This window comes from Cellulomonas sp. URHD0024 (assembly GCF_000426185.1).
Taxonomy (GTDB): domain Bacteria; phylum Actinomycetota; class Actinomycetes; order Actinomycetales; family Cellulomonadaceae; genus Cellulomonas.
Genome location: NZ_AUEW01000007.1, coordinates 1 through 55,441, shown reverse-complemented (window position 1 = coordinate 55,441; position 55,441 = coordinate 1). Strand labels below are relative to the sequence as shown.

At 71.6% G+C, this 55,441-nt stretch carries 56 protein-coding genes and 1 riboswitch (1 of these 57 cut by a window edge); of the genes, 27 read left to right on the top strand and 29 right to left on the bottom strand.

Features of this window, described 5'->3' with window-relative positions; all coding sequences use genetic code 11:
• Positions 1-857, top strand: the 3' portion of a protein-coding gene (locus I847_RS22550) for an RNA polymerase sigma factor (protein ID WP_231384137.1). The gene continues 661 nt to the left of window position 1, outside the view; only the last 857 of its 1,518 coding nucleotides appear in the window; its start codon lies beyond the left edge, outside the window; its stop codon occupies positions 855-857.
• A gap of 302 nt (positions 858-1,159) precedes the next feature.
• The gene (locus I847_RS22545; RefSeq protein WP_155856059.1) at positions 1,160-1,984 is read left to right on the top strand and encodes a hypothetical protein; all 825 of its coding nucleotides are present in this window, start codon (positions 1,160-1,162) and stop codon (positions 1,982-1,984) included.
• A gap of 121 nt (positions 1,985-2,105) precedes the next feature.
• On the opposite strand, the gene I847_RS0107900 is transcribed toward I847_RS22545, so the two are convergent.
• On the bottom strand, positions 2,106-3,575 hold the full coding sequence (locus I847_RS0107900) for an Nramp family divalent metal transporter (RefSeq protein WP_051274583.1): 1,470 nt from the start codon (positions 3,573-3,575) through the stop codon (positions 2,106-2,108).
• A 232-nt stretch (positions 3,576-3,807) separates the two neighbouring features.
• Here I847_RS0107900 and I847_RS0107895 point away from each other — a divergent pair, with 232 nt between their 5' ends.
• On the top strand, positions 3,808-5,016 hold the full coding sequence (locus I847_RS0107895; RefSeq protein ID WP_028049271.1) for a GNAT family N-acetyltransferase: 1,209 nt from the start codon (positions 3,808-3,810) through the stop codon (positions 5,014-5,016).
• Positions 5,017-5,158: 142 nt separating this feature from the next.
• On the opposite strand, the gene I847_RS0107890 is transcribed toward I847_RS0107895, so the two are convergent.
• Positions 5,159-6,115 carry an AraC family transcriptional regulator gene (locus I847_RS0107890; RefSeq protein ID WP_028049270.1) on the bottom strand — a complete coding sequence of 319 codons (957 nt, stop codon included), beginning with the start codon at positions 6,113-6,115 and terminating at the stop codon, positions 5,159-5,161.
• 80 nt (positions 6,116-6,195) lie between these two features.
• Here I847_RS0107890 and I847_RS0107885 point away from each other — a divergent pair, with 80 nt between their 5' ends.
• Complete coding sequence (locus I847_RS0107885; protein WP_034609553.1) at positions 6,196-6,981, top strand: hypothetical protein; 786 nt, start codon at positions 6,196-6,198, stop codon at positions 6,979-6,981.
• A complete protein-coding gene (locus I847_RS22540) occupies positions 6,978-7,406 on the top strand; it encodes a DUF1772 domain-containing protein (protein ID WP_034609597.1) in 429 nt (142 codons plus the stop codon). The genes I847_RS0107885 and I847_RS22540 overlap by 4 nt, the downstream gene beginning before the upstream one ends.
• On the opposite strand, the gene I847_RS0107875 is transcribed toward I847_RS22540, so the two are convergent.
• Positions 7,396-8,157, bottom strand: coding sequence for a hypothetical protein (locus I847_RS0107875; RefSeq protein ID WP_028049268.1), 762 nt, complete (start codon positions 8,155-8,157; stop codon positions 7,396-7,398). The two genes, I847_RS22540 and I847_RS0107875, sit on opposite strands and share 11 nt — an antisense overlap.
• 124 nt (positions 8,158-8,281) lie before the next feature.
• On the opposite strand from I847_RS0107875, the gene I847_RS0107870 reads away from it, so the two are divergent.
• Entirely contained in the window at positions 8,282-9,604 is a 1,323-nt protein-coding gene (locus tag I847_RS0107870; protein WP_028049267.1) for an APC family permease, read from the top strand.
• A gap of 46 nt (positions 9,605-9,650) precedes the next feature.
• The gene (locus I847_RS0107865) at positions 9,651-10,199 is read left to right on the top strand and encodes a hypothetical protein (RefSeq protein ID WP_155856058.1); all 549 of its coding nucleotides are present in this window, start codon (positions 9,651-9,653) and stop codon (positions 10,197-10,199) included.
• 1 nt (position 10,200) lies between these two features.
• Here the strand turns inward: I847_RS0107865 and I847_RS0107860 are convergent, their stop codons facing one another.
• The 3 genes from I847_RS0107860 to I847_RS0107850 are packed head-to-tail and all read right to left on the bottom strand — an operon-like array spanning position 10,201 to position 13,978.
• Positions 10,201-11,181 carry an ABC transporter ATP-binding protein gene (locus I847_RS0107860; RefSeq protein ID WP_034609551.1) on the bottom strand — a complete coding sequence of 327 codons (981 nt, stop codon included), beginning with the start codon at positions 11,179-11,181 and terminating at the stop codon, positions 10,201-10,203.
• Positions 11,178-12,917 (bottom strand): iron ABC transporter permease, encoded by a 1,740-nt coding sequence (locus tag I847_RS0107855; protein ID WP_028049264.1) that lies wholly within the window; start codon positions 12,915-12,917, stop codon positions 11,178-11,180. The genes I847_RS0107860 and I847_RS0107855 overlap by 4 nt, the downstream gene beginning before the upstream one ends.
• On the bottom strand, positions 12,917-13,978 hold the full coding sequence (locus I847_RS0107850) for a thiamine ABC transporter substrate binding subunit (RefSeq protein ID WP_028049263.1): 1,062 nt from the start codon (positions 13,976-13,978) through the stop codon (positions 12,917-12,919). The genes I847_RS0107855 and I847_RS0107850 overlap by 1 nt, the downstream gene beginning before the upstream one ends.
• A 69-nt stretch (positions 13,979-14,047) precedes the next feature.
• Positions 14,048-14,164: riboswitch (TPP riboswitch) on the bottom strand.
• A 58-nt stretch (positions 14,165-14,222) separates the two neighbouring features.
• On the opposite strand from I847_RS0107850, the gene I847_RS22535 reads away from it, so the two are divergent.
• The 4 genes from I847_RS22535 to I847_RS0107830 all read left to right on the top strand — a co-directional run bounded on the left by I847_RS22535 (position 14,223) and on the right by I847_RS0107830 (position 16,120).
• Positions 14,223-14,507: a DUF4235 domain-containing protein gene (locus I847_RS22535; RefSeq protein WP_051274582.1), complete on the top strand. Its 285-nt coding sequence runs from the start codon at positions 14,223-14,225 to the stop codon at positions 14,505-14,507.
• 90 nt (positions 14,508-14,597) lie between these two features.
• Positions 14,598-15,020, top strand: coding sequence for a polyketide cyclase (locus tag I847_RS0107840; RefSeq protein ID WP_028049262.1), 423 nt, complete (start codon positions 14,598-14,600; stop codon positions 15,018-15,020).
• Entirely contained in the window at positions 15,017-15,442 is a 426-nt protein-coding gene (locus I847_RS0107835; protein WP_028049261.1) for a MarR family winged helix-turn-helix transcriptional regulator, read from the top strand. Before I847_RS0107840 ends, I847_RS0107835 begins: the two co-directional genes overlap by 4 nt.
• 111 nt (positions 15,443-15,553) lie before the next feature.
• Entirely contained in the window at positions 15,554-16,120 is a 567-nt protein-coding gene (locus I847_RS0107830) for a hypothetical protein (protein ID WP_028049260.1), read from the top strand.
• On the opposite strand, the gene mnhG is transcribed toward I847_RS0107830, so the two are convergent.
• The 6 genes from mnhG to I847_RS0107800 are packed head-to-tail and all read right to left on the bottom strand — an operon-like array spanning position 16,117 to position 22,423.
• A complete protein-coding gene (mnhG, locus tag I847_RS22530; RefSeq protein WP_034609548.1) occupies positions 16,117-16,491 on the bottom strand; it encodes a monovalent cation/H(+) antiporter subunit G in 375 nt (124 codons plus the stop codon). The two genes, I847_RS0107830 and mnhG, sit on opposite strands and share 4 nt — an antisense overlap.
• On the bottom strand, positions 16,488-16,886 hold the full coding sequence (locus tag I847_RS22525; RefSeq protein WP_034609546.1) for a monovalent cation/H+ antiporter complex subunit F: 399 nt from the start codon (positions 16,884-16,886) through the stop codon (positions 16,488-16,490). The genes mnhG and I847_RS22525 overlap by 4 nt, the downstream gene beginning before the upstream one ends.
• Positions 16,883-17,422 carry a Na+/H+ antiporter subunit E gene (locus I847_RS0107815; protein ID WP_028049259.1) on the bottom strand — a complete coding sequence of 180 codons (540 nt, stop codon included), beginning with the start codon at positions 17,420-17,422 and terminating at the stop codon, positions 16,883-16,885. The genes I847_RS22525 and I847_RS0107815 overlap by 4 nt, the downstream gene beginning before the upstream one ends.
• Complete coding sequence (locus I847_RS22520) at positions 17,419-18,963, bottom strand: Na+/H+ antiporter subunit D (RefSeq protein WP_034609544.1); 1,545 nt, start codon at positions 18,961-18,963, stop codon at positions 17,419-17,421. The genes I847_RS0107815 and I847_RS22520 overlap by 4 nt, the downstream gene beginning before the upstream one ends.
• Positions 18,960-19,427, bottom strand: a complete 468-nt coding sequence (locus I847_RS0107805; protein WP_028049258.1) for a Na(+)/H(+) antiporter subunit C — start codon at positions 19,425-19,427, stop codon at positions 18,960-18,962. The genes I847_RS22520 and I847_RS0107805 overlap by 4 nt, the downstream gene beginning before the upstream one ends.
• The gene (locus I847_RS0107800) at positions 19,424-22,423 is read right to left on the bottom strand and encodes a Na+/H+ antiporter subunit A (protein WP_028049257.1); all 3,000 of its coding nucleotides are present in this window, start codon (positions 22,421-22,423) and stop codon (positions 19,424-19,426) included. The genes I847_RS0107805 and I847_RS0107800 overlap by 4 nt, the downstream gene beginning before the upstream one ends.
• Before the next feature lie 326 nt (positions 22,424-22,749).
• On the opposite strand from I847_RS0107800, the gene I847_RS0107795 reads away from it, so the two are divergent.
• A complete protein-coding gene (locus I847_RS0107795; RefSeq protein ID WP_028049256.1) occupies positions 22,750-24,864 on the top strand; it encodes a (Fe-S)-binding protein in 2,115 nt (704 codons plus the stop codon).
• On the opposite strand, the gene I847_RS0107790 is transcribed toward I847_RS0107795, so the two are convergent.
• Together I847_RS0107790 and I847_RS22515 are read right to left on the bottom strand one after the other, a co-directional pair.
• Complete coding sequence (locus I847_RS0107790; RefSeq protein ID WP_028049255.1) at positions 24,849-26,243, bottom strand: hypothetical protein; 1,395 nt, start codon at positions 26,241-26,243, stop codon at positions 24,849-24,851. The two genes, I847_RS0107795 and I847_RS0107790, sit on opposite strands and share 16 nt — an antisense overlap.
• Positions 26,240-26,782, bottom strand: coding sequence for a sigma-70 family RNA polymerase sigma factor (locus I847_RS22515; RefSeq protein ID WP_231384135.1), 543 nt, complete (start codon positions 26,780-26,782; stop codon positions 26,240-26,242). The genes I847_RS0107790 and I847_RS22515 overlap by 4 nt, the downstream gene beginning before the upstream one ends.
• Positions 26,783-26,898: 116 nt before the next feature.
• Between I847_RS22515 and I847_RS0107780 the strand changes: the two genes are divergently transcribed.
• The gene (locus I847_RS0107780) at positions 26,899-27,357 is read left to right on the top strand and encodes a pyridoxamine 5'-phosphate oxidase family protein (RefSeq protein ID WP_028049254.1); all 459 of its coding nucleotides are present in this window, start codon (positions 26,899-26,901) and stop codon (positions 27,355-27,357) included.
• Between the two features lie 302 nt (positions 27,358-27,659).
• On the opposite strand, the gene I847_RS0107775 is transcribed toward I847_RS0107780, so the two are convergent.
• The 3 genes from I847_RS0107775 to I847_RS22510 all read right to left on the bottom strand — a co-directional run bounded on the left by I847_RS0107775 (position 27,660) and on the right by I847_RS22510 (position 30,153).
• Entirely contained in the window at positions 27,660-28,925 is a 1,266-nt protein-coding gene (locus I847_RS0107775; protein ID WP_028049253.1) for a threonine/serine exporter ThrE family protein, read from the bottom strand.
• 84 nt (positions 28,926-29,009) lie between these two features.
• The gene (locus I847_RS0107770) at positions 29,010-29,546 is read right to left on the bottom strand and encodes a DUF2510 domain-containing protein (RefSeq protein ID WP_034609540.1); all 537 of its coding nucleotides are present in this window, start codon (positions 29,544-29,546) and stop codon (positions 29,010-29,012) included.
• A 175-nt stretch (positions 29,547-29,721) separates the two neighbouring features.
• A complete protein-coding gene (locus tag I847_RS22510; protein ID WP_051274581.1) occupies positions 29,722-30,153 on the bottom strand; it encodes a MarR family winged helix-turn-helix transcriptional regulator in 432 nt (143 codons plus the stop codon).
• Positions 30,154-30,238: 85 nt separating this feature from the next.
• Between I847_RS22510 and I847_RS0107760 the strand changes: the two genes are divergently transcribed.
• Genes I847_RS0107760 through I847_RS0107745 form a run of 4 tightly spaced genes read left to right on the top strand, consistent with a single transcriptional unit; the run spans position 30,239 to position 34,243 of the window.
• On the top strand, positions 30,239-32,131 hold the full coding sequence (locus I847_RS0107760; protein WP_028049251.1) for an ABC transporter ATP-binding protein: 1,893 nt from the start codon (positions 30,239-30,241) through the stop codon (positions 32,129-32,131).
• Entirely contained in the window at positions 32,128-32,475 is a 348-nt protein-coding gene (locus I847_RS0107755) for a VOC family protein (RefSeq protein WP_028049250.1), read from the top strand. The genes I847_RS0107760 and I847_RS0107755 overlap by 4 nt, the downstream gene beginning before the upstream one ends.
• Positions 32,472-33,380 carry an RNA polymerase sigma factor gene (locus tag I847_RS25480; RefSeq protein WP_051274580.1) on the top strand — a complete coding sequence of 303 codons (909 nt, stop codon included), beginning with the start codon at positions 32,472-32,474 and terminating at the stop codon, positions 33,378-33,380. The genes I847_RS0107755 and I847_RS25480 overlap by 4 nt, the downstream gene beginning before the upstream one ends.
• Positions 33,381-33,427: 47 nt before the next feature.
• A complete protein-coding gene (locus I847_RS0107745) occupies positions 33,428-34,243 on the top strand; it encodes an MBL fold metallo-hydrolase (protein ID WP_028049249.1) in 816 nt (271 codons plus the stop codon).
• Positions 34,244-34,406: 163 nt separating this feature from the next.
• On the opposite strand, the gene I847_RS0107740 is transcribed toward I847_RS0107745, so the two are convergent.
• Positions 34,407-35,849 carry a chitinase gene (locus tag I847_RS0107740; protein WP_028049248.1) on the bottom strand — a complete coding sequence of 481 codons (1,443 nt, stop codon included), beginning with the start codon at positions 35,847-35,849 and terminating at the stop codon, positions 34,407-34,409.
• 283 nt (positions 35,850-36,132) lie between these two features.
• Here I847_RS0107740 and I847_RS22500 point away from each other — a divergent pair, with 283 nt between their 5' ends.
• A complete protein-coding gene (locus tag I847_RS22500; RefSeq protein ID WP_034609538.1) occupies positions 36,133-37,182 on the top strand; it encodes a LacI family DNA-binding transcriptional regulator in 1,050 nt (349 codons plus the stop codon).
• Between the two features lie 3 nt (positions 37,183-37,185).
• Positions 37,186-37,362, top strand: a complete 177-nt coding sequence (locus tag I847_RS26645; protein WP_155856056.1) for a hypothetical protein — start codon at positions 37,186-37,188, stop codon at positions 37,360-37,362.
• A 3-nt stretch (positions 37,363-37,365) separates the two neighbouring features.
• Here the strand turns inward: I847_RS26645 and I847_RS0107725 are convergent, their stop codons facing one another.
• The 6 genes from I847_RS0107725 to I847_RS22495 all read right to left on the bottom strand — a co-directional run bounded on the left by I847_RS0107725 (position 37,366) and on the right by I847_RS22495 (position 41,899).
• Positions 37,366-37,710, bottom strand: coding sequence for a hypothetical protein (locus tag I847_RS0107725; RefSeq protein ID WP_028049247.1), 345 nt, complete (start codon positions 37,708-37,710; stop codon positions 37,366-37,368).
• A gap of 98 nt (positions 37,711-37,808) precedes the next feature.
• A complete protein-coding gene (locus I847_RS0107720) occupies positions 37,809-38,399 on the bottom strand; it encodes a hypothetical protein (RefSeq protein ID WP_028049246.1) in 591 nt (196 codons plus the stop codon).
• 9 nt (positions 38,400-38,408) lie between these two features.
• A complete protein-coding gene (locus tag I847_RS0107715) occupies positions 38,409-39,533 on the bottom strand; it encodes a hypothetical protein (RefSeq protein WP_028049245.1) in 1,125 nt (374 codons plus the stop codon).
• Positions 39,533-40,108, bottom strand: a complete 576-nt coding sequence (dcd, locus tag I847_RS0107710) for a dCTP deaminase (protein WP_028049244.1) — start codon at positions 40,106-40,108, stop codon at positions 39,533-39,535. The genes I847_RS0107715 and dcd overlap by 1 nt, the downstream gene beginning before the upstream one ends.
• A 22-nt stretch (positions 40,109-40,130) precedes the next feature.
• Positions 40,131-40,778: a response regulator gene (locus I847_RS0107705; protein WP_369751716.1), complete on the bottom strand. Its 648-nt coding sequence runs from the start codon at positions 40,776-40,778 to the stop codon at positions 40,131-40,133.
• Positions 40,775-41,899, bottom strand: a complete 1,125-nt coding sequence (locus I847_RS22495) for a sensor histidine kinase (RefSeq protein WP_081680623.1) — start codon at positions 41,897-41,899, stop codon at positions 40,775-40,777. The genes I847_RS0107705 and I847_RS22495 overlap by 4 nt, the downstream gene beginning before the upstream one ends.
• Before the next feature lie 160 nt (positions 41,900-42,059).
• On the opposite strand from I847_RS22495, the gene I847_RS0107695 reads away from it, so the two are divergent.
• The 4 genes from I847_RS0107695 (at position 42,060) to I847_RS0107680 (ending at position 46,545) form a co-directional block, all read left to right on the top strand.
• Positions 42,060-42,452 (top strand): DUF6069 family protein, encoded by a 393-nt coding sequence (locus I847_RS0107695; RefSeq protein ID WP_028049242.1) that lies wholly within the window; start codon positions 42,060-42,062, stop codon positions 42,450-42,452.
• 158 nt (positions 42,453-42,610) lie between these two features.
• Entirely contained in the window at positions 42,611-43,645 is a 1,035-nt protein-coding gene (locus I847_RS22490; RefSeq protein WP_051274579.1) for a hypothetical protein, read from the top strand.
• 62 nt (positions 43,646-43,707) lie between these two features.
• Positions 43,708-43,956 (top strand): hypothetical protein, encoded by a 249-nt coding sequence (locus tag I847_RS0107685; RefSeq protein WP_028049241.1) that lies wholly within the window; start codon positions 43,708-43,710, stop codon positions 43,954-43,956.
• A gap of 153 nt (positions 43,957-44,109) precedes the next feature.
• Positions 44,110-46,545 (top strand): GH36-type glycosyl hydrolase domain-containing protein, encoded by a 2,436-nt coding sequence (locus I847_RS0107680; RefSeq protein WP_028049240.1) that lies wholly within the window; start codon positions 44,110-44,112, stop codon positions 46,543-46,545.
• On the opposite strand, the gene I847_RS0107675 is transcribed toward I847_RS0107680, so the two are convergent.
• Positions 46,532-47,332, bottom strand: coding sequence for an inositol monophosphatase family protein (locus I847_RS0107675; protein WP_028049239.1), 801 nt, complete (start codon positions 47,330-47,332; stop codon positions 46,532-46,534). The genes I847_RS0107680 and I847_RS0107675 overlap by 14 nt on opposite strands.
• A 125-nt stretch (positions 47,333-47,457) precedes the next feature.
• Here I847_RS0107675 and I847_RS0107670 point away from each other — a divergent pair, with 125 nt between their 5' ends.
• The 3 genes from I847_RS0107670 (at position 47,458) to I847_RS22485 (ending at position 50,444) form a co-directional block, all read left to right on the top strand.
• Positions 47,458-48,039, top strand: coding sequence for an RNA polymerase sigma factor (locus I847_RS0107670; protein WP_028049238.1), 582 nt, complete (start codon positions 47,458-47,460; stop codon positions 48,037-48,039).
• On the top strand, positions 48,036-49,094 hold the full coding sequence (locus I847_RS0107665; protein ID WP_028049237.1) for a hypothetical protein: 1,059 nt from the start codon (positions 48,036-48,038) through the stop codon (positions 49,092-49,094). Before I847_RS0107670 ends, I847_RS0107665 begins: the two co-directional genes overlap by 4 nt.
• Before the next feature lie 210 nt (positions 49,095-49,304).
• Complete coding sequence (locus I847_RS22485) at positions 49,305-50,444, top strand: glycosyltransferase family 2 protein (protein ID WP_051274578.1); 1,140 nt, start codon at positions 49,305-49,307, stop codon at positions 50,442-50,444.
• A 22-nt stretch (positions 50,445-50,466) separates the two neighbouring features.
• On the opposite strand, the gene I847_RS22480 is transcribed toward I847_RS22485, so the two are convergent.
• Genes I847_RS22480 through I847_RS0107640 form a run of 4 tightly spaced genes read right to left on the bottom strand, consistent with a single transcriptional unit; the run spans position 50,467 to position 54,666 of the window.
• Entirely contained in the window at positions 50,467-51,579 is a 1,113-nt protein-coding gene (locus I847_RS22480) for a glycosyltransferase (protein ID WP_034609536.1), read from the bottom strand.
• Between the two features lie 3 nt (positions 51,580-51,582).
• Positions 51,583-52,398 (bottom strand): ABC transporter ATP-binding protein, encoded by an 816-nt coding sequence (locus tag I847_RS0107650; protein WP_034609534.1) that lies wholly within the window; start codon positions 52,396-52,398, stop codon positions 51,583-51,585.
• On the bottom strand, positions 52,385-53,410 hold the full coding sequence (locus I847_RS0107645) for an ABC transporter permease (RefSeq protein ID WP_231384134.1): 1,026 nt from the start codon (positions 53,408-53,410) through the stop codon (positions 52,385-52,387). The genes I847_RS0107650 and I847_RS0107645 overlap by 14 nt, the downstream gene beginning before the upstream one ends.
• On the bottom strand, positions 53,407-54,666 hold the full coding sequence (locus I847_RS0107640; RefSeq protein WP_028049234.1) for a nucleotide sugar dehydrogenase: 1,260 nt from the start codon (positions 54,664-54,666) through the stop codon (positions 53,407-53,409). Before I847_RS0107640 ends, I847_RS0107645 begins: the two co-directional genes overlap by 4 nt.
• Positions 54,667-54,856: 190 nt before the next feature.
• Between I847_RS0107640 and I847_RS22475 the strand changes: the two genes are divergently transcribed.
• Positions 54,857-55,441: acyltransferase (locus tag I847_RS22475; protein ID WP_155856054.1), on the top strand; the 585-nt coding region annotated here is incomplete at its 3' end.

The window sequence follows — 55,441 nt, the reverse complement described above, 5'->3', positions numbered from 1 at the left end:
TCCCCTTCGCGACCCCACCCGCGGCGCACCTCGCCGAGCGCCTCGACGTCGTCGCAACGGTCGTCTACCTGGCCTTCACCTCGGGCTACCACCCGGGCGAGGGCTCCGTCGTGCTGCGCGTCGACCTCGGCGACGAGGCGATCCGGCTCCTGCGCGTCCTCGACTCGCTCCTCCCCGCCCGGCCCGTGATCCGCGCGCTGCTGGCCCTCCTTCTGCTCCAGCACTCCCGCAGGGACACCCGCCTGGCCCCCGACGGCACGCTGGTCCTCCTCCCCGACCAGGACCGCTCCCGCTGGCACCGCACCGAGATCGCCGAGGGCGTCGCCCTGCTCGGGTCCCTCGCGCCTGCTCGCCCCCTTACGGCGCCCGTCACCGGCCACGGACGAGCCATCCCCCAAGCGCCCCACGGATCCCTGCCGGCCGGCCGCCCAGGACCCGCCGACCCGTCGACCGCCTCCGTCGTCACCCGCCTCGCGGAGGAGTACCGCCTCCAGGCCCTCATCGCCGCCGAGCACGCCACCGCCCCGACCGCCGCCGACACCCGCTGGGACGTCATCGCCACCCGCTACCTCGAGCTCGAGCGCCTGACGGGCTCGCCGGTGGTCCGGCTGGCGCGAGCGGTCGCGGTGGCCGAGGTCGCGGGCCCGTCGGCGGGCTTGCTGCTGCTCGACGGCCTGGAGGACCAGCTCCCTCGACACCACCGGGTCCCCGCGGTCCGCGCCGAGCTCCTGTCCCGCGCCGGCGACCGGACCGCCGCGGCGACCGCCTACAAGGAAGCCCTGACCTTGGTCACCAACCCCACAGAACGCGCCCACCTTGAGTCGCGCCTGTCAGCACTGACCCAGGACGCCGTCTGACGGCGACGCCCGTTCCCGCCGAGTTCGTGCGCATGAGCCGAGTTCGACTGTTCCAACGCACGAAGTCACGTCGAACGCACGAACTCGGCGAGCCGACCAGGGCCCCGGCCTGGCCGGCCGTCTCCGACTCCTCGTTGCAGCGCGCCCTTTTGGTGGCGGCTGGGCTGCATCGTGCGTTCATGGGGAGACGATCGACCGACGGCGCACGACCAGAACCGCCGACCCTTCCGCCTGTCTGGCTCGCGCGTGACCATCGGTCTGCGACGGTCAGGTCCCGCCAGGCTTCAGGTCTGTGGGAACGCGTGGGCCGTGGGGTGTACGTGCCTGCGGCGCCGGCGAGCTCGCCAGACCGTCGTCGGGAGCTGGCGCTCGCGCGGATCAAGGGTCTGGACGAACGGCTCACGGCACCGCACTGGTTCAGCCATCAGTCGGCGGCGCTCGTCTGGGGACTGCCACTGTGGTCCCTGCCGACGACGACGCACGTGCTTCGCGAGCACCGAAGGAGTGGACGCAGGAACGCACAGGTGACGCCCCACTTCGGGGTACCGGCAGACGACGAGCGGACCGTCGTCAACGGCGTCCCGGTCACGACGCTCGAGCGAACCGTCGTCGACTGCGCCTGCCTGCTCGGTCCCTTGCCGGGGCTGGTGGTCGCCGATGGCGCGGTTCGGCGCGGCGCCGATCCGGCCGTCCTGCGACGCCTTCTGTCCGAGCGCGCGGGACGACGCGGGATCGCGAGCGCCAGAGCGGTCGTCGAGCTGGCCGACGAGGGGGCCGAGTCCCCCGGCGAAACTGCCACGCGGTTCGTCGTGACGCGGGATGGTCTACCCCCGCCGCAGACGCAGGTGCCGATCTCCACGCACCTGGGCATGTTCTGGGCGGACATGGGCTGGGCCGAGTGGCGGCTGCTCCTGGAGTACGACGGCCGGGGGAAGTATGCCGAGCGAGCGACCGACGAGTTCATCAAGGAGAAGCGCCGGCACGACGCCATACAGGAGGCCGGCTGGCGGTCCGTGCGCGTGACGAAGGAAGACCTCCGCGGAACTGCATTGACGTCCCGGCTGCGCCCGTTCCTCCCTCCGACCGTCGCCGCCTCGCTCCGACCACGCGCTGACCTGCTCGGCTGACCACCGAGTTCGTGCGTTCGAGTCGAGTGCGACCGCTGGACCGCACGAAGTCGGCTCGAACGCACGAACTCGGCGCCGGCCGACCCGGCCGACCGGCCGACCCGGTCGACGCCGTCGCAGCTCAGCCCAGGGCCAGCAGGACGATCAGGGTCAGGTTCAGGGTGACGACCAGAGCGACCACCAGGAGGAGGGTCGCGTGCAGGCGCAGGCCGTTGCGGTACACGCCCATGACCGCACGGGAACGGGTCAGTCGGACCAGGGGGATGACCGCGAACGGGATGCCGAACGAGAGGATGACCTGCGAGATCACCAGCGTCCAGGTCGGGTCGGCGCCGAAGGCCAGCAAGGCCAACGCAGGGATGAGGGTGACCGAGCGGCGCAGGACCAGGGGCACGCGCCGGCGCAGGAGGCCCTCCATGATCGTCGCACCCGCGTAGGCACCCACCGAGGTCGAGGCGAGGCCCGACGCGAGAAGACCGATCGCGAACGCGATGCCGATGCCGACGCCGAGGGCCGCGACGATGGCGTCGTAGGCGCCGGGGATCGAGTCCGTGCCGGCTGCACCGCGGAGGCCCGACGCGGCCAGGAGCAGGAGCCCGATGTTGACGACGCCCGCGATCGCCAGCGCGAAGCCGACGTCCCAGCGGGTGGCCCGCAGCAGTCGCGGAATGTCGTACCGGACCTCGGCGCCGACCGACGGCGCACCACGAGCCGGCAGCTCGACCTCCGGCGAGCCCGAGGGCACGGACGAGCGCGAGAGCAAGGGCAGCAGCGCCCCCAAGGGCGAGCGCGTCGACGAGGGCGACGGAGAGAGCGCGGTTGCGACCGACGACGACGACCCGGTTGAAAGCGATGAGGACGACCCAGCTGAGACCGACGACGAGAGTGCGGAGTCGGTGGGCGCGGAGCCGTGGCGGTCGCGGGCGAGGGCGGAGTGCACGTAGATCGCGTGCGGCATGACGGTCGCGCCGAGCATCGACGCGGCGAGCAGCACGGACCCGGGACCGTCGAAACGGGGGACCAGACCCGACAGGACACCGCGCGCGTCCGGCGGTACGACGAACAGGCCAGCCAGGAACCCGACGGAGATGATCGCCAGCAGCCCGACGATCACCAGCTCGAACCGTGACTGCCCGTACCGGTTCTGCACCAGCAGCAGCGCCAGCGAGACGATGCCGACGATCAACCCCCCGAGCGGTAGCGGGAGCCCGAACAGCAGGTTCAGGGCGATGGCGCCGCCGACGACCTCGGCGATGTCGGTGGCCGCGGCGACGAGCTCGGCCTGCGCCCAGAAGGCGAGCCGCGGGCCTCGTCGTAGACGCTGCCCCAGGAGCCCGGGGAGTGACTGCCCCGTGACCAGGCCGAGCTTGGCGGACTGGTACTGGACCAGCACAGCCATGGCGTTGGCGACGACGAGCACCCACAGCAGCAGGTAGCCGTAGCGCGCGCCCGCGGTCAGGTTGGCGGCGACGTTACCTGGGTCGACGTAGGCGATCGCGGCGACGAACGCGGGTCCGAGCAGGAAGGCGAGCCGTCGGCGCGGCGCCCGGGCGGGTGCCACGTCGACGTCGACCGCGGTACTGCTTCGCATCTGGACTCCCGCAAGTTCGGCTCTCCGAACTTATTCTACCGGAGACGCGGATTCCATTCCCGTCGCCGCCGACCAACTCACGGTTCCGCAGGTGCACGCGGTGCGGCAGGACAGCTGACCGCCGGGGGCGTCGGGACGTCCGCGGTCGTCGGGGTCATAGGACACACGAGCGCGGACGTTGCGCAGGTGAAATGGGTCGACCGCGGGCGTCGGCGGCGGGAGGGTGGACGGCATGACGACGTGGTCGATCCGCGAGCTCCCGCTCTTCGCCAGCATCGACGACCCGGGGGCGTGGCTCCTGCAGGGGTTCGTCCACGTGTCCAACGCGACGCTCCTGGACAGCTGGGGCAACCACGACCTCGACCGCACGGCGCAAGAGATCCTCGGCTCGCTGCACGATCAGCGCTACGTCCGCAAGGTGAGGCTGGTCGCGGTGCAGGACGGCGGGCACGGTGCTGGCAGTGCGCACGGTGTGCACGGTGCCCAGGGCGGCGACAGAGCCGACGGCGGCGCCAGCGCCGACAGCGGCCACAGGGGCGCCAGCGGCGGCAGCGCCGACGGCGATCCGGCGCAGGTCGTCGGGTACGCGGCCGTGAACCTGCCGCTCGAGGACAACACGCACACGGCGCGCGTCGAGATCGGCGTCCACCCCGACAGTCGACGCCAGGGCATCGGGTCGGCGCTGCACGAGGCCGCGATCAGGATCGCGGCCGGCGCTGGTCGCACCACGATCCAGGCGTCGACCGACCAGCGGGCAGAACCTCCGGCGGGCCCGGACACGCTCGCGCCGTCGACGGGCGAGGGGCGCGTCCTCGCCACGGACGACGCCACCCGCTTCGCGACGAAGCATGGGTACGAGCTCGGCCAGGTGGCCCGGTACTCGGTCGTCGACCTCCCCGTCGACCGGGACCGCGTGGAGGACCTCCGACGAGACGCTGCGGAGCACGCGGGGCCGGACTACCGCCTGGTCTCCTGGGCGGACCACTGCCCCGACGAGTGGCTCGACGGCTACGCCTACCTGGCCTCACGCATGAGCACGGACAGTCCACTGGGTGACCTCGAGCTCGACGAGGAGGTGTGGGACGGCGACCGGATCCGCTCCACCGAGAGGCAGCTCCAGGAGCGAGGGCTGGGCATCCTGGTGATGGCTGCCGAGCAGGTCTCGACGCACACGCTCGTCGCGTTCACCGAGCTCATCACGGTGCCGCACGTGCGGGAGTACGTGCACCAGAACGACACGCTCGTCGTCAAGGAGCACCGCGGGCACCGGCTCGGGATGCTCGTGAAGGCCGCCAACCTCCAACGGCTCGCGGCCGAGCGGCCGGCCGTCCGGCGCGTCGGCACGTGGAACGCCGAGGAGAACGCCTACATGCTCGCCATCAACGTCACCCTGGGCTTCCGCCCGGCGGGCGGGTCGGGCGAGTGGCAGCTCAAGCTGTAGCCACGCCGAACCGCGCGGCACCTCGCAGGCTCCACGACGAGCGCACCGGCGGCCCACCCAGCCCAGACAGCACGCGGCAGGTCACGCAGGCTCCACGACGAGCACGCAGCTGCCGCAGGATTCAGAACGAGGCCGCGGCAGCTCATGCCGTCGTCGCGACGAGGCTCGCGCGGTACTGCTGCGGGCTGACCTGGTGCTCGCGCTTGAACGCGGTGCTGAACGCGAACGGTGTGCCGTACCCCACCCGCCGGGCGACGGACGCGACGGTGGCTCCGGGCTCCGCAAGAAGGTCGGCGGCCAGCGACATCCGCCAGCCCGTCAGGTAGGACATGGGCGGTTCGCCGACCAGGGCCGTGAACCGCCGCGCGAACGCGGCCCTGGACAGGCCGGTCGTCGCACCAAGGCCCTCGACCGTCCACGCGGCGGCGGGCTGCTCCTGCATGAGCACGAGGGCCTGACCGACGACGGGGTCGGCTGAGGCTCGGTACCAGCCGGCGCCGTCGGAGGAGGCGGACCCCGAGGAGGCGAACCACCACCGCAGCACCGCGATCAGGACGAGGTCCAGGATGCGGTCGAGCACGGCGGCCTGCCCGGGTTCGTCGCGCGAGATCTGGGCGGACAGGTAGTCGATCAGGGCGCTCGGCACGTGCTCCCGAGGGGCGACCACGATCTGCGGCAACCCGGCGAGCACGCGCCGACCGACCATGCTCTGCGACTCGTAGGTCCCGTCGAGCAGCAGAGTGCTTCCGTCGCGCGCGTTGCCCCAGGTGCGCACGCCCACGTCGGTCATCGCCGGGGTGTCCGGGCCGGCCAGCGGGATGCAGACCTGACCCGGCTCGATGCGGACCTGGGGGGTCGTGCCGATCTCGTCGGCAACGGTGTAGTGCTCAGGACCGCGCACGACCGCCACGTCACCGGCGCGCAGCAGCACCGGCGCACCGCCGGACGGGACGATGTACGCCTGCCCCCGGACCAGGGCGACGACCGACAGCGGCGCTTCGTCCGCTATCCGCATGGCCCAGGGCGGTTCGAGCGAGCAGCGCAGGACGAACGCACCGCGTGCGCTGGGCCCGGCGAGCACGGAGGCGAGGGGATCCATCCCACCACCGTAGACGCTGACGTATGCGAGAGAGCGCATCAACTATTGAAGCGCTCGGCAAGGAACGTTCAGATGGACCCATGACAACCTTCATCGCCGGTGGCACCGGCAAGACCGGTCGCCGCGTCGCAGTCCGTCTCCACGCCCGTGGGATCACCACGAGAATCGGTTCCAGAACCGGCACACCGCCGTTCGACTGGGACCGACCCGAGACGTGGGAGGCCGCCCTGGGCGAGGCCGACCGCGCCTACGTCGCCTACGCCCCTGACGTCGCCGTACCGAACGCCCCGGACCAGCTGTCCGGCTTCGGCAAGGCGGCCCGGCACCTCCACGCCATCACCCTGCTCTCCGGCCGTGGCGAGCCGCAGGCCAAGCAAGCCGAGGACGCCCTCCGGGACACCGCCCCCCACGCCACGGTCCTGCGCGCGAGCTGGTTCGCGCAGAACTTCTCCGAAGGGCTGTTCCTCGACGCGGTCCGGCAGGGACGCCTCGCGCTGCCCGTGGGCGACACCCCCGAGCCGTTCCTGGACGCCGACGACCTGGCCGACGCGGCCGTGGCGACCCTCACCGAGCCGAACCACGAAGGCGCGTCCTACCAGCTGACCGGCCCCCGTCTGCTGAGCTTCGCCGACGCCGTGCAGGAGATCGCCGAAGCGGTCGGACGCGAGGTCCGCTTCGAGAGCGTGTCCGAGGCCGCGATGCTCGACGGCGGCCCGCCGGACGAGATCGACCTGGTCCTCATGCTCTTCCGCGAGCTGTTCGACGGTCGCAACGCGCATCTCGACACGGGCGTCCAGCAGCTGCTCGGCCGCGAGCCACGCGACTTCCGGACGTTCGCACAGGCCAACGAGGAGGCGTGGCGATGAGGCTCGCCACCGCCCTGGGGTGCGCGGTCAACGGCGGCATCTTCTTCGCGTTCTCGTCGTTCGTCATGCCCGCGATCAACACGCTCGGCCCGGAGAAGGCCACCGCCGCCATGAACGCGATGAACGTCGCTGCCGTCCGGCCCGCGTTCATGACGGTCCTCTTCGGGACCGCGGCACTCACGGTCGCGACGGGCGTCATCGGTGTCCGCCAGCGGGACCCGCTGCTGATCGCCGGCTCGGCCGCGTTCCTGGTGGGCGCGATCGGCACGACGATCGGCGTCAACGTGCCGCTCAACGACGCACTTGCCGCGGGCACCACGACCTGGGCGGACTTCTACCAGCGCTGGATGGTCGCCAACCACGTCCGGGCGCTGTCCGGGATCGCGGCCGCCGCACTCGTCGGAGCAGCGGCGGTCAGGTCCTGACGGACCGGGGCATGGCGGCGGTCCACCACTTGCCCCACCGGTCCTCGACCTCGGCGAACGTGCCCTCGTCGAGACCGTAGGTGGACAGGATCGCGTTCACCCTGCCGTTCGGCGGGGCGGCGGCGGCCGGGATCTCCATGATGACGAAGTAGATCGCGCTGATCCCGTGCAGCCGCAGGCCGAACTGCAGGGGGGTCATGTAGTCGATCGTGCCGCCGAGCAGCGTCCCGTCAGGGCGACGAGCCTGCACGTGGCCGCCGACCGGGATGCTGCGGATGCCCGCGATCCCCGCGTTGTCGAGGAGCCGGTCGCCGGGGGTGCCCGCGTCCAGGCCGAACGTCGAGAGCGTCCGCCGCTCCTCGCCGGGGTGCACCGTGACCGCGAACGCCAGCTGGTGCACGAACGCGATCCAGCCCTCGTCGACCTCGTCGCGGATGCCGTCGAACGTCGAGACGCCCTGGTGGCTGCGGCGCGTCACCGTCAGGCGCGTGTGACCGGGCAGCGACACGCGGGATCGCGCGGTCAGGACGTCGAGGTGCGGCCAGGTCAGCGTGTGGATCGTCGAGTCGCCGACGACGTCATGCGACTCGACCGGCTCGACGTCGAACACCGAGCGGATCTGGTCGTCCAGACCGTCGTAGTCCCAGCCGAACCAGCGGTGCACCAGCCGCGGCTCGCGCACGTACGGCCACAGGGTCGCGAGCGGAACGGGGATATCGACCGACACGACCTCACGCAGCTCCAGCGTCATCGCTGCTCACCTCGCCCTCTCCTACCGACGTTAGTCACGCACCACCGGGCACGCTCGTCGACGACGCCGCTAGGGTCGAGCATGCCGATTGCGGCACACCTTTGGCCGACCGAGGGAGCACTACATGTCCGAACCGGCCACGGCCGCGACGGCTCACCTGACGGTGCGCGGCGCCATCGTGCTCGGCGTGGGGGCGATGGTCGGCGCGGGGATCTTCGCGCTGCTCGGCCAGGCGGGCGCGGTGGCCGGTTCAGCGGTGTGGATCTCGTTCCTGCTCGCCGGGGTGATGTCGACGGCGCTCGGCTACACGCTGGTGAAGTTCGCGATCCGCTGGCCGTCGTCCGGCGGCATCATCGTGTACCTGTCGCACGGCTTCCGCAGCCGTCGGCTCGTCGCGGTCGCCGCGTGGCTGGGATACCTCACCGCGATCGTCGTCGTGGGCGCCATGGTCGCCGCGTCCTTCGGCGACTACGCCGCGGAGCTCATCGCAGACGGACCCGCCGGCGGCTGGCTCTCGAAGCTGTGCGCGGTGGTGCTCGTCGCGTTCGGGACGTGGTTGACCATCGCCGGGCCGCGTCTCGTCGACCGCGTGCAGTCGGTGATCGTCGGCCTGCTGCTCGTCGTGTTCGCCGTCTTCATCATCGGCACGTTCACCCAGGTCGACCTCTCGCTGCTCGCGCCGAGCACGTACCCGGGCGTCGACGACATCATCGCCAGCATCGCCTTGACGTTCTTCGCGTTCCTCGGCTTCGCGGTCATCTCCTTCGTGGGCGACGACCTCCCACACCCGCGACGTCAGATGCCCGTCGCCCTGTACGCCGCCCTGGCGATCACGACCGTGCTGTACGTGCTGGTGGCGGTCTGCGTGTTCGGCACGCTCCCGGTCGACGAGGTCGTGGCGGCCGGACCGCGGGCGCTCGCCGTGGCCGCCGAACCGACGCTGGGACAGGCGGGCTACGCGATGATGACGGTCGCCGCACTGCTGGCGACCTCGTCCAGCGTGACCGCGGTCCTCTACAGCTCCCGCGCACTGACCGCGACGCTGGCGGACTCGGGGACGTTCCCGCCGGCGTTCGGGTCCCGGACGCGGCTGGGCAGCCACGGAGGGCTGCTCATCACCGCGCTCCTGATGATCCTCTTCGTCACCGTCCTCAGCCTCGGCGCGCTCGCGTCGGTCGGCAGCGCGGTGTCCCTCGCCGTGTTCCTGCTCGTCGCCATCGCCGCCTTCCGGCTGCGCTCCGAGCTGCGCGCCTCGACGCTCTTGACGGCGGCGGCAGTCACGATCGCCGGTGTCGTGCTGGCGTGGTTCGTCGTCGACCTGTTCCACCACCAGCGGCGTTCGTTCTGGTTCATGGTCGCGTTGGTCGCGCTGGCCTTCGTCGTCGACGAGGTGTGGACGAGGCGACGGAAGTCGGCCGCAGCAGCCCAGGAGGCCGGCACCACCTAGGCTCCGGTCCGACGCGCGCGCGCCGAAGCGTGGGATGCTCCGTGCCGTGGCTGATCACTACCGAGAGGTCGAGCTGAACGGTCCGGACCTCGCAGAGTTTCTCCGCCTGCTGGCGACGACGCGCCCGCGCGCGAACACCCATGTCCGCCGCTTCCGTTGGACAGGCGACCGCCAGGACTGGTTCCGCACCGGGACGAGCCTCGAGACGTTCGAGGCCTTCCGGGAGCTCTTCGGCTCGGCGGCGGCCCGCACGGCCATGCCGGACGTGCTCGACCCGTTCCCGTTCCCCATCGGAACGCCCCCGAAGTTCGCGGCGGTCCCCGGTGGAGCGTTGCGTCTGGACGGCGACCTCGCGGCCCTGCTCGTGCTGGGCGGCGCCTACAGACGATTCCCGGGCCCGCAGCGCACGGCGAAGGCGAAGGCGGTCGCGGCCGTGCACGACCTCGTCCACGACCACTTCGAGGACTTCTCCGTCTACTCCAGCGACGAGGCGTGGTCGCCGTGGTTCGCCGACGCCGGGTTGGACCAGACGTGGCTGCTGGTGGACCAGCGCCACGCCGCAGTGACGGTCATCTGCACGACCGACTCGGACTGACCTACAGCGGCAGGACCGCCAGGGCATCGGGCTCGACGCCCAGCTCGACGACGTCGCCGGTGGCCCAGCGACCGCCGACCGGGCCGAGAGCCGTCACCGCGCCGATGCCGTCGACCTCGACGCGGACCTCGGAGCGGCCGCGGCGGGACGCGACACCCGTGACGGTGCCTTTGGCCACCCCGGCACGCCCGACGACGAACGCACCCTCGGCCAACGCGATCGTCGCGTCGTCCTCGAGACGGGACCCGAGTGCCTCGCGCAGCGGTGCGGCCGCCTGTGCGGAGGCGTGCACGAAGGCCTCGTAGCCGAGGAACGACGCGACCTCCCGGGACGCGGGGGAGCGCCACAAGTCCGTCGGGGTGGCGACCTGCAGCAGGCGTCCGCCCGACATCACCCCGACGCGGTCCGCGACCGCGAAGGCCTCGTCGTGGTCGTGCGTGACGAACAGCGCGGTGGTTCCGGTCGCGACGAGGGCCGCGCGCAGGTCGACCGCGAGCCGCTCGCGCAGGGTCCGGTCGAGGGCGGACAGGGGCTCGTCCAGGAGCAGGAGCCGCGGCTGCGGGGCCAGCGCACGGGCGAGCGCGACGCGCTGACGTTCCCCTCCGGAGAGGGTCTCGACGGACCTGCCCCCGAAGCCGGCCAGGCCGACCAGGTCGAGCAGCGCGTCGACCGACGCGCCCCGGGGCAGCCCGTAGCCGACGTTGCCGCTCACCGAGCGGTGCGCGAAGAGCTGGCCGTCCTGGAACATCAGCCCGAACCCGCGCCGGTGCACCGGCACGCCGGCGAGGGAGGAACCGTCCCACCGCACCGACCCGGCGGCCAGCGGCTCCAGTCCCGCGACCGCGCGCAGCAAGGACGACTTCCCGCACCCCGACGGCCCGAGGAGCGCGACCACCTCACCGCTGTGCACGGACAGCGACACCCGGTCGACGGCGGTCGCGGAGCCGTACCGCACCACCACGTCGTCGATGGTGAGAGTCACCAGTCACCGCCGGGTCCGGCGGTCCGCAGCTTCTCGCAGGTCGCGACGACGATCGTGGTCAGGACGGCCAGGACCACCGACGCCGCGAGCGCCATGCCGTAGTTCTGGGGACCGGGCCGCCCGATCAGCCGGAAGATCACCACGGGCAGGGTCGGTCGGTCGGGCCGCGCCAGGAACGAGGTGGCACCGAACTCTCCCAGCGACGCTGCGAACGCGAACCCGACGGCGAGGCCGAACGCCCGCAGACCCAGCGAGAGGTCGACCGTGCGCAGGACGCGGAACGGGGACGCGCCGAGCGTCGCCGCTGCCTCGCGCAGCCGCGGGTCGATCGCGCGCAGCACGGGCAGCACCGTGCGGACCACGAGCGGCACGGCGACAACGGCCTGCGCGATCGGCACGAGCAGCGGGCTCGTCCGCAGGTCCACGGGCAGGCCGAACGGGTGGTGCATGGAGAGCAGGAAGCCGAACCCGACGGTCACCGCGGACACGCCGAGCGGCAGCATGAACAACGCGTCCAACCCTCCGACCGCCCTTCGCGCGGCCGGCCGCCGAGGTCGTCGCGACACGACGAGGGCCACGAGCCCACCGACCAGCAGCGCGATCGTCGTGGCGTCGACCGCGATCCGCAGCGAGTTCAGCGCTGCCTGCCAGACAGTCACGGTCAGCGACCCGCCGGTGGTGCCGAGCGCGGTGTAGTTGTCGAACGACCAGCCCCGCGGCGTGTGCAGGGAGCGGACGACGAGGTTGACCAGAGGCGTCGCGATGAGCACGACCACGACCGCCGTGACAGCGGCCGCGGCCAGCGACATCGCGTGCCCGTCGCCGGGCGGCAGGCCCGGCGGGCGCCTCAGGCTGAGCGGGCGCGAGGTCTGCGACGACAGAGCCAGCGCGCGCTCTCGTCGCGACCTCGCCCGTCCCGCCACCACGAGCACCGCCGCGACGACGACGAGCTGCACGACCGACAGAACGGCCGCGGCCCGCAGGTCGAGGAACTGCGTGGTCTGGATCCAGATCTCCGTCTCGATCGTGCCGAACTGCAGGCCGCCGAGGACGAGGACGGTGCCGAACGCGGTGGCGCAGAACAGGAAGGTGAGCGAGGCGGCGGACGCGATCGCGGGCGCCAGCGACGGGAGCGTGACCGTGCGGAACGCCTTCCACGGGGAGGCGCCGAGCGCTCGTGCGGCCTGTTCGGCGCGGGGGTCGAGGCGCTCCCACAGGCCCCCGACCGCGCGGACCACGACCGCGTAGTTGAAGAACACGAGCGCAGCGACGATCGCCGCGAACGTGCCGTCGAGGTGCAGGAAGCCGAGCGGTCCGCCGTCGACGAGCAGGGACCGGAACGCGACGCCGACCACGACCGTCGGCAGGACGAACGGCACGGTGACCAGTGCGCGGAGCACGGACCGCCCGCGGAACGAGTGCCGGTAGAGCAGGTAGGCGCCGGGCACGCCGAGCAGTACCGAGATGGTCGTGCCCAACGACGCCTGCGCCACAGTCAGCCCGATGATCCGCCACGTGCGCGGGTCTGAGAACACCTCCGCGAAGCCCGACAGGTCCACACGACCGTCGACGACGAACCCCTTGCCGATCATCACGGCGACCGGCCACGCGAAGAAGAGGCCGAGGAAGAGGAGCGGCACGAGGACCGCGAGGCTCCAGAACGCGACGACGCGCGCCCGTCCCGACGACCGCGGCGGCGAGGCCGGGGCGTCGAGGCGGACGAGCGTCTGCGTCATCAGCCGATCACCGTCTCCGACCACTGCTTCAGCCACTCGGCGCGGTTCTTCGCGATGTCCGCCGGCGGTACCTCGAACGGCTTCGTCGCCAGCGGCGCCCACGACGCCCACTCGGCGGGCAGGTCGACGGCCGTGCTCACCGGGTACATGTACATGGACCCGGGGATGTCGGCCTGGACCTTGGTGGACAGCAGGTAGTCGAGCAGCTCCTCGGCACCCTTGGGGTTGGACGCACCCTTCAGGACACCCGCGTACTCCACCTGCCGGAAGCACGTGTCGAGCAGGGCACCGGTGGTCGGCTCAGTGCCACCCTCGGGGACGGAGTCCGGCGGCGACGACGAGTACGACAGGACGATCGGGCGTGGCCCGTGGCCCTGACCGCCGGAGAAGTCGGTCTCGTAGGCGTCCGTCCAGCCGTCGGCGACCTTGAGCCCGTTGGCCTTGAGGTCGCTCCAGTACTGCACGTAGCCGTCCTCGCCGAACGCGCCGATCGTCGCGAGCAGGAACGCGAGTCCCGGCGACGAGGTGACCGCGTTGGGCACCACGGTCAGGTCCTTGTACGCCGGCTTGGTCAGGTCCTCGAGGGTGACCGGCTCGGCCTGGCCGTGGGCCGTGAACCAGGCGTGGTCCACGTTGATGCAGACGTCGCCCTTGTCGATCGCGGTCAGCGTGTCGGACCCGTCGACCTTGTACTGCTCCGCGTCCTGGGCGGCCGGCACCTGCGACACGTACGACTGCACGACGCCCTCGTCGATCGCGCGGGACGCGAACGAGTTGTCGATCCCGTACGCGAGGTCGCCGAGCGGAGCACCCTTGGTGAGCACGAGCTGGTTGACCAGCGTGCCGGCGTCACCGGGCTGGACCACCTTGACCGTCAGGCCGGTCTTCTTGGTGAACGCGTCGAGCAGCCCGTCGGAGAGCTGGAACGAGTCGTGCGTGACGAGCGTGACGGCGTCGTGGGTCGAGACTGTCGTCGGTCCAGTGCCACCGACGGCCGAGCAGGCGGCGAGCGAGGCGGCCGCGACGACGGCGAGTGCGGTGAGCGAGACGGTTCTCGCCATGGGTGGTGCTCCTCCTTGGTCGAAAAGGAGGGGGTCACCGCAGCGCGCCCACGAGTGGCGCGACCACGGAGACTGAGAAGCCCGACTCCCTACGCCGGTATCAACCGGATCAGGTTCGAGGGTCTGCGGAGGCCCGCACTCTCAGCGTCCTGACCTGTTCGGCCCGACGCTCCCCTGTCGTTCGTCCGCGATCCTACGCCCGTAGGGGCAGCGCCCGGGGCCGTGCCCCAGTAGCGTGGCCTGCATGTCCGACAAGCCGCAGTCGTCCTTTCTCGCGAAGATCATCGGCGCTGCCGCCACGCTCATCGCGGCATGGCTCGCGCAGAAGCTGATCTCGAGCGTGTGGAAGGCCAGGACGGGCCACAAGCCGCCGACGCCCGACGACAAGGGCAACGCCAACCTGACCGAGATGGTCACGGCTGCTGCAGTCACCGGCGCACTCGTCGCGATCTCTCGCGTGCTCGCCACCCACGGCGCGGCCCACGTCGTCGCGGCGATGGAGGACGACGACGACGAGTACTTCGACTGACCAGGTCGTCCTGGAGCGGTCTCTCTCTTGCGGGCATTTAGTCTGTGCGCCTATAGTCGTAGCACGGACTAAATACCCAGGAGGCACATCATGTGGATCGCCGAGCACACCGCCGAGACCGACCTCTCCCCCGAGACCGTGTGGACCGCGCTCGCGGACCTCCACCGCGGCGCGCTGACGTACGACGGCGCCGACCACTTCGAGCTGCACGGACCGTTCGCCGTCGGCAGCACGGTCGCCGTCACACCCGTCGGCCAGGGGACGTTCGACTCGACGATCGTCGACCTGGTCGAGCCGGAGACCTACGCCGACCTGACCTCGTTCGGTGACATCACGCTCCTGTTCCGCCACACGCTGGTCGCGCTCGACGGCGGGGGCACGCGCGTGACGCACCGGCTCGAGATCGACGGGCCGTCGGCCGACCAGGTCGGCCCCGAGCTCGGCCCGCAGATCAGCGACGACTTCGGCCCCTCGATGCGTTCGCTGTTCGACGCCGCCCGGGTCCACGCATGACACGGTTCGCCGGCGGTCCGTCGGAAAGCCCGGGGTTCCTGCTCTGGCACGCGACGATGCGCTGGCAGCGGGCGATGACCGCCGCGCTCGCCCCGCTCGACCTGACGCACGTGCAGTTCGTCCTGCTGGCCTGCGCGTGGTGGCTGGGCGGGCACGGCGAACCGCCCCGACAGTCGCAGGTGGCGGCGCAGGCGGGCACCGATCCGAAGATGACCTCGGACGTCGTCGCCCGCCTCGAGGCCAAGGGTCTGCTGCGCCGTACGCAGGACCCGACCGACGCACGCGCCAAGTTCGTGCTCGTGACGCCCGCCGGTGCGGAGCTCGCGGCTCGAGCGATCACCGTCGTCGAGGACGCCGACGCCGCGTTCTTCGCCGGCGTGGACGCGAGGGACCTGCTCAGCCGGCTCGCGGGGCTCGCCTGAGGCGTCGGGACCGTCTCGGACCGGCCACGGGACGACAACGATGCCGCCGGTGCAGATCACGATCTGCACCGGCGGCCCCGCGCCACGGACGGTCACTGCCACAATCGCCGCATGCAGCCCCTGATCTGCGCCGCGATCGCGGCGACAGCGCTGCTGACCTCCTGCTCGTCGTCGCCGGGTCAGCCGGAGCCGGTGCAGTACGGCGGTGGGGACTACCCGGCCTACCCGTCGCTGGCCGACCTGTGCAGCTCCGCGTCGGTCGTCGTCACGGCCACACCGGTCTCCAGCACCGTCCGCGCCGTGAACCTGCTGACCAACGAGCAGGTGGAACCGGACGGAGACCGTCTGGGGCCAGACGACATGGTCCAGACCGTCACGACGGTCAAGGCCGACCGAGCCGTCTCGGGCCGGTCGGTCGATCCGGGCGAGCTCGTGGAGGTCGGGCAGCCGGGCGGCGTCCTCGACGGGGTGGAGTACCAGGCGAACCAGCTCGGGCTGACGGAAGGTCAGTCCTTCGTGCTGTTCCTGGTGGAGTTCGACGGAGCCCCCGCCGGCCTCCTGAACCCCACGCAGTCGGGCTATCGGATCGACGACCAGGGCGCCATCGAGGCCCCGGGCGACGACGCGCTCGCCTCGGAGCTCGACGGTCGCACCGCCGACGCGACCCTCTGCTCCTAGCCCTCGCCCTCGGCGGACCGCGCGGTCGCCTGCTCCATGTCCGACGTCAGCTCGTCGACCTCCAGCAGGTCGTCGCGGATCTTGCCCGTGCGGTAGCCGGCCCGGCCGACCATCTGCGCGGCGACCGGTGCGGTGAGCATCTGGAAGACCGCGACCAGCACGAGCGCCCACACCGCACCGCCGGACCGCAGGCGGAGCGCCAGCCCGAGGAGCACGAGCACCAGTCCGAGCACCTGCGGCTTGGTGCCCGCGTGCATGCGCGAGAGCAGGTCGCCGAAGCGCAGCACGCCCACGCCCGCCGCGAACGCGAGGAACGCGCCGCCAAGCATGCAGATGCCCGACGCCACGTCGGCAACCGTGGTCCAGGTCATCGGACCTCCCCGTCGTGCCGCTCGTCGGCGTCGGCGCGACGGTCGGTCCGTCGAGCCTCCTCGGCCTCGTCCTCGGCGGCGATCCGCTCGGCCTCCTGCGCCGCGATCTCCTCGCGGGTACGGACCCGGCCCTCACCCTCGGGCTCCACGGACGCGAACCGGGCGATCGTCACCGACCCCACGAAACCGACCATCGACAGGACGACGAGGATCGGTACCACGTCGGTGCGGCGCTGCATGGCGGCGTACAGGGCGATCGCCGCGATCATCGTCGTGACCACGATGTCGAGGCCGACCGTCCGGTCGAGCATCGAGGGGCCCTTCTCCACGCGGATGATCGCGAGGCTCGCGCCCACCGTGAGCAGGACGCCGCAGAGGACGACGACGACGGTCATGGGCGCAACCCCGCCGCCACCAGCTCGTCGTCCGACGCGAACGCCCGCAGCACCCGCTCCTCCTGGTCCAGCACCGACTGCCGCGCCGCCTCGATGCCGCCGGACTGCCGCACGTCGAGCACGTGCAGGTACAGCTTGCCGGTGAGCCGGTGCGCCTCGACCACGAGCGACCCGGGCACCAGCGACGCCAGCTCGGCGGTCATCGTCAGGTAGAGGTCGGAGTGGCTGCGCAGCTGGACGCCGATCACGGCACCACGCGTCTGGTAGCCCGGTCTCAGGGCGATCAGGCTGACCTCGAACGACGCGCGCACGAGGTCCGTCGCGAACCGCGCGAACAGCCGGACGATGCCGAGCGGGCGCAGGCGGCCGTGGAAGTCGATGGTCGCCATCCGCAGACCGGTCGTGACCAGGAAGCCGACGATCAGGCCGGCCAGCACGTTGCCGACGGACACGTCGCCCCACAGGAAGACCCAGACGACGGTCAGCCAGAGGATCGTCGGCCACTGGGTGTGCCAGCGCGCCCGGTGCGGACTCATCCGTGGCTCCCCTCGTCGGGCGACGCGTCGGCGGACTTTCCCTCACCACGGTGCCCGTCCGGCAGCACCGCGTCGACGTACGGCGTGCGTGCCTGCAACGACGCTGCCGCCCGGTCGGTGTACCCGTACAGCGGCCCGGCGGCGAAGGTGAGCAGCAGCCCCACTCCGACGAGGGCCGCGGTCGGGGCAACCATGCCGAAGGGCAGGCGCACCGGCGGCCGCACCTCTGACGGGGTCTGCCAGAACGCCTTGTTCCAGGCCTTCACCAGGGCGTAGAGCGTGAGCAGCGACGTGACCACGCCCCCAGCGACCAAGATGTACGTCAGAGGCGTCCCTTGTTGTACGCCGGCCTCGAGGAGCCCGACCTTGCCCAGGAATCCCGACAGCGGCGGGATGCCGGCGAGGTTCATCGCGGGCACGAAGAAGAGGATCGCCAGCACGGGCGCGGCCTTGGCCAGCCCGCCCAGCCGGGTCAGGGATGTGGAGCCGCCCGCGCGCTCCACCAGACCCACCACGAGGAACAGCGCCGTCTGCACGGTGATGTGGTGGACCACGTAGTAGATCGACGCCGAGTAGCCGGCCTGTGTGGACAGCGCGATGCCGAACACCATGTAGCCGATGTGGCTGACCAGCGTGAACGAGAGCAGTCGCTTGATGTCGTCCTGCGCGACCGCACCCAGGATGCCGATCACCATCGTCGCCAGCGCGGCCCACATGAGGACGTCGTCGAGCTGTCCGCCGGGGAAGAGCAGCGTCTGCGTGCGGATGATCGCGTAGACGCCGACCTTGGTCAGCAGGCCCGCGAACACGGCAGTGACCGGTGCGGGCGCGGTCGGGTAGGAGTCCGGCAGCCAGGCGGACAGCGGGAAGACGGCCGCCTTGATCGCGAACGCGAGCAGCAGCATGACCTGCAGGACGAGCCGCACACCCGGGTCGATCTCAGGCAGCCGCAGGGCCAGCTGCGCCAGGTTCACCGTGCCGCAGGCGGCGTAGATCATCGCGATCGCCACCAGGAACAGCACCGAGCTCAGCAGCGCGACGACGATGTAGACGGTCCCCGCGCGGATGCGGTCGCCGCTGCCGCCCAGCGTGATGAGCACGTAGGACGCCGCGAGCAGGATCTCGAAGCCGACGTAGATGTTGAACAGGTCCCCCGACAGGAAGGCGTTGGCCACCCCCGCGGTCAGCACGAGATAGGTCGGGTGGTAGATCGAGACGGGGGCCGACTCCTCGTCGTCCTGCTGACCCTGGGCCAGCGAGTAGAGCAGGACGCAGAGCGTCACGGCCGCGGAGATGGTGAGCATGAGCGAGGACAGCCGGTCGGCGACCAGGTTGATCCCCACGGGCGCCGCCCAGTCGCCGACCTCGACCACCAACGGGCCCTCGTCGGCAAGCACGAGCAGGGTGATCGACGCGGCCAGCACCAGGCTGAGCGCGGAGACGCTGACCAGCCGCTGGACGTTCGGGCGGCGGTAGAGCGCGAGCGCGAGGCCCGCGGCGAACAGCGGGATCACCACCGGGAGCGGGACGACCCAGTTCACGCGGAACCCCGGTCGGCCTCGTCGCGAGCCTCGGCGGCCTCGTCGTCGAGAGACTCGCCGAACCCCTCGGTGTCGGAGTCGGTCGTCGCCCTCTCGTCACGGCCTGCCAGCCGCGCGATGCGGCGGTCCTCGACGTCGTCCTGGACCTCGTCGTGCCGGTTGAGCTGCCACGAGCGATAGGCCAGGGCAAGCAGGAACGCGGTCATGCCGAGCGTGATGACGATGGCCGTCAGGACCATCGCCTGCGGGAGCGGGTCGGACATCGGGCCCTGCCCGGAACCGACGATCGGCGGCCGTCCCGCGGCGCCTCCGGCGACGAGGAACAGCAGGTTGGCGCCGTTGCCGACGAGGATCACACCGATCAGGACGCGGCTCAGCGACCGTTCCAGCAGCAGGTAGACGCCGGCCGCGAACAGCACGCCGATGGTCACGACCAGGACGAGGTTGGGGCTCATGTCGATCATGCGTCGGCCTTGGACGCCGCGATCCGCTCGGACGCGCCCGCGCCGACCGGGTCCTCGCCCGTCTCCGCGCGACGGTCGATCTCCGCCCCGAGGCTGCGCAGGATGTCGAGGACCAGTCCGACGACGACGAGGTAGACGCCGAGGTCGAAGAACAGGCTCGTGACCAGGTGCAGGTCGCCGACGACCGGCAGGTGAAGGTCCCAGATCCACGACTCGAGCACGGAGCCACCGGCCACGAGCGCGACGACGCCGACCCCGGCCGACAGGAAGAGGCCGACCCCCAGCAGCAGACCCGCCTGGACCGGAGCCGCCTCGCCCAGCTCGTACCGTCCGCCCGCGAGGTAGCGGACGATGAGCGCGATGCCCGTGACGAGGCCCGCCGCGAAGCCACCGCCCGGTGCGTTGTGCCCGCTGAACAGCAGGAAGACCGAGTACACGATCATCGTGTGGAACAGCAGGCGCACGACGACCTCGAAGATCACCGAGCGTCGCTGCGGTGCCAGCGTGCGACCCGCCTGCAGCCACTCGCGTCCGCGGGCCTGGCTCGAGGGGACGCTGCCCGAGATGCCGCTGGCATCACCTTGGGTGGACCCTGCGGCCGGTAGGCGCAGCGCCGCCATGGGGTCGCTCGACCCACCCCACACCGCCCGGTCACGCTGCGCGTCCTGCGCGCGGAAGATCGCGCCGGTTCGTCGGGACAGGAAGACGAGCGACGCGACACCCGTGGCGGCCACCAGCAGCACCGAGATCTCGCCCATCGTGTCCCACGCGCGGATGTCGACGAGGGTCACGTTGACGATGTTCTTGCCGCCGCCCCACGTCACCGCCTCGTCCGCGAAGTCCGCGGACACCGGCAGGTGCGTCCGGGCCCCCGGCGCGACCAGCGCGACCCCGGCCACCACCAGACCGACAGCGAGCCCGAGCGCGAGCCGCAGCCAGCGGCTGGCCACCAGGGGACGGTCAGAGAAGTACGGGGGAAGCCGGCGCAGGACCAGCACGAACACGACGAGCGTCACCGTCTCGACGAGCACCTGCGTGAGCGCCAGGTCAGGCGCGCCGTGCAGCAGGTACAGCCCGGCCATCGCATAGCCGCCGACCCCCAGCAGGATCACGGCCTTGAGCCGCCGCCTCGCGCGGGTGACCAGCAGTGCCGACGCGATGGCGGCCGCCGCGAAGACCACCTGCGCAGGGTCGTCCCAGGGGATGTAGTGACGGGCCAGGGTCGTCTGGGTGAGCAGCGGCCCACCGACCGCGAGGACGAAGACCACGAGGATCAGACCGAGGTAGATCGGGAGCGAACCTCGTTGGGTCACCGCGGTGACGTCGGCGGCGACGTCGTCGAGGCGGCGCATGAACCGGCGGTACAGACGGTCGGCGTCGGGCCCGTGGTAGAGGTCCGACTGCCACCGCTCGACCCGGTCGCGTACGACGAACAGGAGCGCACCGCTGAACAGGATCGCGAGCGTGAGCAGGAACGTCGGGGTGATGCCGGCCCACAGGACCAGGTGCCCGGCCTCCCCCGACGGGTAGGTGTCCGCGTAGGGCAGCAGCAGGTGCTCGCCGAGCTGGGGCAGCAGCGCGACGGCGAGCCCGAGCACCCCGAGGATCATCGCCGGCCAGACCAGCAGGAGCGACGGGTGCGTGATCGGCGCGGGGTCGGCGTCCGCGTGGGCGGCGTCGCCCAGGGAGGTGTCGGTGTCGACCCCCGCGGGCGCCACCGCTCGTTTCGTCGCGAAGGCCCCCCACCACAGCCGCAGCCCGTACGCCACGGTCAGCACCGACCCGACCGCCACCGCGGTCAGGGTCACCGGGTCGTCGTGCAGCGACTCGAGCGCAGACTCCTTGGCGACGTACCCCGCGAACGGGATCAGGCCGATCATGCTCGCGGTGGCGAGCGCACCCGCCAGCGCGGTCAGCGGGAGGGTCCTGCCCACCCCGGACAGCCGCCGCAGATCACGCGTCCCGGTCGCGGCGTCCACGACCCCGACGACGAGGAACAGGGCGGCCTTGAACATCGCGTGCGCGCCCAGCAGGGCCAGGCCCGCGAGCGCCGCTGCCCGCGTCCCGAGGCCCACCAGCAGGATGATCAGCCCGAGCTGGCTGACCGTGCCGAACGCGAGGACCAGCTTCAGGTCGTGCTGGCGCAGCGCCCGGTAGCCGCCGAGCAGCATCGTGCCGCAGCCCAGGACGACGACGATCCCGTGCCACGTCGGGTCCGACGAGTAGGCCGGGGCGAACCGGGCGACGAGGTAGACGCCGGCCTTCACCATCGCGGCCGCGTGCAGGTACGCGCTCACGGGCGTCGGGGCGGCCATCGCCGCGGGCAGCCAGAAGTGGAACGGGATCAGCGCGGACTTCGTGATCGCCCCGGCGAGCAGACACACGATCGCGACGGTCATCCCGGGCGGCGGGCGCGCGATCACCTCGGACAGGCGGTAGGTGCCCGCCGCCTCGCCCAGCAGCAGGATCCCGACGAGCATCGCCAGGCCGCCCGCGGTCGTGATGACGATCGCCTGCATGGCCGCCCGGCGGCTCGCCTTGCGTTCCGCGTAGTGCCCGATCAGCAGGTAGGACGTGACGGTCGTGAGCTCCCAGAACACGAAGAGCATCAGCATGTCGTCGGCCGTGACCAGGCCGAGCATCGCCCCCTCGAACGCGACGAACACGGCCGCGAACCGCGCGAGCCCGCTCGCCGTCGTCGTGAAGTACGCGGAGCAGTAGACGAGGACCAGCGCGCCGACGCCGCCCACGATCAGCGTCATGAACCACGACAACGTGTCCAGCCGGAACGTCAGCTCGATGCCCAGAGACGGGATCCACTCGACCGACTCGGTGGGGCCGTCGCCGCGCTGGACCGCCGACGTCCAGCTCAGCGCCCACACCGCCGCGCTCGCCGGGGCCAGCGCGAGGACCCAGAACGCCTTGCGACCCATGAGCCGCACGAGAACGGGCGCGACGAGGGCTGCGATCACCTGGACGGTGAGGAGCAGCAGCAACGTCCGGCTCCGTCCTGTGGGGGGCGGGGTCTGGGGTCGGTCTGTTGGGTCGATCGGAGGTACAGGCACGCACGGCGAACGCGATCAGCGCCCCCCGTGATGCACAGCGGATTGCTGCCAACCCTACCAACGCATCCCGGCCGGTCCCGGCCGACCGTCCCCGTCCGCCCGCGCCGGCCGAGGTCGTGCGTTTGAGCTCAGTTCGTGTGTTTGAACGCTCGAACTCGGCTCAGACGCACGAACTCGGCGGCCAGGGCGGCGGGAGGGGCGGCGGTCGGCAGGTCCGGGTCAGCGCTCCGGGCGTCCGCGGCAAGTACCGTGGCGCCGTGGATGCGCTGCAGGTGACCTGTCTGGGGATCGTCGTCGTCGCGACGGTGGTCGGTGTCGGGCTGTTCGCCCGCGGGGTGGCCGCGATCGTGCGGACCGTGCGGGTCGGGCGGGCGCTGCCCGGGCGGTGGACGCCGGTCGGGCCGCGGACGCGGACCCTGCTGGCGGAGATCTTCGGGCACGGCCGGTTCCAGCAGCGGCCCGTGGTCAAGGCGGCGCACTGGGTCGTGATGATCTCGTTCCCGCTGCTGTTCATCGCTCTGGTGAGCGGGTACGGGCAGGTGGTCGACCCGTCGTTCACCCTGCCGCTCATCGGAGCGTTCGCCCCGCTGGAGTGGGCGATCGAGGCGTTCGCGTGGGCGGCGCTGTTCGGCATCACCGCGCTGATCGTGCTGCGGCTCCGCCTTCTGCCGCGTGGGGAGAACCCGCGGCGGTCCCGGTTCTTCGGGTCGCACCAGGTGCGCGCGTTCTACGTCGAGGGGACCGTGCTCGTCGTGGTCCTGGCGGTGATCGTGATCCGGGCGCTGGAGTACGCGCTGGGGTCGGGCAGCGCCTGGCACTACCCGCTCACCGCGTGGTTGGGGTCGCTGTGGGCAGGGGTTCCGACGACGGCGCTCGAGGCCGCTGTCGTCGTCGTCGCGACCGTCAAGATCGTCGTGTCGATGTCGTGGTTCGTGGTGATCGGGCTGCAGCCGACCATGGGCGTCGCGTGGCACCGGTTCCTCGCCGTGGTGAACGTGTACGCGCGCCGGGACGCGTCCGGTGGCGTGACCCTCGGACCGCTGCAGCCGCTGCGCACCCCGTCCGGCGACACCATCGACCTCGCGGCGCTGGAGGACCTGCCCGACGACGCCCGCCTCGGCGTGGGCGCGATCGAGGACTTCACCTGGAAGGGCCTGCTCGACTTCTCCACCTGCACCGAGTGCGGCCGCTGCCAGGACCAGTGCCCCGCCTGGGCGACCGGCAAGCCCTTGAGCCCGAAGCTGGTCACGCTCGCGCTGCGTGACCACGCCGCGGCCACGGCGCCCTACCTGCTGCCCGCTCCCGACGAGTCCCACGCGGGCATCGACCTCCTGGGAACGGCCGGCGTCATCGACCCGGACGCCCTGTGGGCCTGCACCAGCTGCGGCGCGTGCGTCCAGCAGTGCCCGGTCGACATCGAGCACGTGGACGCGATCGTCGACATGCGCCGCTACCAGGTGCTCATGGAGTCGGCGTTCCCCAAGGAGCTGGGCGGCACGTTCACCAAGCTCGAGCGGCAGGGCAACCCGTGGGGACTGCCCGCCCGCAACAGGCTCGCGTGGGCCAAGGGGCTGGACTTCACCGTCCAGGTGGTCGGGGTGGACGTCGAGTCCGCAGAGGACATCGAGTACCTGTTCTGGGTCGGCTGCGCGGGCGCGTACGAGGACCGGGCCATCCGCACGACGAAGGCCGTCGCCGAGCTGCTGCACACCGCCGGCGTGAGCTTCGCGGTGCTGGGCGACGGGGAGTCCTGCACCGGCGACCCGGCGCGGCGAGCCGGCAACGAGATCCTGTTCCAGATGCTCGCCAGCGCGAACGTCGAGATGCTCAACGAGGTCGGCGCTCAGCGCATCGTCGTGACCTGCGCGCACTGCTTCAACACGATCTCCCGGGAGTACCCGCAGCTGGGTGGTCGCTACGAGGTGGTCCACCACACCGAGCTGCTGAACACGCTCGTCGCGGACGGCCGGCTCACGCCGCTGCCCAGCAACGACTCCAGGGCCGTCACCTATCACGACCCCTGCTACCTGGGCCGGCACAACCAGGTCTACGCGCCGCCGCGCGACCTCCTCGGCGCGATCCCCGGCCTCACCGTCACCGAGATGCCGCGGAACAAGGAGCAGGCATTCTGCTGCGGCGGTGGCGGTGCGCGTGTCTGGATGGAGGAGACGATCGGCACCCGGATCGGCACGGCCCGTGCCGAGGAGGCCCTCGACACGGGCGCGTCGACGATCGCGACCGCTTGCCCGTTCTGCACGGTCATGCTCACCGACGGTGTCGCCGCCGCCGGTGGCACGGCCGAGGTCGCGGACATCGCCGTCCTGCTGCTGGACCGGGTGCGCGAGGCACCTGAGGATCAGTCCCCGGTCTGAGTCTGAGGCGGCCCCGTGTAGTGACCCGGCCGCACTCCGAACGAGGCGGTCGAAGCCGGCTCTCCGACCACGAGCGTCCGTGACTCGCCCGTGACCGGGTCGATGGCCACCAGGGAGACGGCATCGGTCGTGCCCGGTTCGGGCCACTGCGTTCCGATGAGCTCAGAGCCGCGAACGTCGACCACTCCCAGGCGCCGTGAGCCGCCGCTGCTCAGCCGGTGCAGGCCGTCGTCGGCGATCTCGTACCAGGAGCTCTCCGCTTCACTTGGCCCGGACATCCCCGCGACAAGACGACCATCGACGCGCCAGACCCCGGCGAGCCTGGTCGACTCGGGCATGCCGTCCAAGCGTCGGGCCGCACCGGAATCGGTCGGGACGAGCCAGAACTCGGTCGGGTCCCAGAACACGAGCTCCGAGGCGCCGCCGGGGGTGCACTCCAGGAGCAGATTCGTGTCGTCGACCCACATCCAGGCTCGGCACGCGTCGGGCCTGTCCGGGTACGGCATCGGAAGGGTCTCCGGCGTCAGCGCGTCAGCGGTGACCACGACCGGTCCGGCGAGTCCGTTCAGGACGATGTCTGCTCCCCCGGGCGACTGGAACCACGGGAAGCTGCCGTACTGGACGGCGAAATCGGGCGACCGCGCAACCGTGTCCCCGTCGATGGTGAGGCGGCTCAGGTGCTGGGTGACGCCGTCCCCGATCAGGACCAAGACGTCCGAGGTCTCGTCGCCGACGAAACGGTGGGGCTCGCCCCCGGTCACCAGCACGGAGTGAGTGTCGCCGGTGAGCAGGTCGATCGCGCGTACTGACTGATCCTTGCGGTTGGACACCAGCGCGAGCGAACTGCCGGGGAGCCAGTCGACGAGGCTCCAGTCCGTGAAGTCGAAGCCTGTGGTGATGGCGAACGGCTGACCGTCCGGGCTCACCAGGTACGGCGCCTCAGGAACGACCACCTCGTTCTGCTCGTCCCAGGCCCCGTAGAGCACGACGTTCCAGCCGTCGCCGGCGGCCGCGAGCATACCGGGCGCCATCGGCTGCGCATCTCGGAACATGGCGGCGGCCGGCCGCGGCGCGGCCGTGGCTGACACGGTGGGAGTCGGAGTCGCGCTAGGGGTGGGCGTCGGCGTACTCGTGACCGTCGGGACCGGGACGGCCGGAGGCGGTGGCATCCGCAGCCCGGACAGCTGGACGACGACCGTGGCCGCACCGATCACGGCGACAGCGGACAGGACGGTCGAGCCCGTCCTGACGCCCCGGCGACGACGCACCCGTCGCGTCAGAGCGCTCGTCTCGATGGTCGCGTCGGGGGCCGACGCCTCAGCCTCGAGCTGCAGAGCGTCGGCGAAGCCGTGCAGTGCGGAGGTGAAGTCCTCGTTCATGACGCGCTCCCTTCCCGGTCGATGATGCGGACGGACTCGAACTCGTGCGGGGGGTCGACGACCGCCAACGTGACGCGTAGCTTCGCGGTGGCGTCGGAGAGGTAGCGCTTCACGGCTCCCTCGGACAGGTTCAGTGCGGCGGCGATCTCCGCGACCGGAAGGTCGTCGAAGTGGCGCAGGACGATGCAGGCCCGCTCACGTGGCGCGAGCAACCGCAACGCAGCGCTCACGTCGGCCGAGGCTGTCGCCGCCTCCGAGGCCGCAGCCGCCGGTGGGCCGTCGAACAGGTGCGCCCTGCCGTGCCAGGTGCGGCGACGGCGGGTCTGGTCGAGGAAGACCGTGCGGATCGCTTGGCGGACGTATCCCTCGGCGGCGTGCACCTCGGTGACTGCACGTGGTCGGGAGAACGTCTTGACGATCGCCTCGTGGACGAGGTCCTCGGCATCCCGCCGGTCGACGACGAAGAGGCACGCGTAGGCCACCAGGGCCGATCGTCGCTCCCGCACCATCTCGTCGAGCACACTTCGCCAGCGCGTCACCGGCTCACCCCCTGTTCGTTGATGCCACAACGCACTCGACCCGCGAAACGTTGGGGGTGATCCTGGACCCCAGCAGTGTCGGATGGAGATTCGCTGTCACCCAGGAGGCCCAGCCCGTGACCGAGCACCTCGGCCCGCGCAGCACGGAGACCCGTCGGCAGGACGCGCTCTACCGGCTCGGCCATGAGGTGGACGCCTGGGTCGCGACGACGGACACCGACACCGGCGACCCCCGCCTGACCCCGCTGTCGTTCCTGTGGCACGACGACGCCCTGCTGTTCGCGACGACGACGAGCAGCCCGACCGGTCGCAACCTCGCCGCCAACGAGGTCGTCCAGGCCGGCATCGGCCTGACGCGGGACGTCGTGCTGGTCCTGGGCACCGTCGGGATGGTCGCCGTCGACGCGATCGACCGGAGTCTCGGCGACGGGTTCGCCGCCAAGGCCGGCTTCGATCCTCGTCGGCACGCCGAGGCCTACGCCTACTTCCGGGTCACGCCGCGGAGCATCCAGGCGTGGCGCGAGGAGGACGAGCTGGCCGGTCGCTGGTTGATGCGCGGCGGCACCTGGGCCTGAGTCCACGCGAGCGAATTGCGGTTCGAGCACAACCGAACCGCGCTCCGGTCGTCTGGGGGTACCAGGATGTCCGGACGGTCGGCGAGGGAGCAGGAATCACGCCTGGGGGACGAACGTCTGGCCGGGCTGGTCCGCGACCGGGGGCCGGCGCTCGTCGCGTATGCGTTCCTGTTCACGGGGGACCAGCCCTGTGGGATCCGTGGGGTCGTTCGCTGCCCGACGCACTGGCCGCCCGGGGCTGGGCCGACGCGGTCACGCTGCCCGAGCACCCCGGGGACCTGCCGCCGATCCCGGGTGACGCCTCAGCGCTCGTAGGCCCAGGTGCGGTCGGTGAGCATCCGGGCGATCGCGAGGCCGATCGCCAGGGACGCGACGACGAGGGCCGCCTCCACGCCCGAGGCGAGCGCTTCGACGGTGTCCCCGTTCGAGATGTGGAACACGGCCTGGTAGGCCAGCACGCCCGGAACCATGATCGTCACGGCCGGCACGTAGACGGTGATCCGGGGGACGTCGAGCCGAGGCGCCACGACGGCGGTGATCAGCCCGACCAGCAGTGCCGCGAGCGCGGCCGAGACCTGCGGGGGCACGTCGGCCCCGTTGAGGTAGATGCGCGGCACGTTCGCCACCATGCCGATCACCGCCGCGGCGAGCGCGATCCGCCACGGGCTGTTGAACATCAGGGCGAAGCCCAGGACGCCGACGAAGCTCGCGACGAACCGCAGGGCGAGCAGCACACCGGCGCCGAGGTCGGGCGCGGAACCCGGCTCGGGAGTCAGCCCGACGACGAGGGAGAGCGCCCAGACGGCCAGCGCCGCCGACGTCAGCACCATCACGGCGTACGTCAGGCGGGCTACGCCGGCCGAGAAGTCCATCTTGGCGAGGTCGAGGAAGCCGGTGACCAGCGGGAAGCCCGGGATCAGGAACAGCACGGCTGAGATGTACCCCGCCTCGTGCGGCACGCCGGTCGCCCCGAATGCCTCGACCAGCGACACGAACGCCAGGTAGCCCAGACAGGCGACGAGTGCGCAGATCATGGTGACGGCGAAGACGTTGAAGCCGCGGTGGACCATCGTGCGGCGCAGCGCCTGACCGAGCAGCGCGCCGAGGAAGACACCCAGGATCTCGACCACGCCGCCGTGGTTCAGGAACGAGAACGCGGCGCAGGCGATCGCCGCCCACAGGGCGTTGAGCGCCACCGGGTACAGGGGCGGCTTGTCGGAGATGCGGTCGAGCACGGCGTTGACGTCCTCGACCGTCGCGGGGCCCGTGGCGTCCAGCCGTCCCGCAAGGCGCTCCAGCGCCGCCAGCCGGTCCACGTTGATGCCGACCGCACGCACCTCGGTCACCTCGGTGCGGAAGCTCGCGCCGCGGTGCGAGGTCGTCGTGATCTCGGTGAGCGTCACCAGCGCCTCGTGCCGGTCGATACCCAGCGCCCGCGCCACCCGCGCCATCGACGCCTTGACGCGGTACGAACCGGTTCCCGACGAGAGGCTCAGCCGGCCGACGCGCAGCACGACGCCCGACCGCCGGATCAGCTCGAGCTCGTCGTCGTCCGGGTCGGTGGCCACGAGCCCATCATGGTCCTACCGTCGCGCCCCGGTGAGCAGGCGCCGCGCACCCGGTGACCGGGGACGCTCACCAGGCCGGACCGGTCAGCCGGCGAACATCGAGAGCAGGAACAGGAGCGCGCCGATGCCCGAGAGGACCAGACCCGCGATTGCGCGGCCCATGCCGACGGCTGTCGGGTAACCCTCAGCCTTGATGGCACGAGCCTTCCGCAGCGCACGAACACCGACGATGATCGCGATGCCCGAGGCGATGGCGTAGTCGAGGAAGAGCAGGACGACGACCACCATGATCCCGGCGATCAGGGCCCACGTCGCGAGACCGTTCTTCGGCTTGGCGGCCTGATCGAACCCGTACCCGGTCACGGCCCCCGGGTAGGCCGAAGCCGGGGCGAACCCCTGATAGCCACCTGCCTGCGGGTATCCGCCGCCCGTGAGACCGGGGTAGACCTGCCCGGGTTGCGTGTAGCCGGGCGCGACAACGGCCGCCGGAGCGTGGACCGCTTCCGGCTGCGTGTGCGCGGTCCACTGGGCCCCGTCCCACCAGCGGTGACCGCCACCCTGCGGGTCCGCGTACCACCCGGCGGCCACTGAGGGTTGGGGCTGGCCGTACGACGTGCTCATTCGGTCGTCCTCGTCTCTCGTGATCGCGCGTCGCGCGGTGTCGGCGGTACACCTGTGCAGCTCGCTCCGCGACTCGGCGCCCGTCCCTCACATCGGCACGGCGGGCCGTCCACTTCAGCCGAACGGCAGGTCGGCTGGTCGTTTCCGGCCTCAGCTGCGGCAGCGCCGCGCCGCGTCAGTCGGCGCCGACCACGCGGAGCAGCCGGAGGAGCTCCGTCTGCTCCGGCTCCGGAAGGCGGGCCAGGCGGGCGGCGATGTGCTCGTGCCGCTGGTGGGCCGCGTCGGCGAGCAGGGCGTGTCCTGCGGAGGTCAGCTCGACGAGGGTCGCGCGCCGGTCGGTCGGGTCGGGCAGCCGCTGGACCAGGCCCTCCGCCTCGGCCACGTCGACCTTGGAGGTGACCGACCGTGGTGCCACGCCGAGTGCGTCGGCCAGCGAACCAGGCCGTTGCGCGCAGCCGCACCCGGCGAGCGTGCGCAGGAAGCGGAGCTGTCCGGGTGCATAGGGACCGGACTCGCGTCGGACCCCGCGCAGGATCGAGTACAGCAGCTCGAGCAGCTCACCGGAGGCGTCGGTGCCGGAAGCATCGGGCACGGGCTCGGTGTTCACAACAGCAGAGGCTACCCGTCGTTGTGAGTCTGCAACATAGTGAGTTAACCTCAGCATCGCGCCGAGCCCCGGAGGAGCGAACCCGATGTCGCAGTCAGCCCCCACGATGCGTGGCTTCTTCAAGGACCAGTCGGTCCGTGAGCACAAGCTCACCAAAGAGACCCGCCGACGGATCCTGCAGTTCGCGCGTCCGTACCGCGGCAAGCTCGCGGTGTTCGTCGTGCTCATCGCGCTCGAGGCCGCCGCCGGTGCCGTCACTCCGCTGCTGTTCAAGAACCTCATCGACAACGGCATCACCCCCGGCAACGCCGAGGTCGTCCTGTCGATCGCGGCGGTTGTCGCAGGACTCGCGATCCTCGGCGCGGGACTGTCCGTGGCGGACCGCTGGGTGTCGGCGCAGGTGGGCGAGGGCCTGATCCTCGACCTGCGGACCGCCGTCTTCGACCACGTCCAGCGCATGCCGCTCGCGTTCTTCAGCCGCGCCAAGACCGGGGCGTTGGTCCAGCGGCTCAACGGTGACGTCCTGGGCGCCCAGCAGGCGTTCACGAGCACGCTGCAGAACGTCGTGAGCAACGCGCTGACCATCGTGTTCGTCCTCGCGGCGATGTTCAGCATGTCGTGGGAGCTGACCCTGCTGAGCCTCGTGCTGCTGCCGGCGTTCGTGCTGCCCGCACGCTGGTTCGGCAAGAAGATCGCCAAGGTCACGCGCGAGAGCTACGAGATCAACGCCGACGCCGCGCAGATCATGAACGAGCGGTTCAACGTGGCCGGCGCGCACCTGGTCAAGATCTTCGGCGACCCCGCCCGCGAGTCCGCCGCCTACGCGCAGCAGGTCGGTCGCGTCCGCGACATCGGCGTCACGCGGGCCCTGTACTCCACCTGGTTCCGGGTCGGCCTGACCACGCTCGCCTCGGTGGCCGTCGCGATCGTGTACGGCCTCGGAGGCGTCATGGCGATCAACGGCACGCTGACGGTCGGTGTGGTCGTCGCCCTCGCCTCGTACCTCGGCCGGCTCTACGGGCCCCTGACCTCGATGTCCAACGTGCAGGTCGACGTGATGACCGCGCTCGTCAGCTTCGAGCGTGTGCTCGAGGTGCTCGACCTGGAGCCGACGGTCGGGGAGAAGGACGACGCAGCAGACCTGGGGCTGCCGGTGAAGCAGCAGGGCGCCAGCGTCACCCTGGACCACGTCACCTTCCGCTACCCGAGTGCCGACGAGGTCTCGCTGGCATCGCTCGAGTCCGTCGCGACCCTGAGCCGCGAGGTCCACGGCGACACGCTCACCGACGTCAGCTTCGAGGTACCCGCCGGCCACATGGTCGCGCTCGTCGGCCACTCGGGCGCGGGCAAGACGACGCTGTCCCAGCTGGTGACCCGCATGTACGACCCGACAGCCGGCTCGGTCCGCATCGCCGGCACCGATCTGCGCGACGTCACGCAGGCGTCGCTGCGGGCCACGGTCGGCGTCGTCAGCCAGGAGGCCCACCTCTTCCACGACACGATCGCGGAGAACCTGCGCTACGCCCGGCCCGAGGCCACGGACGCGGACATCGAGCGCGCCCTGCGGCAGGCCCACATCTGGGACCTCGTGGACAGCCTCCCCGACGGGATTCGGACGGTCGTCGGCGACCGCGGCTACCGGCTGTCGGGAGGCGAGCGCCAGCGCCTGGCGATCGCGCGCATGCTGCTGAAGGCCCCGGACGTCGTGATCCTCGACGAGGCGACCGCCCACCTCGACTCGGAGTCGGAGGCCGCGGTCCAGGCGGCGCTCGACGAGGCCTTGTCGGGCAGGACCAGCATCGTCATCGCGCACCGGTTGTCGACGGTCCGGCAGGCCGACTCGATCGTCGTCCTCGAACAAGGTCGCGTCATCGACCAGGGCACCCACGCCGAGCTGCTCGAACGCGGTGGCGTCTACGCCGAGCTGTACCGGACGCAGTTCGCGCCAGGTGTGGTGGCCGGTACCGTCGCCGCATGATCGGACGCATCGACGAGGTGGTCTTCGACTGCGCGAACCCACCGGCGCTCGCGGCGTTCTGGGCCCAGGTGCTCGGCGGCGAGGCCACGGCTCGCGACGACGACTGGTGGTACGTCGACCCGCCCGGCTGGACGCGCGTCGCGTTCCAGCGGGTACCGGAGGGCAAGGCCGCCAAGAACCGCGTGCACCTCGACGTGGAGGTCGCCGACCTGGTGGAGGCGACGGCACAGGCCGAGGCGCTCGGTGCCACCCGGGTAGGAGACCTGCACGTCGACACCGCGGGCTCGTTCCAGGTCCTGCTCGACGTCGAGGGCAACGAGTGGTGCGTGGTCAAGCCCTCATGAGCGCCGACCCCCGCGTCGAGGACGCCTTCGCTCTCCTGTACTCCGAGACCCACGGGCGCATCGTCCGCTACGCCGCCCGCCGCGGCGCGAGCGACCCCGAGGACGTCGCCGAGGGCGTCTTCCGGCTCGCGTGGACCGCTGCGCAGCAGGGCGTCCCCGTGACGCTCGGCTGGCTGGTCGGCGCGGCCGACAGCCTCCTGCCGGCCATCGATCTCGGCATCGAACGTCGCGTGCTCCGGATGCGGTACTGGGACAAGCTCAGCATCACGGAGATCGCCACGGTGACGGGCGAGTCGCGGACCACGGTGCTGCGCCACCTGAACGCGGCCCGCCGGGTGCCCGGCGAACCGAATCCGGTTCCGGAGGTCGAGGTGCCCATGCGGCAACGCGCGTGGGACGAGCTGCGCGCCCTGGTCCCGCGGGCCGCCGCCACGCTCGAGAAGTCCCCCCCGCGGCGCAAGCGGCTGAGCACGCCCGTGCGGTGGGGCCTGGTCGCCGTCGCCGTCGGGATCGTGGTGATGATCGCGGTGGCTCCTCGGATGGCGCCACCGAGGCTCGACAGCGTCCTCGACTTCCCCTACTACACGTCGACCGCCGACCTCGAGGACGCCTCCGACACGATCGTGCTCGGCACGCTCACCGGCCTGTCCGGCGGAGTCGGCACGATCGACGTCACGGCCACCGCCAAGGGCTCGCCCACCAGCACCTTCACCTACGACGCCCGCCCCGACTCACCCACCGGGGCACTCGTGACCGGCCACGAGTACGTCGTCCTGCTCGCCGACGGTGCCCTGGTGAACAGCGCCCAGGGCTTCTATCCCGTCCAGGACGGCACAGCCGTCCCGACGGGGACGAACACGATCCCGCTCTCGTCGGACACCCTGGCCGCGCTGGACCTGCACTAGCGAACGCGCGAGTTGCCGTCCTGCGGCAGCTGGACCAGGGTCGACCCGTGACCTTCCTGATCTGCCGCACGTGCGGCGTGGAGCACGCGGCCCGCCCGGACGTCTGCGCCATCTGCGCCGACGAACGGCAGTGGGTCCCCGAGACGGGCCAGGCGTGGACCACGCTGGAGGAGCTGGCGGCCGAGGGGTACACGGCATCGATGACACCGCTGGAGGCCGATCTCTACGGCATCACGAGCACACCGGGCGCGGGCATCGGGCAACAGTCCAAGCTCGTCTGCACCGCGGACGGCAACGTGCTCTGGGACCCGATCGGCTACGTCGACGACCCCGTGGTCGACGAGGTCCGGCGTCTCGGACCGGTGGTCGCGATCGTCGCCAGCCACCCGCACATGTACGGCGTCCAGGTCGAGTGGAGCCGTCGGCTCGGGAACGTGCCCGTCCTGGTCGCCGAGTCGGACGTGCACTGGCTGGCCCGACCTGACCCCGTCGTCCGCACGTGGACCGGCGAACGCGAGCTCCTCCCTGGCCTGACCCTCAGCCAGCCGGGCGGGCACTTCCCGGGCAGCGCGGTCCTGCACTGGGCCGAGGGCGCGCAGTCCAAGGGCGTCCTGCTCTCGGGCGACACGGTGTTCGCGAACCCCGACCGCCTGTCCGTCGCCTTCATGCGCAGCTACCCCAACCACCTGCCGCTGTCTGCGGCCGTCGTCGAACGCGTCACCGCCCACCTGGAACGGTTCGCGTTCGACCGCCTCTACGGCAACTTCGCCCACGTGATCGCGTCCGACGCGCGAGCCGTCCTGCGCGCCTCCGCCGACCGGCACATCGCCTGGGTCCGCGGCGACCACGACGACCTCACCTAGCCGCACCGGCGCCCCGGTCCCGCGTACCGCAGGACCGGGGTAGCCCGGCTGTCAGGCCGTCACGGCCCCGACGTGAGGTAGGCGACCGTCGATCCGGAGCCCACCCACGCGCCGTTGTCGTTGATGTGGCGTCGATCGCGGCGAGCCGTCGGCGTCCCACCCCTCACGGCAGGGTCCAGCGCTGGTTGCCGCTCGCGAAGCAGTCCCAGGTCTGCAGGCGGGTGCCGTTGGCAGTGGCCTGCCCGGTCGCGTCGAGGCACTTGCCGAGGGCACGCATGGTGCCGTCGGCGTTCGCGGTCCACTTCTGGGCCGGTGTGCCGTTGCAGGTGTACAGCTGCACCTTCGCGCCGTTGACCGTGCTGGCCGCAGCCACGTCGAGGCACTTGCCACGCGCACGCAGCGTCCCGTCGGTGCCGACGGTCCACGCCTGGTTGGCGTTGCCGGAGGCACAGTCCCACAGCTGGATCGCGGTGCCGTCCGCCGTGCCGCCGTCGACCACGTCGAGGCAGCGGTTGCTGGCGACGCCACGGACCAGACCGGTGCGGCCGGTCGGCGGCGGCGTGGTGGTGGGCGGCGGTGTGCTGGTCGATCCGGTCAGGCGGTTGAAGGTCGACGTGAACTGGTAACGGGACTGGGACGTGCCCGAGCAGTTGTCGGCGGGCTGCGCCACCGAGCCGGAGCACTGCGCGTCACGGCCGAGGGCCCAGAACGCGAGCAGCCGCATGCCCTTGGAGATCGCGAAGTCGGTGAGCTCCGTGGCGTCCTGGGTGGTGAAGACCTCGGCGGTCGTGTCGTTGACGCCGATCATCGGGGTGCTGCCCTGCATGTTCCACAGCTGCGCGGACGTCTTGGCCGGCCAGATCCCGGCGAGCTGCCCGTAGAGGGCGTTCGCGGCGCTGATCGCGGCCTGGCCCATGTCCATCGCCGGGCCGTAGTCCATCGTCATGGGGTTGACGACCGTGACGTCGACGCCGCGGCTCTTCGCGTTCTGCAGGAGCGCGACCGCCTCCGACGGCAGGCCGCCCGGGTCGATGGGGAGCGTGTAGTGGACGCCGAGCGTCTTGCCGGCCGCGCGGTACTCGGTCTGCAGCTGAGCGAGCGCCTGGTTGCGCCGGTCGTTGGCGGTGGTGTTGCCGAGGGCACCACCCTCGATGTCGAGGTCGATGGCGGTGAGGTTCATGGCGTCGATGACCTTGCGGTACTGCGCCTTGAGGGTGTCCACGGAGGTGCACGCGACGCCGATCTCGATGCCGCTCGCGCCGCCGAACGAGGCGATGACGTCACCGCCCGCCGAGCGCAAGGTGTTGATCGCACCGATCCACCCGGCGTCGTCGACCGCGGTGCCGCCGTTGATCGTGGCGTTGCACGACCCGTTGCCGTTGATGATGAACGCGAGCGTGAAGTACTTGGCGCCCGTGGCGGCGCGGGCGTTCGCGATCGCCGACGGGGAGTTCCACATCTCGACGTACGGAGCCGCGAAGTGCGCGGGCAGGCCGGGACCGGAGTTCGCGGCGGCGTCGGCCGAGATCCCCGTCGCGAGCGTGAGACCACCGGCCACGACCACCGCGGCGAGGACTCCGGCGATGCGGGCACGGGGGCGCCTCATCGGGCACCCCCGGCGGTGAGGGTGTGGGCGGTGCGAACGGGTGAGGAATGGGCGTGACGACGAGACACGGGAGGGGCCTCCGTTGGACGGGGATGCGAGGGTCTTGTTTCTGAAACAGCCGCGGGTGTGCCGCTGTCGAGATGACGCGCTCCCGCGCGGGATGCGCCGCTGCTTTGCGGCACGGCGATCGGGAACAATGTCTGAAACAGGGTGATTCAGTTAGGAAACCAGCGGCGCGTCTCGGCGTCAATAGCGCGTTCACGGACTGCCCTATCCTCGACGTGTGGACGTCGCCGGTGGTCCCCCTGAGCCGACAGCAGGCCGGGCGAGCGTCCGCGACCTCGCCGCCGTGCTCGGCCTGTCGCCCGCGACGATCTCCCGGGCGCTCAACGGGCACGCGTACGTCTCGGACGAGACGCGCCGCCGCGTCCTCGACGCGGTCGAGCAGCTCGGGTCCGAGGCGCCGCGGTCCCGCCGTGCCCCCCGCCTGGGCGCCGTGCTCGTGCGCTGCCCCTACGAGCTCACCGACTACTTCGGACCCATCGTGTCGGCGGTCGCCGAGACGTTGCACCTGCACGGCCGGGAGGTGCTGCTCGACGCCGGAGGCTCGTCGTACCACGAGCCCGTCCTGCGCAGGCTGCCTCCCCGGGCCGACGTCGTCGGCGCGGTGCTCCTGCTGCCGCCGGAGAGCGTCGAGGACCTCGAGTGGCTGCGCCGGTCGGGCAAGCCGTTCGTCGTCGTGGACCCCCGCGTGCGCGTCCCCAAGTCGGTCATGTCCGTCTCGGCGGCGAACTTCGCCGGCTCCCGCGACGCGACGGCGCACCTGATCGCGCACGGCCACCGCCGCATCGGCGTCATCTCGGTCGCCCCCGCCCTGGCCGCCGGGGACGCGCGCCTCGCCGGCCACGCCACGGCCCTCGCCGAGGTGGGCGAGATCGGCGACCCGGAGCTCGTGCGGCGCGGCGAGCCCGTGCAGGAGACCGGTGAGAAGTACGGCGGCGAGCTGCTCGACCTGCCGGAGCGCCCGACGGCGATCGTCTGCTTCAACGACAAGGTCGCCGTGGGCGTCCTGCAGGCTGCCGCCGACCGCGGCCTGTCCGTCCCCGGTGACCTGTCGGTCGTCGGTTTCGACGACATCGACGTGAGCCGGTCGACGACCCCGCGCCTGACCACCGTGCGTCAGCCGCTGCAGGAGCTCGGGCGCATGGCAGCGGGCTCGCTGGTCAGGGTGCTGGACGGGCACCGGGCCGAGGCCCTGCACATCGAGCTCGCGACGGAGCTCGTCGTGCGCGGGAGCACAGGACCGGTGAGCGAGTCCGCCGCTCGACCGTGATCGGTGTCGTCGCGCATCCGTCGTCTCGAACCGGCTGTTCCGGCCCCCACTGCCCCCTACGATCTCCTGATCCGCCCTGCTCAGGGCGAGCTGGCCGAGGCGCAGGCGTACTGGAGCTCCGTCGAGCTGCTGCCCGGCGGGGCGCCGGCGTGGATCTCGGCGATGGCGCGCGGCGAGTAGCGCTCAGACGAGCGTGACGCGTTCCAGGTACAACGCGTAGAGGTCGCGGAGCGTCGTCGCGTACTCGACGTACCACTCGGTCAGGTGCCGGTCGGACTCCCTCGCGGCTTCCAGACGGAGGTCGACGGCCCGCTCGTGGAGCCTGGCGAGCTTGTCCGGGATGCCGATCGGGTCGGGACGCACGACACCGTGCCGCACGAACGGCAGCACCATGTCCGCCACCCAGAGGTCCGCCAGCACCAGGTCGGACTTGAACTCATCGTACGCCCGCTTGTCGCTGCCCGGCGGGAACGTCATGTCCCACCACCGGTCGACGGCGCTGACGAACTGCTCGGCGGTCACCACCATGTGCGTGTCCCTTCGTCGCGACGAGGCTCGCGACGGAATGTAGCCCAGCGGCGAGCCGAGATCACGCGGCGAACGGCCTCGCGAGTCCGTCAGGGTGCTCAGCCCACCGCCGCCGGGCGGTCCCCGCCGCGGACGGCCAGCAGCTCCGCGGCTGCTGCGCCCTGCAGCGAACGGCCCGGGTGCCGGCGACGCAGCTCGCGCGACGGGAAGAGCCGCAGCTCGAGGGTCCGGCCGTCCACGAGCACGAACCGCACGCCCTTGGCCCTGCGCGTGCCGAGCAAGGTCAGGTCGCACTCGACGATCTCGGCCACGGTGGTCCATCGCAGCGCGACGAAGGGCTCGTCACCGAACCTCAGCTCGATCCCGTCCGCGCCGTAGAGCAGGCTGGACTGTCCGGGCTCGGGGTTGCCCTGCGCGCGGAGCGACGCGGAGATCTCCGTGCTCGGGAACGCGGGCATCAGCGCCCACCCTGGACGCGTCGTCGTGAGCGCGGCGGCCTGCTGGGCCTGGGTTCGCCTGCTGCGGCGGATCAGCACGCCGAGGAACACGACCCAGAAGGCGACGGCCAGCACCATGGCACCGACGAAGGCCGCGACCCCGATCGGGACGCCGTCGTCGCTGCCGAGCAGCCTGGTCGGGACGATCAGGGAGGACACGCCGAGCGACCCGCCGAGCAGGAGCACGGCCACCCGGCCGCCTCACACGTCTTCCGGGTCGACCAGGAAGTCGGCCTCGTCGGCGATCTCCCCGCCGGTCGCCGCGTGGATCGCGCGGGCCAGCGCCTGCACCTGCGGCGCCGCCCGGGACCGCGCGACGCGGTGCTCGAACGACGGCTTCTCCGCCTCGAGCTCCTCGATGAACCGGGGCTCCCAGTGCACGCGGTACGCGACGACCCCGCGCGACGTCCACGGCAGGCCGCGCAGCAGCGGCGGCAGCTCGGTCTCGGCGGCGGCCTCGACCGACAGGATCCCGTCGTGCTCCAGGTCGACCAGCACCCCGAACGCCTCGGCTGGCGGCGGCGCGGCCATCATGAGCTCGTCGTAGGCGGAGGACTCGTCCATGAGCCGCTGGCGCTCGACCGGGTCGTCGACGCCGTACTTCTCCAAGGCGTCGCGCAGACCGGAGCCGCCCACCTCGGTGACCCAGGCGGGGCGCGTGTCGGCGGCCCGGCCCGCACCGGGCAGCGGACCGTCCCACGTGGCGGTGCCCTGGCTGATCCGGGCCTGCGGGTGCACCTTCTGGGCCACCGCCAGCGCCTGGTCCGGCTCCAGCCAGCGGTCGGAGTAGACGGTCAGGTCGATGGCGCCGTCGACGTCGGGCACCAGCACGATGCCGTTGTCGCCGATCCGCACCGCGCCCCCCAGGCGACGCGCCACGGCCACCAGCCACTGCAGGATCCGCTCCTCCTCGCGCACCGGCATGGCGTCCGCGAACGCGCGCTTCAGACCGTCGCGGTCTCCGCCCGGGTACGGCTTGGCGCCACGCTCGCGGGGAGCGGCGACGACGTACGCGTACGTCGACCACGGCGGCAGGCCCAGGCTGACCGCGTCCTCCGCCTCGACCGCGTAGGGGCCGGTGACCGTGGACAGGCGCGCGACGCGCAGCGTGCGTGCCGGCGTCATGTTCGCGCTGACCGCGCGGATGCCCAGCGCGGCGGTCATCGGGCCCATGATCCCGCGCGGCTGCGGGACCTCGCCCTCCTCCCAGCGCGCCTGCGGGAACCGGCTGACGGCGAGCACCTCCACCTCGTCGTCCCCCACGTCCTCGGGGAGCACGAGCAGGTGCTGCGTGGCCGAGCCCTTGGGCAGCCGGGGAGCAGCCATCAGACGTCCGAGCGGTGGAAGTTCTGCCAGGAGCGCGACGCCGTCGGGCCGCGCTGGCCCTGGTAGCGCGAGCCGTACTGGGACGAGCCGTAGGGGTGCTCGGAGGCAGACGAGAGCCGGAAGAAGCACATCTGGCCGATCTTCATGCCGGGCCAGAGCAGGATCGGCAACGTCGCCACGTTGGACAGCTCGAGCGTCACGTGCCCCGAGAACCCCGGGTCGATGAACCCCGCTGTCGAGTGCGTGAGGAGTCCCAGACGTCCGAGCGACGACTTGCCCTCGAGGCGGGCGGCGACGTCGTCGGGAAGCGTGACCGCCTCGTAGGTGGACCCCAGCACGAACTCGCCGGGGTGCAGCACGAACGACTCGCCGCGCTCGACCTCGACCAGGCGCGTCAGCTCGGGCTGGTCGAGCGACGGATCGATCACCGGGTACTTGTGGTTGTCGAACAGCCGGAAGAACTTGTCCAGGCGGACGTCGATGCTCGAGGGCTGGAGCATGGACGCGTCGTAGGGTTCGAGGGCCACGCGGCCCGACTCGAGCTCGGCGTGGATGTCACGGTCGGAGAGCAGCACGGGGCCACGGTAGTCGGTGTGGCTATCCCCGTTGGGCGTCGTGCACGAGCAACGCGATCTGCGTCCGGTTCTCCAGGCCCAGCTTGAGCAGCACGCTGGACACGTGGCTCTTCACGGTGGCCACCGACAGGTACAGCTCCCGGCCGATGTCCGCGTTGCTGGCACCGCGCCCGATGGCCAGGACGACGTCGCGTTCGCGCTCCGTGAGCGTGTTCAGCCGCTCGCGCGCGGCCAGCCGGCTGTCGCCCGAGCGTGCGCTCGTGTCCATCAGCCGACGGGCCACCCGGGGCGAGAGCACCGGCTCCCCCGCGGCCGCTGCGAGGACGGCCTCGACGATCCGGGCCGGCGGCGTGTCCTTGAGCAGGTAGCCGCTCGCGCCGGCCCGCATCGCGGCCTCCACCTCGTCGGCGGTGTCGAAGGTGGTGAGGACGACGACGGCCGGGGGGTCGGTCCGCCCGCGCGTGGTTCTCGTCGCCGCGATCCCGTCCGTGCCCGGCATCCGCAGGTCCATGAGCACCACGTCCACCGGGTGCGCGTCCAGGAGCGCCGGCACCTGCGAGCCGTCGGACGCCTGCCCGACGACGACGATCCCGTCGGCACCGTCGAGCATGAGCGTCAGGCCGGCACGCACGAGCGCGTCGTCGTCGACGACGAGCACCCGGGTGGTCACGGCTCCCACGGTATCCATGCCTCGAGCCGGAACCCCTCACCGGCCGGCCCGGCGTGCACCTGACCGCCCAGCAGCTCGACGCGTTCGGTCAGCCCGATGAGCCCGGTGCCGGTCCCGTTGGTCTCGCCCTTGCCGCCCTGGTCGTTGGCGACGACGACGCGCAGGCCGTCGTCGACCGCGACGTTCACGGTGACCCTGGATCCCGGCGCGTGCCGGCGCGCGTTGGTCAACCCTTCCTGGCAGGCGCGGTAGACGGCGAGGTCGAGCGCGGTCGGCAGCTCCAGGTCGGCGACGTCCAGCCGGACGTCGACACCGGCCCCACGCGTCTCGTCGACGAGCCGGGGGACGTCCGCAAGTCCCGGAGTGGGGCGCAGCTCGTCAGGGCTGGTCCGCAGGACGCCGATCACGGTGCGCAGCTCCTCGAGCGCCTCGCTGGCGTTGGCGCGGACCACGCCAGCGGCGCTCGCGACCTGCTCCTTGGTCAGGTCCGTGCGGAACTCGAGCGCACCCGCCGTCGTCGCGACGAGCGTGAGGCGGTGCGCCAGGGTGTCGTGCATCTCGCGCGCTATCCGCGTCCGCTCCGCCGTCCGCGCCTGCTCGACCCGCTGCTCCTGCTCGGCCTCCGCCCGCCGGGCGCGCTCGCGCAGGGACGCCATCAGCTCGGCGCGTGTCCGCCAGAGCGCCCCCCAGGCGAACAGGGCGGCATGCACCGCGACGTCGCCGATGAGCCACCACTGCAGCGGGACGCCGACCCCGCCCGGCCACCACAGCGCCCGCACGGCCGTGCCGAGGGCACCCATGCCGGCCGCCCACAGTGCCGTGCTGAGCCGGTTCCACCGGGCGGCGACGAGGGTGGTCGTGTACGACGCGGGACCCGCGACCGGGCTCAGCGCCGACAGGACCGCTGTCACCGCACCGGCCAGCACCGGCCAGCGGCCGACCAGCAGGAAGCCGCCGAGCGAGGCAGCCCCGATCACGGGCAGCAGCCACCCGGGCAGCGGCTGGTCGGGATCGTGCCAGCCGGCCCAGACGGTGATGAGGATGAGGACGCCCAGGAACCCGGTCAGGGCGTTGCCCAGGCGGTGGTACCAGGCCCGTGGGATGCAGTCGTCGGTGGTCATGGAGCCGAGCCTAGGAACGCGTCCGGAGCCGCGGTACCTACCGAAGTCGGGGGTCGGCCAGCCGATCGTCCGGTCCGTGATGGCCGTCGGCCGGACGCGCGGGCCGGTTCGTCGGCGGGACTGTTCGGGAGTCCTGATCAACCCTTCCCTGGAGCCCACCATGAGCGCCACCACCGTCCCTGCCACCACCGTCCGCCGCATCCCCGCCTGGGCCGTCGTCATCGCCAGCCCGCTCGCCGCCCTCGTCGTCTGGGCGATCGCCGTCCCGCTCCTCGACGTCCCGCTGGTCGTCGGTGACCCGCCGTACACCGTCGGACCCGTCAGCGTCGTCCTCGTCGCGGTCGTCGCGACCCTGGCCGCGTGGGGTGTCCGGGCGCTGCTGTTCCGCCGACGTCGTACGGGCTGGTTCGTCACGTGCGGCGCGATCCTGCTGATCTCGCTGCTCGGCCCGCTCGGCGCCGCGACCCCGGCGGCAACCCTCTGGCTGGCCCTGATGCACGTGACGGTGGGAACGGTGCTCACCCTCGGCCTAGCCCCCTCCCGACCCCGCTGATCCGCCCGGCTTCTGGCCGTCGAGAACAACCTGAACGACGTGAAGAACCTCCATGACGTCGTTCAGGTTGTTCTCGCGTCGCGTGTCCTCCCTGTGGGTGGGCCGGGTCCACCCTGCGGGGGTTCTGGGGGTGTGGAGCACTTCACGACGATGGGTCCGTGGTCACTGTCTCCGGACGTTCTGAGCGACGACGGCTGCTCGCGTTGCTGCTGTTCGTCGTCGCGCCGGTCTGCGCCGAGTACCTGACGGCCTACGACCCCGAGGTCACCGGCCAGGCCGCCGCGCTCGTCGGTGGCCTGGTCATTCTCGGGCCGCTGTACGGTGCGCCCGCGATCCTGATCCGCGAGCTCGCCGCCCGCACGCGCATGCACTGGACGGGGATCCTCGCGCTGGCCGGCGCGTTCGGCGTGCTGCAGGCGGGGGTCGTCGACCAGTCGCTGTTCGCGACGTCCTACATGAGCTACGACGACTGGGCGACGGGCAGGGCGCTGACGCTGATCCCGCCTCTCGGGGTCGCCGGGGCGTTCGCGTTGAACTTCCTGGTCGGGCACGTGGTCTGGAGCATCGGGGCACCGATCGCGCTGGTCGAGACGTTCGACCGGCGCCCGGGACCCCGACAGCCGTGGCTCGGCCTGTCGGGGACAACCGCGCTCGTCGTCCTGTGGGTGCTCGCGTCGGTGGTGGTCAGTCAGGACATCCGCGACTCCGGCAGCGACCAGGCGTCGACGGGTCAGCTCCTCGGCGCGGTGGCGGTGGCCGCCCTCCTGGTGCTCGTCGCGTGCACGTTCGGCCGGCGACGCCTCCCGACGCCCCTGTCCCGTCGCGTCCCCGTACCGGCGCGAGTCTTCGGCCTGGTCCTCGTCGCCGCGCTCGGCTACCAGTTCATCCCGGGGACGTGGCTGGGCGTCGGGCTCGGGACCGCCATCCTCGTGGCCGGCGCGGTCGCGGTGACGCGGTGGTCCCGGTCCGCCGGTTGGGGTCCGCGCCATGCCGCCGCGGTCGCCGGCGCTGCGGTCGTCGCGCGGGCGCTGGGCGGATTCGTCACGGTCGCCACGACGGACCCACGACCACCCGGCGGCTTCGCCCAGAACACCGTCCTGCTGATCCTGTCGTTGACACTGGCCGTGGCAGCGGTCCGACCCCCGCGCCCGGCTCCGGTCGCGCCCGACCCGGCGGTCACGACCCCTCGCTGACCAGAACGACCCAGCCGTCCGCCGTCGAGCTTGCTGTTACGCACGTCAAGCTGCCGGTTGGCGTGCACAACGGCAAGCTCGGCGGAGCGCACGACCGCGAGCACGCGCAGCGGGCGGCCGGGTCGCGGCCCGCGAGCACGCGCAGCGGGCGGCCGGGTCGCGGCGGATCGCGCTACCGCGAGCACGCGGAGCGGGCAGCCGGGCTCGTGGCTGGGCCGGGCGGGCTGCCCGGTGGGTCGGCGCGAGTCGGTCGCGCGCGGCTCGGTCCCGCGGAGCGGGTGCAGGTCGCGGCCTCGTCGGAAAAGTCGTGATGCTCCTGCACGTGCCAAGCGGGCGCGCCAGCGGTTATGCTCGCGGCCGGGAGTTGCATGGGAGCGCTCCCGCACGGACGCTGCAAGCGCCCTGCTGGACCTCACGCGACGACGCGGCCGGTAGGGCGCGCAGCCAGGAACGAAGGATTCGCCATGCGGTACGGCCACTTCGACGACGACGCACGCGAGTACGTCATCACGACGCCCCACACGCCATACCCGTGGATCAACTACCTCGGATCCGAGCAGTTCTTCTCGCTGGTCTCCCACCAGGCGGGCGGCTACTCGTTCTACCGCGACGCCAAGATGCGGCGACTGACCCGCTACCGGTACAACAACATCCCCACCGACGCGGGCGGCCGGTACCTGTACGTCAACGACGGCGGCGACGTGTGGACCCCGTCCTGGCTCCCCGTGAAGGCCGACCTGGACCACTTCGAGGCGGCGCACGGGCTGGGCTACACGCGGATCACCGGCGAACGCGGCGGCCTGTCCGTCGAGACGCTGCTGTTCGTGCCGCTCGGCGAGACCGCGGAGGTCCAGCGGGTCACGGTCACCAACACGTCCTCGCAGACCAAGACCGTCGCGCTCTTCTCGTTCGTCGAGTTCTGCCTCTGGAACGCCCAGGACGACCAGACCAACTACCAGCGGAACCTGTCGATCGGCGAGGTCGAGGTCGAGCAGGACGGACCGTTCGGGTCCGCCATCTTCCATACGACCGAGTACCGCGAGCGCCGGGACCACTACGCGGTGTTCGGTGTGAACACGAAGGCCAGCGGCTTCGACACGGACCGCGACGCGTTCGTGGGCGCCTACAACGGGCTGGGCGAGGCGGCAGTCCCGCGCGCCGGGGCCTCCAGCAACTCCGTCGCGTCCGGCTGGTACCCGATCGGCTCGCACCAGGTCGACGTGACCCTCGCGCCCGGGGAGTCGCAGACCCTGACCTTCGTCCTCGGCTACGTCGAGAACGAGGACAAGTGGGCCGACGACGAGCACCAGGTCGTCAACAAGGAGAAGGCGCACGCCCTCCTCGGACGCTTCGCGACGACGGAGCAGACCGACGACGCGTTCGACCGTCTCAAGGCCCACTGGCGCCGGCTGCTCTCCACCTACTCGGTCAGCAGCACCGACGAGAAGCTCGACCGGATGGTCAACGTCTGGAACCAGTACCAGTGCATGGTCACGTTCAACATGTCCCGGTCGGCGTCGTTCTTCGAGACGGGCATCGGCCGCGGGATGGGTTTCCGCGACTCCAACCAGGACCTGCTCGGCTTCGTGCACCTGGTCCCGGAGCGCGCGCGCGAGCGCATCCTCGACATCGCCGCGACGCAGTTCCCGGACGGCTCCGCGTACCACCAGTACCAGCCGCTCACGAAGCGCGGGAACGACGACATCGGTTCGGGCTTCAACGACGACCCGCTGTGGCTGATCGCCGGCGTGGCCGCGTACATCAAGGAGACCGGCGACGCGGGTGTGCTCGACGAGCTCGTCCCGTTCGACAACGAGCCTGGCAGCGAACAGACCCTGTTCGAGCACCTGACCCGTTCGTTCGAGTTCACCGTGACGCACCGCGGCCCGCACGGCCTGCCGCTCATCGGCCGCGCGGACTGGAACGACTGCCTGAACCTCAACTGCTTCTCGACGACCCCGGGCGAGTCGTTCCAGACGACCGAGAACCAGCCGGGTGGCGCCGCGGAGTCGGTGTTCATCGCGGCGCAGTTCGTGCTCTACGGCGCGGAGTACGCCGAGCTCGCTTCGCGACGAGGGCTGTCCGAGGTCGCGTCGCAGGCGCGCAAGGTCGTCGACGAGGTCCGGCAGGCGGTCCTCGACCACGCCTGGGACGGCGACTGGTTCCTGCGCGCGTACGACTACTACGGCAACCCCGTCGGCACGGCGGCGGACACCGAGGGCCGCATCTGGATCGAACCGCAGGGCTTCGCGGTCATGGCCGGCATCGGTATCGACGACGGCCGCGCGACGACCGCCCTCGACTCGGTCGAGGAGCACCTGGCCACCCCGCACGGGATGGTGCTCCAGAGCCCCGCCTACACGACGTACCGCGTGGAGCTCGGCGAGGTGTCCACCTACCCGCCCGGCTACAAGGAGAACGGCGGCATCTTCTGCCACAACAACCCGTGGGTGATCATCGCCGAGACGATGGTCGGCCGCGGAGACCGCGCGTTCGACTACTACCGCCGGATCACCCCCGCCTACCGCGAGGACATCTCCGACGTGCACCGCGTCGAGCCGTACGTCTACGCGCAGATGATCGCCGGCAAGGAGGCGGTCCGGCACGGTGAGGCCAAGAACTCGTGGCTGACCGGCACGGCCGCCTGGAACTTCGTCGCGGTCTCGCAGCACCTGCTCGGGGTCCGGCCGTCCTACGACGGACTGATCGTCGACCCGCAGATCGGCTCGGCGGTCCCGTCCTTCACCGTCACGCGGGTGGCCCGGGGCGCGACCTACGAGATCCACGTGACGACGGGCGCGACGGCGTCGATCACGGTCGACGGCGAACCGCTCGAGGGGCACCTGGTCCCGTACGCACCGGCGGGGTCCGTCGTCCGGGTCGAGGTCACGACGGGCTGAGACCCGACCGCACTCTCGCGATGTGCGCGACGAGGGACTCATGGGTTCGCGCGTCGGCAGAGATGGCCAGCCCGGCACCGGTGGTGAACGACTGCCCGTCGAGGTCCGTCACGACGCATCCGGCGCCGACGCAGAGCGCGATGCCGGCCGCGAAGTGCACGCTGTCGAGCAGGTTCCCGTCCGACACGTAGGCGGCGCGCTGCCCGGTCGCCACCCAGGCGAGCGCCACGGTCGACGCACTCACCCGAGGCGTCATCCACGCCCGAAAGTCGGCGTCGGCGACGAGCAGGGGACCCGTGCGGTCCCCCGGTCCGTCGGCGTTGAGCTCGACGATCCTGCTGTCGCTCGCGGGCGCGACGCGCCGGTCTGCGCCGTCCGCCGGGCGCTCGTGACCGCCGAACCCGTCGGTCCAGACCACTCGCCGCGCAGCGGGCTCCGCCACCGCTGCGACCCGCACGGATCCGCGCTCGCGCAAGGCGACGTTGACGCAGAACACGTGGGTGCCCGAGGCGAAGTTGCGCGTCCCGCACAGCGGGTCCACCAGCCACGTCCGGTCCGTGCTGCCGCCGAAGGCGCCGAGCTCCTCACCGATCATGGCGTCGTCCGGCCGCGCGAGGAGCAGCGCCTCCCTGATCGCGGTCTCGGCCGCAAGGTCTGCCGCCGTGGCGAAGTCGTGGCCGGCTTTCGCGTACTTCGGCGCCGAGTCCGCGAGGTGGCTCAGGACGACGTCCATGCCCCGCGTCGCCAGGTGGACGGCGAGCGCCGCATCTGCGGGGTCGGTCAGCATCCCGGGACAGTACAACGACGGAGGTCATGGGCGATGCCACCCGCAGCTAACCTTCCGGGGGCGGTAACGCATCCCGACCGGCCGGACACGTAGGGGTTGTCCGGACTCGTCGTCGAAAGGCCCCCATGCCCACGCCGGAAGAGCGGTTCACCGCGCTGTTCGACGCGACCCACCGACCGCTCCTCGCCTACGCCATCCGCCGGGTTGCCGATCCAGCGGATGCCGCGGACGTCGTCGCGGAGACGTTCCTCGTCGCCTGGCGACGCCTCGACGAGGTCCCGCCGGGCGACCACGCGCGCCCGTGGCTGTTCGGCGTCGCGCGCCGTGTCCTGGCCAACCTCTACCGCGGCGAGCGTCGACGGCACGCCCTCGCCGACCGGCTGCGCGAGTCGCTCACCGAGATCGCACCCCCTGACCGCACCGAGCTGAGCGACGTCGAGATCGCGCTCGGCAAGCTGGACGACGACGACCGCGAGCTCCTGCGCCTCGTCGCGTGGGAGGACCTCGCGCGCGACGAGATCGCGATCGCCCTCGGCGTCTCGCGTGCGGCCGTGCGCGTCCGCCTGCACCGCGCCCGACAGCGGCTGCTGCAGCAGATGGCTGCGCTGGCCGAACCCGCCCCCGCCGAGGTGAAACGCCCGACGACGACTGGACACGTGGTGAACGGATGGGCAGCAGCCCGTCCCGGTGTGGAGGAGGTCCGATGAGGAACGACGACATCTTTGCCCGGCTCTGCGCGACCGACCCGGTCGCGCAGAGCGACCTCTCCCGCATCGACCCGGGCGCGCTGAGCGCCCTGCGAGAGGGGATAACCATGAGCACACCCGAGAAGGCGCCGACCGCCGCAAAGCGCGCGCGACGACTGGGCAGGCGCGGCCTGTTCGCGGCCGGCATCAGCGTCGCGCTGGTCGGCGGCGGCGCCGCGTATGCCGCTCACCTCGAGTTTCTCGGGGGCGATGGGGACGGGCTGAACTGCCAGCACGTATGGAACGACACCGCGACGGGCGTGACCGGCGCGAACCTGACCGGCGACCCGATCGCCGACTGCGGGGTCTTCGTCGCGAAGGCGGGGCTCGCGCCGATCACCGACCCGGTCGCCTTCACCTACCACGGGTTCGTGTTCGTGACGCCACGCGACCAGGTTCCCGAGAGCGCGCACCTCCTGAAACCGTCACCCGACCACGCGGCGACCCGGGAGCTCCAGGCGAGCATGGGCGACATGGTCGACGGCTCCCAAGCGCACTGCCTCGACCCGGCGGCTGCCACGGCGTTCGCTCACTCCGAGGTGAACCGGCTCGGACTCACGGGCTGGAGCATCCAAGCCGAGTCCGCCCACCCGACCGAGGTCGCGCCGCCGAGCCTGCCCGATCCGACGGGCACACCGAACGCGGGTCCCCAGCCGATGCCCGGAGCCACCATCGTGCCGCTGCCGGTCGCTCTGCCGGAGACGCCGTGCACACTTTCCATGGTCGACATCCCGAAGAAGGCGGTCATCATCCTTCCGAACCGCGCCCAAGACCACGAGGGCGCTACGGGAGCGGAGTCGTCCGTCCGGGATGCCCTGCGCACCGGGATCACCGACGCCTGCGTCAGTGCCACCGATGCGCGCGCCGTCGCCGACGCGGCCCTGGCGGGACTCCCGTACGCGCCGTGGCCCACGACGACGGTCGTCGACGAGACCGTGCCCTGCGCCCGCGTGGACATGGAGGTCGGCGGCAGCATCCAGGTGACCGTCTACGGGCCGACGGTCGGGCACCCCTGAGAACAGCACGTGGCGGGTGCGCGTAGGAGCGGCGCACCCGCCACGTCGCGCCCACGGCCCGCCCGGCTCCGGCGGGGGTGAAAACCCCCGGCGTGTCGCCGCACGTGCCGGCCGCACGCGCTGGTCGCGCCGCTGACGCATCGACGTTCGCCGGGGACCGCGCATCGGTTGGCCGGGGCGACGGCCCGGCGCCGGTAGGCTGAGGGCCTCATGGGGGAGATCACGTCCACGTCCGCGACGGAGCCCGGGTGGCCGTCCGTCAGCGTGGTCATGCCCGCTCGTGACGAGGAGGCACACCTCCGTCACGCGGTCGAGCGTGTGCTGGCCGACACGTACGACGGCGAGCTCGAGATGGTGGTCGTCGTCGGTCCGTCGCGGGACCGCACCCAGGCCCTGGCCGAGGAGCTCGCGCGGGAGTACCCGCAGGTCCGCGTCATCAAGAACCCCTCGGGCCGCACGCCGCAGGCCATGAATCTCGGCATCGCGGCGACGACGCACCCGATCGTCGTGCGGGTCGACGCGCACGGGTTCCTCCCCGACGGCTACGTGGCTCGTTCCGTCGAGCTGCTCCGGGAGACGGGCGCGGCGAACGTGGGCGGGCAGATGGTCCCCAAGGGCGTCACCCCGCTCGGCCGGGCGATCGCACGGGCGATGAGCTCGCGGCTCGGCATCGGCAGTGCGCCCTTCCACGTCGGCGGCGAAGCCGGACCGACGGAGAGCGTCTACCTCGGCGTGTTCCGCCGCGAGGCGCTCGAGGAGGTCGGCGGGTTCGACGAGCACTTCATCCGCGCGCAGGACTGGGAGCTCAACTACCGCATCCGCGCCGCCGGGCACACCGTGTGGTTCTCCCCCGACCTGCGCGTCATCTACCGCCCCCGCAGCAGGTACCGGGCGCTCGCGAAGCAGTTCTTCGGCAGCGGTCGGTGGCGCCGCGAGATCATCGCCCACTACCCGAGCAGCGTGTCGGCGCGGTACCTGGCACCTCCGCTCGCCGTCATCGCCGTGGTCCTCGGCACTACCGCGGCGCTCGTCGGCGTCGCGTTCGGGCTCGAGTGGCTGCGATGGGCCGCCGTCTTCCCGATCGGGTACCTGCTGTTCACCGTGCTGGCGTCGATCGCGCAGATCCCGCACCTCGCGCTCAACGCGCTCGTGCGGTTCCCGGGCGTGCTGATCGTCATGCAGATGCTCTGGGGCGCCGGATTCCTGCTCGGCCCGAGCCGAGCACGTTTCACGCGGCGGCGAGCGCGCGCGGAGGCGCTCGCACAGGCGCAGCGGCCGCACGCGGTGCCTGACGAAGCGGCGCCGCAGCAGAAGAGCCCGGTCCCCACCCCCGAGGCGCGGGCGGACTGACACAGCGAAGTCGCGAGCGGCGTCAGCCGCGGCCGCGCCTTCTCGACGCCGTCGTCAGGGCCTCGAGGAACTGGTCGCTGTGCGCCGCCCAGTCGTAGCGGTGTGCCGCGTGAGCATGACCGGCTGCGCCTAGCCGGCGCCGCAGCTCAGGGTCGTCTCGCAGCGCCAGCACCGCCTCGACCGTCCGCTCGGCGTCCTCGAACGGGACGACGACCCCGCTCCCCGCCTCCTCGACGAGCGCACGTGCCAGCGGGAGCGGTGTCGTGACGACGGGAACGCCGAACGCCATGTACTCGACGACCTTCGTCGGGATGCTGACCGCGTAGTTCGGGCTGTCGTGCAGGAGGCTGAGCCCGGCCAGCGCCCCGTCGAGGAGGGTGAGCGCGTCCGTCGACGGCAGGTAGCCGTGCCACTCGAGGTCCCCGGCCGCGTGCGCGGTCGTCAGCAGCTCACGCGTCGCGGCGTCGGCCCCGCCCACGAGGTGCAGGGTCGCCGCGCCCGCGGTCCGTTCACGCAGGAGCCGCCCGACCGCGACCAGCTCGGCGGCGCCTCGCGCCGCTGAGAGCGCCCCGACGTAGACGACGCGCGCATCGCCGGGCTCGCTCACGCTCTCCGGGACGAGCACCGTGTTCAGGATGACGGGGTGCGGGTGACGGAACCGGTCCTGGTAGGCGGCTTCGGCGAGCAGGAGGCCTGCCGTCCGACGCTCGGCGATCCGCTCGACGCCACGGAACGCTCCTGCCGCCGGCGCACGCAACGGCCGAGGCAGCCACGGCTTGAGCACGACGGCGGCCGCAGTGTCCTCGTGGACGTCCCACACGACCGGGACGCGGCGCCCCGCACCCGCGGCGGCGAGCAGCAGCTCCGGGTCGTGCAGCACGACGACGTCGTGCTGTGCCGCGGCGCTCCGGATGAGGTGCCGTGCCGCCAGGAAGGCGCTCAGCCGTCGTCGGCCGCGCGCACGCGGCAGGTCGACGACGGTCAACCCGCGCACAGCGCGCGGCGTCACGTCGTGGGCCGCGAACGACGCCGCGTAGGTCACGTCCCACCCGGCCTCGAGCATCGCGCGGACCTGGCGGGCACGGATCCGGGAGTCCTCGGGGTGGTGCACGGTCGTCACGACGAGCACCCGCACGGGTCAGTCCTTCGCCTTGCGGGCGGCCCGACGTTTCTCGATGAAGGCCGTGTACTGGTCGCAGATGGCCCCGCTGGGGCCGTCGGCCATGACCTGTCCCGCCTCCAGCCAGATCGCGCGGTCGCACATGTTGCGCACGGACGAGATCGAGTGGCTGACGAGGAAGACCGTGCCCGCCTCTTCACGGATGCGGCTGACCCGTTCGGTGCTCTTCTCGCGGAACTCGGCGTCACCCGTCGCCAGTGCCTCGTCGATGATGAGCACGTCCGGCGTCACCGCGGAGGAGATCGCGAACCGGAGCCGGGCCGCCATGCCCGACGAGTAGGCCTTCATCGGCAGGTCGACGAAGTCGCCGATGCCCGCGAACTCCACGATCTCGTCATACCGCTCGTGCACCTGGCGGCGCGTCAGGCCCTGCGCGAGACAGCCGAGCATGATGTTGCGCCGCCCGCTCAGCGAGCTCATGAGCGCGGCGTTCACGCCCAGCAGCGCGACGTCGCCACGCGTGTACATCTCCCCGGCCGACGCCGGCATGAGCCCGGCGATCGCCCGCAGGAGAGTGCTCTTGCCCGAGCCGTTGCGGCCGATGATGCCGATCGACTCACCCTCGTGCGCGACGAAGGACACGCCACGTACGGCGTGCACCTCGCTGACGGCAGCGACGTGCTGCGTCGCCTTGCCGAGCAGCTTGGCGAAGGGTTTGTGGTCCGGCCCACCGAGGGCGTTCCGGCGTCCGCCGTACGTCTTGTACGTGATGTGCACGTCGCGCGCGACGACGGAGGGGTGCGCGACGGGTGCGGGGAGCTCAGTCTCGGCCATAACGCTCCTCGGCACGCCAGAAGGTCACGAGCCCGACCACCAGGACGACCAGCGCCCAGACGGCACCGGCGATCCAGAGTGCCGGGTCCGGCGGGTACTGCGCGAGGAGGCACGACCGGACGAGGTCGAGGTACACCGCGATGGGCTGGTACTGCAGGAAGGTGCTGATCAGACCGTGACCCGCGTAGATCGCGATGCTGAAGAACACGCCTGACGCGTACCGCGCGAGACGCACGCTCACGGGGATGAGGTTGAGCATGTCGCGCGACCACACGACGAGGCGCGCCGCGATCATGCCCACTCCGGCGCAGAAGACGAAGAGCTCGGCGATCGCACCGGGAAGCAGCAGCCACTTGAGCTGGAGCTGCTCGCCGCTGACCGGCATCACCACGAGGAGCACGACCAGCGCCGGCATCAGCGTGAGGATCTCGGACAGCGACATCGACAGGGGCAGGGCCGCACGCGGGAACCGGATGGCCCGCACGAGGTTCTGGTTCCCCGAGATCGACTTGGCCCCGGACGTCACCGATGCGGCGATGAACGAGAAGATGAAGATCCCGATGGTCAGGAAGCCGAGAAAGTTGTCGACACCCTTGGACGTCCGCAGCATGAGCCCGAACACGAGGAAGTACGACGCGACGAGCAGCAACGGGTTGAGCGCCGACCAGGCCTGCCCGAGGTAGTTGTTCTGGTTCTTGTCGTACGCGCGCGCCTTGGCGAGCTCGATGACGAACGCCCTGCGCTGCCACAGCTGCCGCACGTACCGCACGAGCCCGGGCGCCTGGTCGGCGCGCACGAGCCCGTACTGCGCGGCGAGCCCCGCGGCGTCGGCCCGCGAGAGCACGCCGGACACAGCGGCCTCGTCAGCGACCGGGGTGGCGGCCCCGTCAGCGACCGGGGTGGCGGCCTCGTCGGCGACCGGGGTGGCAGCCTCGTCAGCGACCGGGGGTGCGGCCGAGCCGGCGCCGCCCGCGTCGGGGAGCGGCGCCCTGCGCGCGGCGAACAAGGTCACAGCCGATGTGCCTGCGGCGCCGTCGTCACGCCTCGGGTGTCGAAGAACCGCTTCGCGGACGTGGCCAGCGCGTCGACGTCGTACGCCTTGTGGTGCTGGACGAGCATGACGAGGTCGGCGTTCGCCACGGCGTCGTCGAGGCTCTCGACGCGGTCCATCGTCTGGCCCTCCGCGTGCCACCGTGCGACGTGCGGGTCGTGGAACGACACCTCGGCGCCGAGCTCGAGAAGCGACTTGGCGAGGTCGACCGCCGGCGACTCGCGCTGGTCGGCGATGTCCGGCTTGTAGGTCACGCCGAGGAGCAGCACCGAGGCGCCCTTCGTCGCGAGGCCGTCCGCGTTGAGGATGTTCTGCGCGCGGTGCGCGACGTACGCCGGCATCGTCGCGTTGATCTCCTGCGCGAGCTCGACGAACCGGAACGGGTAGCCGAGGCGCGCACGCACGTTGTGGGAGAGGTAGTTCGGGTCGATCGGGATGCAGTGGCCGCCGACACCCGGGCCGGGGTAGAACGCCTGGAACCCGAACGGCTTGGTCTTGGCGAGCTTGATGACGTCCCACAGGTCGATGCCGAGCTCGTGGCAGAACCGCGCCATCTCGTTGACGAGGGCGATGTTGATGTGCCGGTAGGTGTTCTCGAGCAGCTTGGCGGTCTCTGCCTCGCGGGTGCCGACGGCGGTGACGACCGTGTCGACGAAGCGTCCGTAGAACGCCGCGGCGCGCTCGGTGCAGTCCGGCGTGCTGCCGCCGACGACCTTCGGGGTGTTCTTGATCCCGTAGACCGGGTTGCCCGGGTCGACGCGCTCAGGCGAGAACGCGAGGTGGATGTCCTTGCCGACCTCCAGGCCGCCGGCCTCGAGCATCGGGCGGACGATCTCGTCCGTGGTCCCCGGGTAGGTCGTCGACTCGAGGACGACGAGCATCCCGGGCTGGAGGTTGCGGGCGATCGTCGCCGTCGCGGAACGGACCGGGCCGAGGTCAGGGCCGCCGTCCGCGGACAGCGGCGTCGGCACGCAGATGACGACGGTCGACGCGGTCGCGAGGTCAGCCTCGGCGGTCGTCGCGCGGAAGCCGGAGGCGAGCATCTCGGCGATGTCGGCCCCCGAGAGGTCGTCGATGTGGGAGGCACCCGAGTTGAGGCCGTCGACCACGTTCTGGTTGACGTCGAAGCCCAGGACCGACAGACCCGACCGGGCGGCCTGCTGGGCCAGGGGGAGTCCGACGTATCCGAGGCCGACGATGGCGAGGTCTACCGACATGACGTTCCGTCCTTTGTGGTGCGGGTGAATCGCCGGCCGCGTAGGCCGAAGGCACGTCCACTGTTGAAAGGACGGCGTTGGGATGATATCGGAGTCTGAGCCAACCCCCCGCCTCCGAGGCCCGCTTTACGCGTGACGGCGCGCAGCCCGTACCCTCCCTACGGCAGTCGGATCGATTCGGGAGCGGGGTATGGCGGCGGTTGATGTCGTTCCGGTGCGCACGGTGCGTGTGCCGGTCGAGCCTGTCGCGTCCGGTGGGTTCCGTGGTGACGTGCAGGGTCTGCGCGCGGTGGCGGTGCTGCTGGTCCTGCTCTACCACGCCGGGGTGAGCGTCCTGCCCGGCGGGTTCATCGGTGTGGACGTGTTCTTCGTGATCTCCGGGTTCTTGATCACCGGGCTGATCGTGCGCGAGATCGAGTCCACCGGCCGCCTCAGCCTGTCCCGGTTCTACGCCCGGCGCGCCCGACGCCTGCTGCCCGCCACCGCCCTGGTCTTCGTGTTCGTCGCGGTCATGACCGTGGCCGTGCTGCCCGTGACCCGCTGGGACAGCATCGCCCAAGACCTGCGCGCCGCCAGCCTCTACGTCATCAACTGGACCCTGGCCGCCCGCTCCGTGGACTACCTGTCCCAGGGCACCGCAGCCAGCCCCCTGCAGCACTTCTGGTCCCTGGCCGTCGAGGAACAGTTCTACGTCATCTGGCCCCTGCTCATCGTGGCCCTGGTCTGGGCCCTGCGCCGCGCCCGCGGGACCACGGGCGTGACCCGCGCGCACCTG

Excerpts from the sequence above, each read along its gene's own strand:
- I847_RS0107900 (WP_051274583.1), bottom strand. The coding sequence starts at position 3,575 with ATGCGAAGCAGTACCGCGGTCGACGTCGACGTGGCACCCGCCCGGGCG.
- I847_RS0107895 (WP_028049271.1), top strand. The coding sequence starts at position 3,808 with ATGACGACGTGGTCGATCCGCGAGCTCCCGCTCTTCGCCAGCATCGAC.
- I847_RS0107890 (WP_028049270.1), bottom strand. The coding sequence starts at position 6,115 with ATGGATCCCCTCGCCTCCGTGCTCGCCGGGCCCAGCGCACGCGGTGCG.
- I847_RS0107885 (WP_034609553.1), top strand. The coding sequence starts at position 6,196 with ATGACAACCTTCATCGCCGGTGGCACCGGCAAGACCGGTCGCCGCGTC.
- I847_RS22540 (WP_034609597.1), top strand. The coding sequence starts at position 6,978 with ATGAGGCTCGCCACCGCCCTGGGGTGCGCGGTCAACGGCGGCATCTTC.
- I847_RS0107875 (WP_028049268.1), bottom strand. The coding sequence starts at position 8,157 with ATGACGCTGGAGCTGCGTGAGGTCGTGTCGGTCGATATCCCCGTTCCG.
- I847_RS0107870 (WP_028049267.1), top strand. The coding sequence starts at position 8,282 with ATGTCCGAACCGGCCACGGCCGCGACGGCTCACCTGACGGTGCGCGGC.
- I847_RS0107855 (WP_028049264.1), bottom strand. The coding sequence starts at position 12,917 with ATGACGCAGACGCTCGTCCGCCTCGACGCCCCGGCCTCGCCGCCGCGG.
- I847_RS0107850 (WP_028049263.1), bottom strand. The coding sequence starts at position 13,978 with ATGGCGAGAACCGTCTCGCTCACCGCACTCGCCGTCGTCGCGGCCGCC.
- I847_RS22535 (WP_051274582.1), top strand. The coding sequence starts at position 14,223 with ATGTCCGACAAGCCGCAGTCGTCCTTTCTCGCGAAGATCATCGGCGCT.
- I847_RS0107840 (WP_028049262.1), top strand. The coding sequence starts at position 14,598 with ATGTGGATCGCCGAGCACACCGCCGAGACCGACCTCTCCCCCGAGACC.
- I847_RS0107835 (WP_028049261.1), top strand. The coding sequence starts at position 15,017 with ATGACACGGTTCGCCGGCGGTCCGTCGGAAAGCCCGGGGTTCCTGCTC.
- I847_RS0107830 (WP_028049260.1), top strand. The coding sequence starts at position 15,554 with ATGCAGCCCCTGATCTGCGCCGCGATCGCGGCGACAGCGCTGCTGACC.
- mnhG (WP_034609548.1), bottom strand. The coding sequence starts at position 16,491 with ATGACCTGGACCACGGTTGCCGACGTGGCGTCGGGCATCTGCATGCTT.
- I847_RS22525 (WP_034609546.1), bottom strand. The coding sequence starts at position 16,886 with ATGACCGTCGTCGTCGTCCTCTGCGGCGTCCTGCTCACGGTGGGCGCG.
- I847_RS0107815 (WP_028049259.1), bottom strand. The coding sequence starts at position 17,422 with ATGAGTCCGCACCGGGCGCGCTGGCACACCCAGTGGCCGACGATCCTC.
- I847_RS0107805 (WP_028049258.1), bottom strand. The coding sequence starts at position 19,427 with ATGATCGACATGAGCCCCAACCTCGTCCTGGTCGTGACCATCGGCGTG.
- I847_RS0107790 (WP_028049255.1), bottom strand. The coding sequence starts at position 26,243 with ATGAACGAGGACTTCACCTCCGCACTGCACGGCTTCGCCGACGCTCTG.
- I847_RS0107770 (WP_034609540.1), bottom strand. The coding sequence starts at position 29,546 with ATGAGCACGTCGTACGGCCAGCCCCAACCCTCAGTGGCCGCCGGGTGG.
- I847_RS0107760 (WP_028049251.1), top strand. The coding sequence starts at position 30,239 with ATGTCGCAGTCAGCCCCCACGATGCGTGGCTTCTTCAAGGACCAGTCG.
- I847_RS0107755 (WP_028049250.1), top strand. The coding sequence starts at position 32,128 with ATGATCGGACGCATCGACGAGGTGGTCTTCGACTGCGCGAACCCACCG.
- I847_RS25480 (WP_051274580.1), top strand. The coding sequence starts at position 32,472 with ATGAGCGCCGACCCCCGCGTCGAGGACGCCTTCGCTCTCCTGTACTCC.
- I847_RS0107740 (WP_028049248.1), bottom strand. The coding sequence starts at position 35,849 with ATGAGGCGCCCCCGTGCCCGCATCGCCGGAGTCCTCGCCGCGGTGGTC.
- I847_RS0107725 (WP_028049247.1), bottom strand. The coding sequence starts at position 37,710 with ATGGTGGTGACCGCCGAGCAGTTCGTCAGCGCCGTCGACCGGTGGTGG.
- I847_RS0107715 (WP_028049245.1), bottom strand. The coding sequence starts at position 39,533 with ATGGCTGCTCCCCGGCTGCCCAAGGGCTCGGCCACGCAGCACCTGCTC.
- I847_RS22495 (WP_081680623.1), bottom strand. The coding sequence starts at position 41,899 with ATGACCACCGACGACTGCATCCCACGGGCCTGGTACCACCGCCTGGGC.
- I847_RS0107695 (WP_028049242.1), top strand. The coding sequence starts at position 42,060 with ATGAGCGCCACCACCGTCCCTGCCACCACCGTCCGCCGCATCCCCGCC.
- I847_RS0107680 (WP_028049240.1), top strand. The coding sequence starts at position 44,110 with ATGCGGTACGGCCACTTCGACGACGACGCACGCGAGTACGTCATCACG.
- I847_RS0107675 (WP_028049239.1), bottom strand. The coding sequence starts at position 47,332 with ATGCTGACCGACCCCGCAGATGCGGCGCTCGCCGTCCACCTGGCGACG.
- I847_RS0107670 (WP_028049238.1), top strand. The coding sequence starts at position 47,458 with ATGCCCACGCCGGAAGAGCGGTTCACCGCGCTGTTCGACGCGACCCAC.
- I847_RS0107665 (WP_028049237.1), top strand. The coding sequence starts at position 48,036 with ATGAGGAACGACGACATCTTTGCCCGGCTCTGCGCGACCGACCCGGTC.
- I847_RS22485 (WP_051274578.1), top strand. The coding sequence starts at position 49,305 with ATGGGGGAGATCACGTCCACGTCCGCGACGGAGCCCGGGTGGCCGTCC.
- I847_RS0107650 (WP_034609534.1), bottom strand. The coding sequence starts at position 52,398 with ATGGCCGAGACTGAGCTCCCCGCACCCGTCGCGCACCCCTCCGTCGTC.
- I847_RS0107640 (WP_028049234.1), bottom strand. The coding sequence starts at position 54,666 with ATGTCGGTAGACCTCGCCATCGTCGGCCTCGGATACGTCGGACTCCCC.